This is a genomic window from Streptomyces sp. Ru72, assembly GCF_002920635.1.
In the GTDB taxonomy this organism is placed as follows: domain Bacteria; phylum Actinomycetota; class Actinomycetes; order Streptomycetales; family Streptomycetaceae; genus Streptomyces.
Genome location: NZ_PQSR01000025.1, coordinates 1 through 57,671, shown reverse-complemented (window position 1 = coordinate 57,671; position 57,671 = coordinate 1). Strand labels below are relative to the sequence as shown.

Annotated in this window: 49 protein-coding genes and 1 riboswitch; of the genes, 18 read left to right on the top strand and 31 right to left on the bottom strand. The window is 71.5% G+C overall.

The genetic code is table 11. The features are described 5' to 3' along the window. The first annotated feature begins 119 nt into the window (after positions 1-119). The 4 genes from C3488_RS14920 to C3488_RS14905 all read left to right on the top strand — a co-directional run bounded on the left by C3488_RS14920 (position 120) and on the right by C3488_RS14905 (position 4,848). Positions 120-1,445, top strand: coding sequence for a DUF2252 domain-containing protein (locus C3488_RS14920; RefSeq protein ID WP_103839888.1), 1,326 nt, complete (start codon positions 120-122; stop codon positions 1,443-1,445). A gap of 68 nt (positions 1,446-1,513) precedes the next feature. Then, the gene (locus tag C3488_RS14915) at positions 1,514-2,200 is read left to right on the top strand and encodes a hypothetical protein (RefSeq protein ID WP_103839887.1); all 687 of its coding nucleotides are present in this window, start codon (positions 1,514-1,516) and stop codon (positions 2,198-2,200) included. Between the two features lie 71 nt (positions 2,201-2,271). After that, positions 2,272-3,084, top strand: a complete 813-nt coding sequence (locus C3488_RS14910; protein ID WP_103839886.1) for a DsbA family protein — start codon at positions 2,272-2,274, stop codon at positions 3,082-3,084. Positions 3,085-3,186: 102 nt separating this feature from the next. Then, on the top strand, positions 3,187-4,848 hold the full coding sequence (locus C3488_RS14905; protein ID WP_103839885.1) for an alkaline phosphatase: 1,662 nt from the start codon (positions 3,187-3,189) through the stop codon (positions 4,846-4,848). A gap of 4 nt (positions 4,849-4,852) precedes the next feature. On the opposite strand, the gene C3488_RS14900 is transcribed toward C3488_RS14905, so the two are convergent. Beyond that, entirely contained in the window at positions 4,853-5,434 is a 582-nt protein-coding gene (locus C3488_RS14900) for a dienelactone hydrolase family protein (protein WP_103839917.1), read from the bottom strand. A 102-nt stretch (positions 5,435-5,536) separates the two neighbouring features. Here C3488_RS14900 and C3488_RS14895 point away from each other — a divergent pair, with 102 nt between their 5' ends. Then, positions 5,537-6,646 (top strand): mechanosensitive ion channel family protein, encoded by a 1,110-nt coding sequence (locus C3488_RS14895; protein ID WP_103839884.1) that lies wholly within the window; start codon positions 5,537-5,539, stop codon positions 6,644-6,646. A gap of 12 nt (positions 6,647-6,658) precedes the next feature. Here C3488_RS14895 and C3488_RS14890 read toward each other — a convergent pair whose 3' ends face one another. From C3488_RS14890 to C3488_RS14865, 6 genes are all read right to left on the bottom strand, one after another. Continuing rightward, the gene (locus C3488_RS14890; RefSeq protein WP_103839916.1) at positions 6,659-7,399 is read right to left on the bottom strand and encodes an SDR family NAD(P)-dependent oxidoreductase; all 741 of its coding nucleotides are present in this window, start codon (positions 7,397-7,399) and stop codon (positions 6,659-6,661) included. Positions 7,400-7,477: 78 nt separating this feature from the next. Then, positions 7,478-9,073 (bottom strand): Na+/H+ antiporter, encoded by a 1,596-nt coding sequence (locus C3488_RS14885; protein ID WP_103839883.1) that lies wholly within the window; start codon positions 9,071-9,073, stop codon positions 7,478-7,480. Between the two features lie 83 nt (positions 9,074-9,156). Next, on the bottom strand, positions 9,157-9,633 hold the full coding sequence (locus C3488_RS14880) for a GNAT family N-acetyltransferase (RefSeq protein WP_103839882.1): 477 nt from the start codon (positions 9,631-9,633) through the stop codon (positions 9,157-9,159). After that, a complete protein-coding gene (locus C3488_RS14875; protein WP_103839881.1) occupies positions 9,630-10,574 on the bottom strand; it encodes an RluA family pseudouridine synthase in 945 nt (314 codons plus the stop codon). Before C3488_RS14875 ends, C3488_RS14880 begins: the two co-directional genes overlap by 4 nt. 87 nt (positions 10,575-10,661) lie before the next feature. Then, positions 10,662-11,282, bottom strand: coding sequence for a signal peptidase II (lspA, locus tag C3488_RS14870; protein ID WP_103839880.1), 621 nt, complete (start codon positions 11,280-11,282; stop codon positions 10,662-10,664). Between the two features lie 77 nt (positions 11,283-11,359). Beyond that, entirely contained in the window at positions 11,360-13,123 is a 1,764-nt protein-coding gene (locus C3488_RS14865) for a TraR/DksA family transcriptional regulator (RefSeq protein ID WP_258053427.1), read from the bottom strand. A gap of 610 nt (positions 13,124-13,733) precedes the next feature. Here C3488_RS14865 and ileS point away from each other — a divergent pair. Beyond that, a complete protein-coding gene (gene ileS / locus C3488_RS14855) occupies positions 13,734-16,871 on the top strand; it encodes an isoleucine--tRNA ligase (protein ID WP_103839878.1) in 3,138 nt (1,045 codons plus the stop codon). 206 nt (positions 16,872-17,077) lie between these two features. Here the strand turns inward: ileS and C3488_RS14850 are convergent, their stop codons facing one another. The 16 genes from C3488_RS14850 to rsmH all read right to left on the bottom strand — a co-directional run bounded on the left by C3488_RS14850 (position 17,078) and on the right by rsmH (position 34,937). Next, positions 17,078-18,208, bottom strand: a complete 1,131-nt coding sequence (locus C3488_RS14850; protein ID WP_103839877.1) for a DivIVA domain-containing protein — start codon at positions 18,206-18,208, stop codon at positions 17,078-17,080. A 52-nt stretch (positions 18,209-18,260) separates the two neighbouring features. After that, positions 18,261-18,551: a YggT family protein gene (locus C3488_RS14845; RefSeq protein ID WP_103839876.1), complete on the bottom strand. Its 291-nt coding sequence runs from the start codon at positions 18,549-18,551 to the stop codon at positions 18,261-18,263. A gap of 51 nt (positions 18,552-18,602) precedes the next feature. Next, the gene (gene sepF / locus C3488_RS14840; RefSeq protein ID WP_103839875.1) at positions 18,603-19,244 is read right to left on the bottom strand and encodes a cell division protein SepF; all 642 of its coding nucleotides are present in this window, start codon (positions 19,242-19,244) and stop codon (positions 18,603-18,605) included. Between the two features lie 129 nt (positions 19,245-19,373). Beyond that, the gene (locus C3488_RS14835; protein ID WP_103839874.1) at positions 19,374-20,093 is read right to left on the bottom strand and encodes a YggS family pyridoxal phosphate-dependent enzyme; all 720 of its coding nucleotides are present in this window, start codon (positions 20,091-20,093) and stop codon (positions 19,374-19,376) included. A 6-nt stretch (positions 20,094-20,099) separates the two neighbouring features. Further along, the gene (gene pgeF, locus C3488_RS14830) at positions 20,100-20,828 is read right to left on the bottom strand and encodes a peptidoglycan editing factor PgeF (RefSeq protein ID WP_103839873.1); all 729 of its coding nucleotides are present in this window, start codon (positions 20,826-20,828) and stop codon (positions 20,100-20,102) included. Beyond that, a complete protein-coding gene (gene ftsZ / locus C3488_RS14825) occupies positions 20,825-22,012 on the bottom strand; it encodes a cell division protein FtsZ (RefSeq protein ID WP_103839872.1) in 1,188 nt (395 codons plus the stop codon). The genes pgeF and ftsZ overlap by 4 nt, the downstream gene beginning before the upstream one ends. A gap of 279 nt (positions 22,013-22,291) precedes the next feature. After that, complete coding sequence (locus C3488_RS14820; protein ID WP_103839871.1) at positions 22,292-23,068, bottom strand: cell division protein FtsQ/DivIB; 777 nt, start codon at positions 23,066-23,068, stop codon at positions 22,292-22,294. 23 nt (positions 23,069-23,091) lie between these two features. Further along, complete coding sequence (gene murG / locus C3488_RS14815) at positions 23,092-24,183, bottom strand: undecaprenyldiphospho-muramoylpentapeptide beta-N-acetylglucosaminyltransferase (RefSeq protein ID WP_103839870.1); 1,092 nt, start codon at positions 24,181-24,183, stop codon at positions 23,092-23,094. A 6-nt stretch (positions 24,184-24,189) separates the two neighbouring features. Then, positions 24,190-25,551 carry a putative lipid II flippase FtsW gene (gene ftsW, locus C3488_RS14810; protein ID WP_103839869.1) on the bottom strand — a complete coding sequence of 454 codons (1,362 nt, stop codon included), beginning with the start codon at positions 25,549-25,551 and terminating at the stop codon, positions 24,190-24,192. Positions 25,552-25,667: 116 nt separating this feature from the next. After that, positions 25,668-27,098, bottom strand: coding sequence for a UDP-N-acetylmuramoyl-L-alanine--D-glutamate ligase (murD, locus tag C3488_RS14805; protein WP_103839868.1), 1,431 nt, complete (start codon positions 27,096-27,098; stop codon positions 25,668-25,670). Beyond that, a complete protein-coding gene (gene mraY, locus C3488_RS14800; protein ID WP_103839867.1) occupies positions 27,080-28,153 on the bottom strand; it encodes a phospho-N-acetylmuramoyl-pentapeptide-transferase in 1,074 nt (357 codons plus the stop codon). The genes murD and mraY overlap by 19 nt, the downstream gene beginning before the upstream one ends. Next, positions 28,150-29,565 carry a UDP-N-acetylmuramoyl-tripeptide--D-alanyl-D-alanine ligase gene (gene murF / locus C3488_RS14795; RefSeq protein ID WP_103839866.1) on the bottom strand — a complete coding sequence of 472 codons (1,416 nt, stop codon included), beginning with the start codon at positions 29,563-29,565 and terminating at the stop codon, positions 28,150-28,152. The genes mraY and murF overlap by 4 nt, the downstream gene beginning before the upstream one ends. Positions 29,566-29,569: 4 nt before the next feature. After that, positions 29,570-31,090 carry a UDP-N-acetylmuramoyl-L-alanyl-D-glutamate--2,6-diaminopimelate ligase gene (locus C3488_RS14790; RefSeq protein WP_103839865.1) on the bottom strand — a complete coding sequence of 507 codons (1,521 nt, stop codon included), beginning with the start codon at positions 31,088-31,090 and terminating at the stop codon, positions 29,570-29,572. Between the two features lie 235 nt (positions 31,091-31,325). Next, positions 31,326-33,278, bottom strand: a complete 1,953-nt coding sequence (locus tag C3488_RS14785) for a penicillin-binding protein 2 (RefSeq protein ID WP_308460669.1) — start codon at positions 33,276-33,278, stop codon at positions 31,326-31,328. Between the two features lie 5 nt (positions 33,279-33,283). Further along, positions 33,284-33,874 (bottom strand): septum formation initiator family protein, encoded by a 591-nt coding sequence (locus C3488_RS14780; RefSeq protein ID WP_103839863.1) that lies wholly within the window; start codon positions 33,872-33,874, stop codon positions 33,284-33,286. A 106-nt stretch (positions 33,875-33,980) separates the two neighbouring features. Continuing rightward, entirely contained in the window at positions 33,981-34,937 is a 957-nt protein-coding gene (gene rsmH / locus C3488_RS14775; protein ID WP_103839862.1) for a 16S rRNA (cytosine(1402)-N(4))-methyltransferase RsmH, read from the bottom strand. Between the two features lie 416 nt (positions 34,938-35,353). On the opposite strand from rsmH, the gene C3488_RS14770 reads away from it, so the two are divergent. The 4 genes from C3488_RS14770 to C3488_RS14755 all read left to right on the top strand — a co-directional run bounded on the left by C3488_RS14770 (position 35,354) and on the right by C3488_RS14755 (position 41,063). Next, the gene (locus tag C3488_RS14770; protein ID WP_103839915.1) at positions 35,354-35,896 is read left to right on the top strand and encodes a carbonic anhydrase; all 543 of its coding nucleotides are present in this window, start codon (positions 35,354-35,356) and stop codon (positions 35,894-35,896) included. Positions 35,897-36,178: 282 nt separating this feature from the next. After that, positions 36,179-37,207 carry a MoxR family ATPase gene (locus tag C3488_RS14765; protein WP_103839914.1) on the top strand — a complete coding sequence of 343 codons (1,029 nt, stop codon included), beginning with the start codon at positions 36,179-36,181 and terminating at the stop codon, positions 37,205-37,207. Beyond that, a complete protein-coding gene (locus C3488_RS14760) occupies positions 37,207-38,565 on the top strand; it encodes a DUF58 domain-containing protein (RefSeq protein ID WP_103839861.1) in 1,359 nt (452 codons plus the stop codon). Before C3488_RS14765 ends, C3488_RS14760 begins: the two co-directional genes overlap by 1 nt. Then, on the top strand, positions 38,562-41,063 hold the full coding sequence (locus tag C3488_RS14755) for a DUF3488 and transglutaminase-like domain-containing protein (RefSeq protein WP_103839860.1): 2,502 nt from the start codon (positions 38,562-38,564) through the stop codon (positions 41,061-41,063). The genes C3488_RS14760 and C3488_RS14755 overlap by 4 nt, the downstream gene beginning before the upstream one ends. A gap of 243 nt (positions 41,064-41,306) precedes the next feature. Here C3488_RS14755 and C3488_RS14750 read toward each other — a convergent pair whose 3' ends face one another. The 3 genes from C3488_RS14750 to C3488_RS14740 form a co-directional block, all read right to left on the bottom strand. Beyond that, the gene (locus C3488_RS14750) at positions 41,307-41,690 is read right to left on the bottom strand and encodes a DUF3040 domain-containing protein (protein WP_103839859.1); all 384 of its coding nucleotides are present in this window, start codon (positions 41,688-41,690) and stop codon (positions 41,307-41,309) included. A 276-nt stretch (positions 41,691-41,966) separates the two neighbouring features. Beyond that, positions 41,967-42,737 carry a methyltransferase gene (locus tag C3488_RS14745; protein ID WP_103839858.1) on the bottom strand — a complete coding sequence of 257 codons (771 nt, stop codon included), beginning with the start codon at positions 42,735-42,737 and terminating at the stop codon, positions 41,967-41,969. 149 nt (positions 42,738-42,886) lie between these two features. Next, positions 42,887-43,426 carry an SAV_6107 family HEPN domain-containing protein gene (locus C3488_RS14740; protein WP_103839857.1) on the bottom strand — a complete coding sequence of 180 codons (540 nt, stop codon included), beginning with the start codon at positions 43,424-43,426 and terminating at the stop codon, positions 42,887-42,889. A 216-nt stretch (positions 43,427-43,642) separates the two neighbouring features. On the opposite strand from C3488_RS14740, the gene C3488_RS14735 reads away from it, so the two are divergent. The 4 genes from C3488_RS14735 (at position 43,643) to C3488_RS14720 (ending at position 49,100) form a co-directional block, all read left to right on the top strand. Then, entirely contained in the window at positions 43,643-44,452 is an 810-nt protein-coding gene (locus tag C3488_RS14735) for an ATP-binding cassette domain-containing protein (RefSeq protein WP_103839856.1), read from the top strand. Next, complete coding sequence (locus C3488_RS14730) at positions 44,424-46,508, top strand: YhgE/Pip domain-containing protein (RefSeq protein WP_103839855.1); 2,085 nt, start codon at positions 44,424-44,426, stop codon at positions 46,506-46,508. The genes C3488_RS14735 and C3488_RS14730 overlap by 29 nt, the downstream gene beginning before the upstream one ends. A gap of 44 nt (positions 46,509-46,552) precedes the next feature. After that, a complete protein-coding gene (locus C3488_RS14725) occupies positions 46,553-47,185 on the top strand; it encodes a TetR/AcrR family transcriptional regulator (RefSeq protein ID WP_103839854.1) in 633 nt (210 codons plus the stop codon). A gap of 403 nt (positions 47,186-47,588) precedes the next feature. Next, a complete protein-coding gene (locus C3488_RS14720; protein WP_181139021.1) occupies positions 47,589-49,100 on the top strand; it encodes an NAD(P)/FAD-dependent oxidoreductase in 1,512 nt (503 codons plus the stop codon). Positions 49,101-49,123: 23 nt separating this feature from the next. On the opposite strand, the gene C3488_RS14715 is transcribed toward C3488_RS14720, so the two are convergent. The 5 genes from C3488_RS14715 to C3488_RS14695 all read right to left on the bottom strand — a co-directional run bounded on the left by C3488_RS14715 (position 49,124) and on the right by C3488_RS14695 (position 53,657). Beyond that, positions 49,124-50,047 (bottom strand): hypothetical protein, encoded by a 924-nt coding sequence (locus C3488_RS14715; RefSeq protein WP_103839853.1) that lies wholly within the window; start codon positions 50,045-50,047, stop codon positions 49,124-49,126. A gap of 55 nt (positions 50,048-50,102) precedes the next feature. Continuing rightward, positions 50,103-51,026, bottom strand: coding sequence for a methylenetetrahydrofolate reductase [NAD(P)H] (gene metF, locus C3488_RS14710; RefSeq protein WP_103839852.1), 924 nt, complete (start codon positions 51,024-51,026; stop codon positions 50,103-50,105). Between the two features lie 119 nt (positions 51,027-51,145). Then, positions 51,146-51,796 carry a thiamine phosphate synthase gene (gene thiE, locus C3488_RS14705; RefSeq protein ID WP_103839851.1) on the bottom strand — a complete coding sequence of 217 codons (651 nt, stop codon included), beginning with the start codon at positions 51,794-51,796 and terminating at the stop codon, positions 51,146-51,148. A 186-nt stretch (positions 51,797-51,982) separates the two neighbouring features. Continuing rightward, positions 51,983-52,348, bottom strand: a complete 366-nt coding sequence (locus C3488_RS14700; protein ID WP_103839850.1) for an Rv2175c family DNA-binding protein — start codon at positions 52,346-52,348, stop codon at positions 51,983-51,985. An 82-nt stretch (positions 52,349-52,430) separates the two neighbouring features. Further along, complete coding sequence (locus tag C3488_RS14695; RefSeq protein ID WP_103839849.1) at positions 52,431-53,657, bottom strand: NAD(P)/FAD-dependent oxidoreductase; 1,227 nt, start codon at positions 53,655-53,657, stop codon at positions 52,431-52,433. A gap of 124 nt (positions 53,658-53,781) precedes the next feature. Next, a riboswitch (TPP riboswitch) is annotated at positions 53,782-53,894 on the top strand. Here C3488_RS14695 and thiO point away from each other — a divergent pair. The 4 genes from thiO to pknB all read left to right on the top strand — a co-directional run. Beyond that, positions 53,892-55,091 (top strand): glycine oxidase ThiO, encoded by a 1,200-nt coding sequence (gene thiO / locus C3488_RS14690; RefSeq protein ID WP_103839912.1) that lies wholly within the window; start codon positions 53,892-53,894, stop codon positions 55,089-55,091. (Overlaps the previous riboswitch by 3 nt.) Further along, entirely contained in the window at positions 55,088-55,288 is a 201-nt protein-coding gene (thiS, locus tag C3488_RS14685) for a sulfur carrier protein ThiS (RefSeq protein WP_103839848.1), read from the top strand. The genes thiO and thiS overlap by 4 nt, the downstream gene beginning before the upstream one ends. Positions 55,289-55,291: 3 nt before the next feature. Further along, the gene (locus C3488_RS14680) at positions 55,292-56,086 is read left to right on the top strand and encodes a thiazole synthase (RefSeq protein WP_103839847.1); all 795 of its coding nucleotides are present in this window, start codon (positions 55,292-55,294) and stop codon (positions 56,084-56,086) included. 100 nt (positions 56,087-56,186) lie between these two features. Further along, the coding region (gene pknB / locus C3488_RS14675) for a Stk1 family PASTA domain-containing Ser/Thr kinase (RefSeq protein WP_181139020.1) at positions 56,187-57,671 on the top strand (1,485 nt) is incomplete at its 3' end.

The following is a 57,671-nucleotide window of genomic DNA, read 5'->3' as shown; positions in this document are numbered from 1 at the left end:
ACCTTCATGCGGAGAAAGCGTGGGCACTCCTCCACACCGCCGGACGTTGGCGTGAGGGAAAACCCGCGGAAGATCAACCCCAAACGTCACGCACCACCCGTACCAGGAGGCACCCAGCGATGTCGGTTCCGCAGCTCAGCGCCGAGCAACGCGGTGAGGAGATCCTCGCCGTCTTCGACACCGCCTTCGGCGAGCTGCTCGCCGCCGACCCGGCCGCGTTCCGCGTGAAGTTCCGCAAGATGGCGGCCTCCGCGTTCGCGTTCTACCGGGGCACGGCGTGCCTCTTCTACCACGACCTGGACGCGGACAGGCGCGGCGGGCCGTACCTGGACGACCGCACCTCGCGGGTGTGGATCCACGGCGACCTGCACGCCGAGAACTTCGGCACCTACATGGACTCCACGGGCCGCCTGATCTTCAATGTGAACGACTTCGACGAGGCGTACGTCGGCCCCTTCACCTGGGACCTGAAGCGCTTCGCCGCCTCCATGGCGCTGATCGGGTACGCGAAGGCGCTCAGCGACGACCAGATCACCGAGCTGGTCCGCATCTACGCCGCGGCCTACCGCGAGCGCGTCCACGCCCTGGCCACCGGCGCCAAGAGCGACGAGGTGCCGCCCTTCACCCTGGACACCGCCCAGGGCCCGCTGCTGGACGCGCTGCGCGACGCCCGCTCGCTCACCCGCTTCGGGCTGCTGGACTCGATGACCGAGATCCGCGACTTCGAGCGCCGCTTCGCGCCGGGCGGCGGCTCCATCGAGCTGGACGCCGCCACCCGCTACAAGGTGCTCGCGGCCTTCGACGGCTATCTGGAGACGCTGCCGGAGACGTCCCTGGCCCGCCCGGACTCCTACCGCGTGAAGGACGTCGTCGGCCGCCGCGGCATCGGTATCGGCTCGGCCGGCCTGCCCTCGTACAACATCCTCCTCGAGGGTCACAGCGACGCTCTGGAGAACGACGTCGTGATCTACATCAAGCAGGCCCAGACCCCGGCCGTCTCCCGGCACATCACGGACCCCGTGATCCGCGAGTACTTCCAGCACGAGGGCCACCGCACGGTGATCTCCCAGCGCGCCCTGCAGGCGCACGCCGACCCGTGGCTGGGCTGGACCGAGCTGGACGGCGCGGGCCAGCTGGTCGCCGAGGTGTCGCCGTACGCGGTGGACCTGGACTGGGGCGACATCGACGACCCTGAGGAGATCGCCTCGGTCGTCGCCGACCTGGGCCGCGCCACGGCCGCCATGCACGCGGCGGCGGACGACCAGTCCGGCGAGTCCCTGGTGCCCTTCTCCACCGAGCGGGCCATCGACGCGGCGATCGCCGCCGACGAGGACGGCTTCGGGGAACTGCTCGTGGACTTCGCGCACACCTACGGGGCACGCGCGCGTGCGGACCACCAGATCTTCGTGGACCTGTTCCGCAACGGCCGGATTCCAGGTCTGTGACGGAAGGGCCGGGCAGAGCGATCCTTTAGTGTTCCCTTACGGGAGCACGTGACACACTCTCCTCTGCTATGGACATATCCGGGACCCACCTCAGAGCCGTACGCGCGGCGCTGTTCACGGCACTGGTCGTGACACTCAGCACCGCGTCGCACGTGCTGCTGTCCGAGGTCCCCCTGCCGATGGGGACGGTGGCCGCGATAGCCGCCGCCGTCTTCGTCGTCGCTTACGCGCTGGCGGGCCGCGAGCGCGGCTTCGGGAAGATCGCCGCCCTGCTGGTGCCGCTGGAGCTGACCGCGGACACGGTGTTCACCACCGGCCAGCACGCCTGCTACGGCAGGGCGGGCGGCCCGGTCACCGGCCCGCTGCGTTCGGTGGGCCTGGACCTGCTGTGCAGCGGCGGCAGCGTGGGCACCCCGCTCAGCCGGGTCACCGGCAGCGGCGGCGACCGGATCGCGGCGCTCCTGGCGCACGCCGACCCGGAGACCGCCTGGCTGCTGCTCGCCGCCCATGTGAGCGTGGGGCTGCTGGCCGCCGCCTGGCTTCGCCGCGGCGAGCGGGCGCTGACCCAGCTCCTCGGCGCGGTGGCCGCGACCACGTTCCGCCCGCTGCTGCTCGCGGTCGCCGCGGTGACGGTACGGCTGGCTCCGGCCCGTCGGGCCCCGCGCCCGGCGCCCCGGATCACCGCCCTGCGCACCCGCCTCTTCGTGCACTCCCTGGGACGGCGTGGACCGCCGTGCTCGGTCGCTGCGATCTAGCGACACCCCGAGCACTCCAGTCCCCGCCCTTACCCCGCGCACGACGATGCGCGTCCCCGAGGAGATCACCCATGAGCAAGCGGAACAGCCAGCAGGCGAAGACGGCGGCCCGTGAGCGGCTGCGCATCGAGCGCGAGCGGCAGGCCAAGCGCGACAAGGTCAAGCGGCAGCTGATCGTCGCCGGTTCGGTCGTCGCCGTGCTCGCCGTCGCCGGCGGCGTCGGCTACGCCGTCGTGCAGAACAACAAGCCCAGCCACTGGGAGGCCGCGAAGAGCGATAAGCTCGTCGCGCCGGCCCACACCTCCGGCACGAACGGCACCACCGTCGTGATCGGCAAGAGCAGCGCCAAGAAGACCCTCGTCATGTACGAGGACCCCCGCTGCCCGATCTGTGCCCAGTTCGAGCAGACGGTCGGCTCGACCGTCAAGAAGGACGTCGACGAGGGCAAGTTCAAGATCCAGTACGTCGGTGCCTCGTTCATCGACACCAACACCCAGGGCGAGGGCTCCAAGAACGCCCTGAGCGCCATGGGCGCCGCGCTGAACGTCAGCCCTGAGGCGTTCCTCGAGTACAAGAGCGCGCTCTACTCGGCGAAGTGGCACCCGGAGGAGACCGAGGACAAGTTCAAGGACGACGGCTACCTGATCAAGGTCGCGAACACCGTCCCCGCACTGAAGGACAACGCGGCGTTCCAGAAGGCCGTGAAGGACGGCACCTACGACAAGTGGGCGCTGGACATGTCCGACGTCTTCAACAAGAGCGGGGTACAGGGCACGCCGACCCTGAAGATGGACGGCAAGACGATCACCGGGTCCGACGGCAAGAACGCACCGATGACGGTGGCGGAGTTCAACGCGGCGATCGACAACGCGCTCAAGTCCTGACCGGTCCCCCGGGCGGGCCCGGGCGGTCAGGCGGAGAAAGAGCGGGCGAACTTTGCGTGTTCGCCCGCTCTTTGCGTGTACCGGTCAGTAGTCTGCTCGGCCGTGACCAGTCGACACAGATCATCCGAGAGCGTCAACTTCCTTTCCCCGCGCCGCCGTACGGTCGTCAAGGCCGCGGCGGCGACGGCCGTTCTGGGCGCCCCGCTCGCCGCCGCCCTTCCCGCCCGGGCCGCCGCCGACACCCCGGCCTTCCTGCACGGCGTGGCCTCCGGCGATCCGCTGCCCGACGGCGTCCTGCTGTGGACCCGGGTGACCCCCACCGCGGAGGCCACGCCCGGCTCCGGGCTCGGGCCCGACACCGAGGTGACCTGGGTGCTCGCCAGGGACAAGGCGTTCACAGCGATCGTCGCCAAGGGATCGGTCACCGCGACCGCCGCCTCCGACCACACCGTGAAGGCCGACGTCCGAGGACTGGAGCCGGCCACCGACTACTGGTTCCGCTTCTCCGCGGGCGGCACCGACTCCCCCGTCGCCCGCACCCGCACCGCGCCGGCCGCCGACGCCGCCGTGTCCGGGCTGCGCTTCGGCGTGGTCTCCTGCGCCAACTGGGAGGCCGGCTACTTCGCGGCGTACCGGCACCTGGCCGCCCGGGGCGACCTGGACGCGTGGCTGCACCTGGGCGACTACATCTACGAGTACAAGACGGGCGAGTACGCGGCCCGCGGCACGGTCGTGCGCCCGCACGCCCCGGCGAACGAGATCATCACGCTGGCCGACTACCGGATCCGGCACGCGAAGTACAAGACGGACCCCGACCTGCAGGCCCTGCATGCGAAGGCACCGGTCATCGCGATCTGGGACGACCACGAGTTCGCCGACAACGCCTGGTCGGGCGGTGCGGTCAACCACACCGAGGGCGCCGAGGGCACCTGGACGGCCCGCAAGGCGGCGGCGAAGCAGGCGTACTTCGAGTGGATGCCGGTCCGCCCGGCCGTCGAGGGCACGACCTACCGCCGGCTGCGCTTCGGCAAGCTGGCCGACCTCTCCCTGCTGGACCTGCGCTCCTTCCGCTCGCAGCAGGCGTCCACGGGCAGCGGCTCCGTCGACGACCCGGAGCGCACGATCACGGGCCGCGCCCAACTCGACTGGCTCAAGGCGGGCTTGCAGGCGTCCGACACCACCTGGCGGCTGGTCGGCAACTCGGTCATGATCGCGCCGTTCGTCATCGGCTCGCTCTCCGCCGACCTGCTCAAGCCGCTTGCCAAGCTGCTGGGGCTGCCGCAGGAGGGCCTCGCCGTCAACACCGACCAGTGGGACGGCTACACCGACGACCGTCGCGAACTGCTCGCCCATCTGCGGGCCAACGCCATCCGGAACACCGTGTTCCTGACCGGCGACATCCACATGGCGTGGGCCAACGACGTCCCCGTCGACGCGGGCACCTACCCGCTGTCCGCCTCCGCCGCCACCGAGTTCGTGGTCACCTCGGTCACCTCCGACAACCTCGACGACATCGTCAAGGTCCCCGAGGGCACCGTCTCGGCGGTGGCCGCGCCGATCATCCGCGCGGCCAACCGGCACGTCCACTGGGTGGACACCGACCGCCACGGCTACGGCGTGCTGGACATCACCGCCGAACGCGCGCAGATGGACTACTACGTCCTGTCCGACCGCACGAACCCGAGCGCCACCTCGTCGTGGGAGCGGTCGTACCGCACGCGCAGCGGCACGCAGAAGGTCGAGCGGACGTACGACCCGGTGTAACGCCTTACGAGGCCGTCTCCAGGCTGTCGAGGAAGCCGAGCGCCACCCGCCAGGTGGCCTCGGCCGCCTCCTCGTCGTAGTCCGGCAGGTCCGGGTCGGTGTACAGGTGGCCCGCGCCCGCGTACCGGTAGATCTCGACGTCCGCGCCCGCTCTGCCCATCTGCAGGTACCAGGCGCTGAGCCAGTCGTCCGTCTCGAACGGGTCCGGCTCCGCGACGTGCAGCTGGACCGGTAGGGCGTCCACCGAGGCGCTCGGCGCGATGTCCGAGGTGCCGTGCAGCAGCAGGAGTCCGCGCGCCTTGTGGTCGCCGAGCGCCAGGGTCTGCCCGATGGACGCGCCGAGCGAGAAGCCCGAGTACACGAGCCCTTGCTCGGAGTAGGGCGCCGCGGCCAGGACGGCTCGCTTGAGCAGCTCTTCCTTCCCGATCTCGTCCTTGAAGGCCATGCCCTCCTCGACCGTCTCGAAGGTGCGGCCGTCGAACAGGTCGGGGGTCCACACCTCGTGCCCGGCGGCGCGGAGCCGGTCGGCTGCGGCCCGCACGGCCGGCCGCAGTCCGTACGTCGAGTGGAAGAGCATGATGTTCATGAGCCCATGGTGCCAGCCGGGACGGACACCGCCGTGCGCTGTGCGGCGGCGGGTGTTCTTGGCCACAGGTTCACGGCGCGCCCCACTGGTTACGTTCCAAGGATGGAGAACGTACTGCGCCCGGTGATCGTCGTCGGCGGCACGGTCGGACTCACCCTGCTCATCGGGTGGGGCACGGACGTCCTGCTGCGCAAGGCGAACGCCCGGCACCCCGAGACGCCCCTGTGGGGTCTGCTGCGCCGCGGCCGCATCCCCTACCAGCTGGTGCTGTGCGCGGCCCTGTTGAGGGGCTCGTACGACCAGGCGAAGGTGCTCCAGGCACATCAGGTCGGCATCGGCCGGACGCTCACCCTGGTGCTGATCGGTTCCGCGGCCTGGCTGGTGATCCGCATCGCGGGGGCGATAGTCGAGACGACGTACAGCCGCTACGCCCGCGCCCACCACGACCCGGCCCGGGTCCGGCGCGTGCGCACCCAGGTCACTCTGATCATGCGGGTGGTGTACGCGACCGTGGGGGTGGTGGCGGCCGGCGCGATGCTGCTGACGTTCCCGGCGATGCGCGCGGCCGGCGCCTCGCTCCTGGCCTCGGCCGGCATCCTCGGCATCGTCGCCGGTGTCGCCGCGCAGTCCACGCTCTCCAACCTCTTCGCCGGGCTGCAGATCGCGTTCGGCGACATGGTGCGGCTCGGCGACACGGTGGTCGTGGACGGCGAGTGGGGCACGGTCGAGGAGATCACCCTGACGTTCCTGACCGTGCGCACCTGGGACGAGCGACGGATCACCATGCCGGTGTCGTACTTCACCTCCAAGCCCTTCGAGAACTGGTCGCGCGGCAGCGCCCAGATGACCGGCATCGTCTACTTCCACGTCGACCACACCGCGCCCGTGGACGCGATGCGCGACAAGCTGCGCGACATCCTGCGCCACTGCCCGGCGTGGGACGGCCGCGCCTACGGCCTCCAGGTCACCGACTCGACGCCCAACACCATGCAGGTGCGGGCGCTGGTGACCGCGAAGGACGCGGACGACATATGGACGACCCGGGTGACGGTGCGCGAGGAACTCATCCGCTGGCTGGCCGAGGAGCATCCCTACGCGCTGCCGCGGGTCAACACGGCGGGCGCGGTGCCTCCCCCCGGCTGGAACGGTCACTCCTCGCGCGACGGACAGTTCCACAAGGCGTACGAGCAGGAGCGGGTGGGCCGGGGCTGATCCCCGCCCGCGTCAGCGACCGCGTTCCGCACCACCGTTGACCTGGATCACCTGCGCGGTGATGTGGCGGGCGCCGGAGGACGCCAGCCAGTGCAGGGTGGCGGCGACGTCGCCGGGCGTCGCGGCACGGCCGATGGACGTCTCCGCGATGAGCCGCTCGCGCCGCGCCGGGTCCATCGCCTCGCCGAAGAACTCGGTGTCCTCGACATAGCCGGGCGCGACCACGTTCACCGTGATGCCGCGCGGCCCGAGCTCCCGGGCCAGATCGAAGGCGTACGGGTGCAGGGCGGCCTTGGAGGCGGCGTACGCGCCGCTGCCGGAGCCGCGGTAGGCGGCGATGGAGCTGAGGAACAGCACCCGGCCCCCGGGTGAGGCGAGCCGGTCCCGCAGTGCCTCGGTGAGCAGGGCCGCGGTCAGCACGTTCAGCCGGAAGTTGACGGTCCAGGTGTGCGCGACGGTTTCGAGCGGATCCTCGGTGTCGGCCTTGGGCTCCAGGAGCCCGCTGCCGCCCGCGCTGTTGACGAGGACGTCGACAGTGCCCAGCTCGTCGGCCACGAACCGGGCGACCCCACGTACGGCGTGCGGGTCGCTCAGATCGGCCGCGTAGGTGAGCGCCCCTGGCACGTCGGCCTTCTCCAGCACTTCTGGTCGGCGTCCGAGGAGCAGCACCCGGTCCCCGTCCGCCGCGAAGGCCCGCGCCGCCGCCAGTCCGATCCCCGTGCCACCGCCACTGATCACCACGTTGCGCGTCATGATCCGATCGTACAAAAGCCGCTTGCGGTGAGGCGATTGCCCTTCCGGGCGGGTCGCGGGACGGCCTGGCGGCATATGTCAGCGCAGACTGCGCAGGCTGCGAACGTCCAGGTGGCGCAGCACCCGGTCGACGATCTCCGGGTCGGCACCCGGTTCGCTGCGTGCCGCCAGCACCTCGTGGCGTGCCGCGCTCAGCATCTCCCCGTGGATCCTGCGCACCCGCTTGACGCGACGGGCCCGCTGCTCGTGCGCCTCGCGCCGCTCCTCGTCCCCGAGGTCGGGGCTGATGCGGGCGCCGATGTCGAAGGCCCGCCGCAGCAGCTGCTCGGACAGCTCGTCCGGCAGCTCCTCGACCTGCTCGATCTCCTTCAGCCTGCGCTTGGCCGCCTTGGCCGCGCGGACCGCCAGCGCGTGCTCGAACTCCTTTTCGCGGTCCGTGTCGGCCCGTACGTTCAGTTTCCGCACCAGCCACGGCAGCGTGAGCCCCTGGAGCACGAGCGTGGCGATGATCACCCCGAAGGCGATGAAGACGATCTCCTCCCGGCCGGGGAAGGGCGATCCGTCGTCCATGGTCAGCGGTATGGCCAGGGCCAGCGCCACCGAGGCCACGCCCCTCATCCCCGACCACCACATGACGACGGTCTCCCGCGAGGACACCGGGATCTCCTCGTCGTAGTCCCGTTTGGCGTGCAGCCGCTTGGTCAGCCAGGTCGCGGGCAGCAGCCACGCGAGGCGGACGAACACCACGACGGCCACGATCGCGGCGGCCCAGCCGAGCATCTCGCCCCACCGCCCGGACGCCGTCCGGATCGCGTGGTGCAGTTCCAGCCCGATGAGCCCGAACGCGATCCCGGTGACCAGGGTGTCCACGACGTCCCAGAACGTGTGCCCGGCGAGCCGCACCGTCACATCGTCCGGATCGGCGGCGTACTCCGCCAGGAACAGTGCGGTGACCAGCACGGACAGCACGCCCGAGCCGTGCAGCTCCTCGGCCAGGACGTACGAGGCGTACGGCACGAGGAGCGTCAGCCCGATCTGCAGGGTGGCGTCGCCGAGCAGGTCGAGCAGCTTGTTGGCGGCCCAGCCGAGGGCGAGCCCGACGGCGAGGGCGACGACCGCGGAGAGTGCCAGTTCGATCAGGGCGTGCGGCAGCGAGAACGTTCCGCTGACGGCGGCGGCGATCGCGACGTGGTACAGCACGATCGCCGTCACGTCGTTGAACAGGCCCTCGCCCTCCAGGATCGACACCAGGCGCCGGGGCAGTCCGAGCTGTCCCGCGACGGCCGTCGCCGCGACCGGGTCGGGCGGCGCGACCAGGGCGCCGAGCGCCACCGCCGCGGCGACCGGCAGCCCGGGCACGATCTCGTGGGCGACGGCGGCCACGCACACGGTGGTGACGAACACCAGCGCGACGGCCAGCAGGAAGATGGGGCGCTTGTTGGCCGCGAACTGCCGCCACGAGGTGCGGCGCACCGCCGCGTACAGCAGCGGCGGCAGCAGAGCGGGCAGGATCAGCCCGGGCGGGATGTTGACGTTGGGCACGAAGTCGAGCAGGGCGAGCACGATCCCGAGCAGGGTCATCAGCACCGGCGCCGGCAGCCGGAGTCGGTCCCCGACCGGGACGCTCACCACGGCCCCGAGCAACAGCAGCAGGAACAGGGCCAGTTGGTCCACGGTGAGCGCTCCGGAAGTTCGACGTTCACACAGCAGGTCTCACGCCTGCCATGCCACCCTTCTCACCCGTTTTTCCGGCTTCACTACAGGGAGCGCCGCATCGATCGGTGCGGTATCCCCGCGTCGGGGAACTCCGGCCCGTACGCGGCGTAGCCCAGCCGCTCGTAGAAGCCCAGCGCCTGGGTCTGCGCGTGCAGGTCCACCGCCGTCAGGCCACGGGCGCGTGCCGCGTCCTCGATGGCCCGCACCAGCGCGGCGCCGACGCCCAGGCCCCGTGCCTCCCGCGTCACCGCCAGCCGCCCGAGCGAGCCCACCGACGTGTCGCCGCCGTTCTTGGCGGCGGCCGCCTCCCCGTGCAGCAGCCGGCCCGTACCGAGCGGCACGCCGTCCTCCCGAACGGCCAGGACGTGCACGGCACCGGCGTCGTAGGCGTCGTACTCGATGTCCTCGGGCACGCCCTGCTCCCCGACGAAGACCTCCTTGCGGACCGCGAAGCACGCCTCGCGGTCGGCGGCTTCCTCGGCGATCCGCACGGCGTACCCGTCGTTCCCGGCGCTCACGCCCAGCTCTCCTCGCGCACCTTGTCCAGCGCCTTCTGCAGGTCGGCGGGGTAGGCGCTCTCGAACTCCACCCACTGCCCGTCCCCCGGGTGCTCGAAGCCGAGGCGTACGGCGTGCAGCCATTGGCGGGTCAGGCCGAGCCGCTTGGCGAGCGTGGGGTCCGCGCCATACGTCAGGTCGCCGACGCACGGGTGCCGGTGGGCGGCCATGTGGACGCGGATCTGGTGGGTACGCCCCGTCTCCAGCTTGACGTCGAGCAGGGACGCCGAGCGGAACGCCTCGAGCAGGTCGTAGTGCGTGATGGAGGGCTTGCCGTCGGCTGTCACCGCCCACTTGTAGTCGTGGGTGGGGTGGCGGCCGATGGGTGCGTCGATGGTGCCGCTGGTCGGGTCGGGGTGGCCCTGGACGAGCGTGTGGTAGCGCTTGTCGACCGTGCGCTCCTTGAACTGGCGCTTGAGCGACGTGTACGCGTACTCCGACTTGGCCACCACCATCAGGCCGGACGTGCCGACGTCGAGGCGGTGGACGATGCCCTGGCGCTCGGCGGCGCCGGAGGTGGAGATCCGATAGCCGGCCGCCGCGAGGCCGCCGATCACGGTCGGGCCGGTCCAGCCGGGGCTGGGGTGCGCCGCGACGCCGATCGGCTTGACGATCACGACCACGTCCTCGTCGTCGTGCACGATCTCCATGCCCTCGACCGGCTCGGCGACCACCTGCACCGGCGCGGGCGCCTGCGGCATCTCGACCTCGAGCCAGGCGCCGCCGCGCACCCGCTCCGACTTGCCGACCACCGCGCCGTCGACCTGCACCTTGCCCGCCGCGGCCAGCTCCGCGGCTTTGGTGCGGGAGAAGCCGAACATGCGGGAGATGGCGGCGTCGACGCGCTCGCCCTCCAGGCCGTCGGGCACGGGCAGGGTACGGATCTCGGGAAGCGTGCTCACCCGTCGAGTATGCCGGACGGGTCCCCCGGCCCCGCGAGGAGCCTGTGGACAACGGCCTCGGGCCTTGCGGGGGGACTGCCCGCGATCTCAGTCCTTGTGGACGGTGCCGTCGGGGTCGAGCCCGCGGAAGGACAGCAGCACGATGAGGATGCCGCCGCAGACGATCGCCGAGTCGGCCAGGTTGAAGACGGCGAAGTGCTTGGGCGCGATGAAGTCGACGACCGCACCCTCGAACACGCCCGGCGAGCGGAAGATCCGGTCGGTGAGATTGCCGAGCGCGCCGCCGAGCAGCAGGCCGAGGGCGATCGCCCAGGGCAGGCTGTAGAGCTTGCGGGCGAGCCGGGCGATCACCACGATCACCGCCGCCGCGATCACCGTGAAGATCACGGTGAACGCCTCACCGAAACCGAAGGCCGCACCCGGGTTGCGGATCGCCTCGAACTTCAGCCAGTCCCCGATGATCTCGATCGGTTCGTGGTGCTCGAGCTTCGCGACCACGATCAGCTTGCTGATCAGGTCCAGGGCGTACGCCAAGGCGGCGACCGCGAACAGGACCGCGATCCGGCGCCTGCCCCTCGGGCGCTCGGCGGCGCCGGAACCCGGCTCCTGGGCTCCGGCGCCCTCGGCCGGGGCCCGCCCGTCGGACTGCTCCGGCCCGGCCGCGTCTGGGATGTCCGGCGTACCGATGATGCGCTCCGCCTCTGCCACGTGAATCCCTCAACCTAGGTGCCCTGACTGGACGAGACTACGACACCACCGCGCCGGATCACGTGTTCAGGCGGGGCTCATGGCCGGCGTTCCCGCTTCTGCTTGCATTCCACGCACAGGGTGGCACGCGGAAAGGCCTGCATACGGGCCTTTCCGATGGGGTTGCCGCAGCTCTCGCACAGGCCATAGGTGCCGGAGTCGAGACGTTCCAGGGCGTGTTCGGTCTGTTCGAGCATCTCCCGGGCGTTGTGGGCGAGCGCCATTTCGTGCTCGCGGGTGATGTTCTTGGTGCCGGTGTCCGCCTGGTCGTCGCCGGCGCCGTCCCCGGAGTCGCGCATCAGGCCGACCAGCGCCTGTTCGGAGGCGTCGATCTCGCCGCGCAGCCGCGTGGCCTCGGACTCCAGCTCGGCGCGTGCCTCGGCCACCTCCTCGGGGGTCCACGGGTCCTCTCCGGGGCGCACCGCCAGTTCCCCGGGCTCGGCCGCGGCGATCCTCGCCTTGGGGACCGCGGTGGGGCCCGTGTCCGCCGTGGCCGTCCCAGGAGTCTTCTTCGCAACCACCGTCGTGGCTCCCGTCTGCTTCGCGGCCTCGACCTCGCTCGCCTTCTTGGCCGTGCTCTTCTTGGCCGCACTCTTCGTGGGGGTGCTTCTCGTCGTGCCGCCCTTCGCGGCGCTCTTGCCGGCAGCGGCCTTGGAGGGGGCCGCCTTTTCGGCGGCGGCCTTCTTTGCCGCCGTCCTGGGGGTGACGGCCTTCTCGGCCGCCGACTTCTTGGCAGCGGCCTTCTTCGCTGCCGCCTTCTTCGCGACGGTGCTGGTCACCGGAGCCTCCTTGCCGGGCGCCGCCTTCTTCGCCGCCGCCTTGTCGGGAACAGTGCCGGGTGCTGCCGCCTTCCTGGCGGCGACACCCTTGGTTGCCGCCTTCTTGGCCGCCGCCTTCTTGGTGACGGCCTTCTTGGCCGCCGTCTCCTTCGGGACGGCCTTCTCGGCCGCCGTCTTCTTCGGGACCGCCTTCTCGGCCGCCGCCTTCTCGGCCGGTGCCGACCGGGTGGTGGCCTTCTTCGCCACCGCCTTCTTCCCGGCGGTCTCCTTCACCACCGCCTTTTTCGCGACGGTCTTCTTCGCAGCGGTCTTCTTCGCCACCGCCTTCTTCGCGGCGGCGCCGCTCGCTGCCTCCCCCATGGCGGCGGTGCCGGTCTGCGCGGCCTTCTCCGGGACGGCCTTCCGGGCCGCCTCGGGAGGGGCCTTCCCGGCCGCCCTGCCGGTGACGGGTTTCTTCCCCTGCGCCTTCTTCGCGGCGGCGCTCTTCTTCGCCGACGTCCTCCCGGCACCGGTGCCGGTCGCCGTCGCCTTGCCGGGCGCCGCCTTCTCAGCCGCCTGCCGCTCGGGGTCGCCTTCCTTCCTGGCAGCCTTCCTCGAGGGTGCCGCCTTCGACTCGGTCCGGCGGGCGCCGGCCTGCCCGGCGGTCGCCTTGCCGGAGGCCGTGCTCCCACTGCTCAGCTCGCCCGTCCCGGCAACCGTCGCCCTCATCGCGCCCGGGCCCTCCGAGGCACTCACGCGGTCCTTCGTCCCACCGTGGACGACCGTTCCCGCTCCAGCGCCCCCGAGCGCCGCCGTGCTCCTTCCCTGCGCCTGCGGCCCCCCGGCCCTGTGCGCACCTTTTCCGGCCCCGGCCTCGGCGGGGGCCTGGCCCAGCCGGCCGGCCGTCCCCACCGTCCGCCTCGCCCCCGCCGTACGGGTGGTCTTCTTCCCGTCCACGTTCCTGGCCGCCGCACCGCCGGAGGCAGCCGCACCCGTGGTTCTGCCGGACGCCGACTGCTGTACGGCGGTCTTCTTCACCACCATGGCCGCGGCCCCTTCACATATTGTGATCTTGCACGCGAATCGCTCTGGGACGATAAATCGACTTCTGGCCCGCGGCAACGGGGCACGCCCGCGAATCGCCCGCCACGCGCGTGCCCCGCGGCGAGTCTGCATCCGTTGTGCCCAGCTCTCCGCCCGGTAATCCGCCGGGCCCCCGCTCCCCGAATCCGGCAGGCCGGCGTCTCGCCATTCGGGTCACCCGCGGGCCCGTCACGCCCCCGGCCGCCGGAGCGGGAAATCCGGTCGGCCGCTGTCCGTGCGGCGCCGTACACTGGGCGGAGCGAAAAGCGTGGATGGGGACGAGTAGCGGCGTACGCAGCCCAGAGCGACCCGGGGACGGTGTGAGCCCGGGGGTGAGCGCGACGTGAAGATCACCCCGGAGCCGCCGGAAGAACGCCCCAGCGAGAGCCCAGGGGCCAGTAGAACCGGCTTCGCGACCCCAATGAGGGGGCTCACCGGCGCGTACGGCGCACCGGGGAGCCAAGGAGGGTGGTACCGCGGGAGCGCGCCGCACACGGCGTACGGAGAATTCTCGGAATTCCCGGCTCTCGTCCCTCCGACGGAAGGCAGCACGTCCGCCGGAGGAAGATCGATGACGCAGTACCGCCAGGTGCCCGCCCAGGTCGACCTGCCCGCGCTCGAGCACGCGGTGCTCGACTTCTGGCGCGAGCAGAAGATCTTTGCCAAGAGTCTGGAGCAGTCCGAGGGCCGCCCCGAGTGGGTGTTCTACGAGGGCCCGCCCACCGCCAACGGCATGCCGGGCGCCCACCACATCGAGGCGCGCGTCTTCAAGGACGTCTTCCCCCGCTTCCGCACCATGCGCGGCTACCACGTGGCCCGCAAGGCCGGCTGGGACTGCCACGGCCTCCCGGTGGAGCTGGAGGTCGAGAAGGAGCTCGGCTTCAGCGGCAAGAAGGACATCGAGGCGTACGGCATCGCCGAGTTCAACGCCAAGTGCCGCGAGTCCGTGACCCGCCACACCGACGCCTTCGCCGAGCTGACGACCCGCATGGGTTACTGGACGGACCTCGACGGTGCCTACCGCACGATGGACCCGGCCTACATCGAATCCGTCTGGTGGTCGCTCAAGCAGATCTTCGACAAGGGGCTCCTGGTCCAGGACCACCGCGTCGCCCCCTGGTGCCCCCGCTGCGGCACGGGCCTGTCGGACCACGAGCTGGCGCAGGGCTACGAGACGGTCGTGGACCCGTCGGTCTACGTCCGCTTCCCGCTCACCTCCGGTCCGCTGGCCGGCGAGGCCGCTCTCCTGGTGTGGACGACGACCCCCTGGACGCTGGTCTCCAACACCGCGGTCGCCGCCCACCCCGAGGTCACCTACGTCGTCGCGACGAACGGCGCGGAGAAGCTCGTCGTCGCCGAGCCGCTCGTCGGCAAGGCCCTCGGCGAGGGCTGGGAGACAACGGGCCAGACCTTCACCGGCGCCGAGATGGAGCGCTGGACGTATCAACGTCCCTTCGAGCTGGTGGAGTTCCCCGCCCCGGCCCACTACGTGGTGAACGCCGAGTACGTCACGACGGAGGACGGTACGGGTCTGGTCCACCAGTCCCCCGCCTTCGGTGAGGACGACCTCAAGGTGTGCCGCGCGTACGGCCTGCCCGTGGTCAACCCGGTGCGCCCCGACGGCACCTTCGAGGAGGACGTCCCGCTGGTCGGCGGTGTCTTCTTCAAGAAGGCGGACGAACGGCTCACCGAGGACCTGCAGCAGCGCGGCCTCCTCTTCAAGCACATCCCGTACGAGCACAGCTACCCGCACTGCTGGCGCTGCCACACCGCGCTCCTCTACTACGCCCAGCCGTCCTGGTACATCCGCACCACGGCGATCAAGGACCGCCTCCTCGAGGAGAACGAGAAGACCAACTGGTTCCCGGAGACCGTCAAGAACGGCCGGTACGGCGACTGGCTGAACAACAACATCGACTGGGCGCTGTCCCGCAACCGCTACTGGGGCACCCCGCTGCCGATCTGGCGCTGCGAGGACGGTCACCTCACCTGCGTCGGTTCGCGCGCGGAGCTGACCGGGCTGACGGGAACCGACCAGTCGGAGCTGGACCCGCACCGCCCGTTCATCGACGAGGTCACCTTCGCCTGTCCGCAGGACGGCTGCGGGAAGACGGCCATGCGCGTACCCGAGGTCATCGACGCCTGGTACGACTCGGGCTCGATGCCGTTCGCGCAGTGGGGCTACCCGTACAAGAACAAGGAGCTGTTCGAGTCCCGCTACCCGGCGCAGTTCATCTCCGAGGCCATCGACCAGACCCGCGGCTGGTTCTACACGCTGATGGCGGTCGGCACCCTGGTGTTCGACAAGTCGTCGTACGAGAACGTCGTCTGCCTGGGCCACATCCTCGCGGAGGACGGCCGCAAGATGTCCAAGCACCTGGGCAACACCCTGCAGCCCATCCCGCTCATGGACCAGCACGGCGCGGACGCGGTGCGCTGGTTCATGGCGGCCGGCGGCTCCCCGTGGGCGGCGCGCCGCGTGGGCCACGGCACGATCCAGGAGGTCGTCCGCAAGACGCTCCTCACCTACTGGAACACGGTCGCCTTCCAGGCCCTGTACGCCCGCACCTCGAACTGGGCGCCGAGCGAGGCCGACCCGGCCCCGGCCGACCGCCCGGTTCTGGACCGCTGGCTGCTGTCGGAACTCCACGCGCTCACCGACCAGGTGACGCAGGCGCTCGATGCGTACGACACCCAGCGCGCCGGCAAGCTGCTGTCCGCGTTCGTCGACGACCTCTCCAACTGGTACGTCCGCCGCTCCCGCCGCCGCTTCTGGCAGGGCGACAAGTCCGCGTTGCGCACGTTGCACGAGGTCCTGGAGACGGTGACGAGGCTGATGGCGCCGATCACCCCGTTCATCACCGAGCGGGTGTGGCAGGACCTGATCGTGCCGGTGACCCCCGGCGCCCCGGAGTCGGTGCACCTGGCGTCCTGGCCGGAGGCGGACCTGTCGGCGATCGACCCGGAACTGTCGCAGCAGATGGTGCTCGTGCGCCGTCTCGTGGAGCTCGGCCGTGCCACGCGTGCGGAGTCGGGCGTCAAGACGCGCCAGCCGCTGTCCCGTGCGCTCGTCGCGGCAGCCGGCTTCGAGTCCCTGGACAAGGAGCTGCACACGCAGATCACGGAGGAGCTGAACGTCTCGTCCCTGGCATCCCTCTCCGAGGTCGGCGGCTCGCTGGTCGACACCACGGCGAAGGCGAACTTCCGGGCGCTGGGCAAGCGGTTCGGCAAGCGCGTCCAGGACGTGGCCAAGGCCATCGCGAACGCCGATGCGGCGGCGCTGTCCCTGGCGCTGCGCGAGGGCACGGCGTCGGTGGAGGTCGACGGCGAGACCGTCACCCTCGCCCCGGACGAGGTGATCATCACGGAGACCCCGCGCGAGGGCTGGTCGGTGGCGTCCGACTCGGGTGCCACGGTCGCCCTCGACCTGGAGATCACCGAGGAGCTGCGGCAGGCGGGCCTCGCCCGTGACGCGATCCGGCTGATCCAGGAGGCCCGCAAGAACAGCGGCCTGGACGTCGCCGACCGCATCGCGCTGCGCTGGACCGCGACGGACCCGGCGGTCATCGCGGCCCTGACCGAGCACTCCGGTCTGATCGCCGAGGAGGTCCTCGCCACGGACTTCGCCCAGGGCGAGGCGGACGAGACCTACGGTGAGCCGTTCACCGACGAGGGCTTGTCCCTGACCTTCCGCCTGCGCAAGGCGTAAGGCACACCCCAAGGCCCGGGCCCGCCAAGAATCTTGGCGGGCCCGGGCCTTCGGCGTTGCGTCCGTACGCACAGCCGCTCCCCGGTCCGAACACGGGCGCCAAGGACTTCGCACGAAAGAGATGCCACACGAAAGGGCGGGGCCCCGGATCGAGATCCGGGGCCCCGCCCTGAACGCTGCCGACGCCTACGGCGTCTTCACGACCCTCAGTTGTCGTCCTCGTCGATGAGGAACCCGCGCATCGGCGAGGGCGCCTGGCCCATCGGCGACGGGCCCTGCGGACGTACCGGTGCCATCGGCTGGGTCATCGCCGGGGACATCTGCTGCTGGCCGCCGTAGGACGGAGCGGACGGGGCCGGAGCACCGCCCATCGTCTGGTTGCCGCCGTACGACGGGGCGCTTGCGCCCGCCGGGGCCATAGACGGCGCCGACGGCGACGGCAGGGAAGCCGTGGCCGGGGTGCGCGGCGGAGCCAGCGAGTCGTCCGCCTGGGTCTCCAGCTGACGCAGCTGCGACTCCAGGTACGACTTCAGGCGGGTGCGGTACTCGCGCTCGAAGCCGCGCAGGTCCTCGACCTTGCGCTCCAGCGTGGCGCGGGCGGACTCCAGGGAGCCCATCGCGACGCGGTGCTTCTCCTGCGCGTCCCGCTCCAGGGCGTCGGCCTTGGCACGGGCGTCCCGCTCCAGACCCTCGGCGCGGCTGCGGGCCTCACCGACGATCTTGTTGGCCTCGGCGCGGGCCTCGGCGATCGCCTGGTCGGCGGTCTGCTGGGCCAGCGAGAGAACACGCGCGGCGCTGTCGCCGCCGGGACCCTGGCCGGGCATGCCCGGACCACCCATGGGGCCGCCCATCGGACCACCCATGGGGCCACCCATCTGCTGCTGCATCGGGGGCTGGCCACCCATCGGCCCCTGACCCATCGGACCCTGGCCCATCGGACCCGGTCCCTGGGGACCACCCTGACCGCCGCCGGGGCCGGCCGGCAGCTGCGGGGCACCGCTCGGCAGCTGGGGCGGGCCACCCATGGGGCCGCCCATCTGCTGCTGCGGCGGGCCCGATATCCCAGCGGGAACGGGAGCCCCGGGACCGCGCATGCCCTGCTGCTGATGCTGCGGGTCCTGGCCCTCCGGGGGCTTGCGCATGTTCTGCTGGTTCTGCGCGGCGGCACGAGTGGCGGCGGCCAGTTTGGCGCGCAGGTCCTCGTTCTCGCGGAGCAGGCGGGTCAGTTCGGCTTCGACCTCGTCGAGGAAGGCATCGACCTCGTCCTCGTCATAGCCTTCTCGGAGGCGGACGGTCGTGAACTGCTTGTTCCGAACGTCCTCGGGGGTCAGCGGCATGTCTTCACCTCAACGTAGTCATCGGCAGTCGGCAAGACCGTATCGTCCACATTCACCTCGCGAAGCTGCCCACGATCGAGATCAGGATGTAGACGATGATCATCAGTACGAAGAAGGACAGGTCGAGCGCCACGCCCCCGAGGCGCAGCGGCGGGATGAACCGCCGCAGAAGCTTCAGCGGTGGATCGGTGACAGTGTAGGTGGCCTCCAGAACGACCACCATCGCCTTGCCGGGTTGCCATGAGCGGGCGAACTGGAAGACGTAGTCCATGACCAACCGGAAAATCAGCACGACGAGGAAGCACATCAGCGCGATGTAGACAACCTGTAGGAACACGCCCATGGTCCGCGCTTCCCTCTCCCCTGCTCCCGTGCCGTCTTTCCGGTCTGCGTCTCAGCTCTGGTTGAAGAACCCGCCCTCTGCGATGCGGGCCTTGTCCTCCGCCGTGACATCGACGTTAGCAGGCGACAACAGGAACACCTTCTGCGTCACCCGCTCGATGCTGCCGTGAAGACCAAACACCAAACCGGCCGCAAAGTCGACAAGTCGCTTCGCATCTGTGTCATCCATCTCAGTCAGATTCATGATCACAGGAGTGCCCTCACGGAAGTGTTCCCCGATGGTACGGGCCTCGTTGTAGGTCCGGGGGTGAAGCGTGGTGATCCGGTACGGCTCTCGTTCGGACACGACCTTGGGCATGATCACCGGTGCGTTCTTCTCCAGACTCTGGCGTTCTTGTGTGATGGATGCCACGGGCGCGATGCGGGCCGGACGCCCGGATTCCGCGGGTAGCGAAGCGGAAGGGGACACTGGCTCGCGTGGCGCCGGCGGCTGCACCACGCGTACCGATTCGTCCCGTTGGGGCTGAAGTGCCTGGTGCGCCTGGTGAGTCGGTTCGTGCCGCCTGCGGTCCCGCTCCGGCTCCGGATCGAGTTCGGGCTCGAAGTCGTCATCGGGGTCGAAACCCCGGCCGTCGTACCCATCGTCCTCCACGAGGCCGAGGTAGACCGCCATCTTGCGCATCGCGCCGGCCATGCTCTGAGTCCTCCGCTCTGTGGTGGATCGGCTGACGACTGCCAAGTGCCCGCGATCCACGAGGTCGTTACGCCCGCCTATCAGCGGTAATGACCATATTTTCTGCTGTGGTCCGACTTCTTGGCGACGTTACCCGAGCCTGGGGCGGACTCCGAGTACCGCAGTGCCGACGCGCACATGTGTCGCCCCGGCCGCAACGGCCTCCTCGAGGTCCGCACTCATCCCTGCCGAGACCATGGTGGCAGCCGGATGGGCCCTGCGCAGGTCGGTCGACAAATCCATGAGCCGCTCGAACGCCGCCCGTTGACGCCCCGCGTACTCGCCGGTGAGCGGGGCGACCGTCATCAGGCCGTCCAGCCGCAGCCCCGGCGCGCTCGCGACGAGGTCGCCCAACTCTTCGATTCCTTCGGGCGCCACACCTCCGCGTTCCCCTCGGCCGCTCGCCCCCGCGTCGAGCGCGACCTGGATGAGACAGCCCACCTCGCGCCCGGCCCGTACGGCCTCCTTGGACAGAGCCGTCACCAGCTTGGAACGATCGACGGACTGCACAAGATCCGCGTAACCGACCACGGATCGCACCTTGTTGGTCTGCAATTGACCGACAAAATGCCATGAAAGCGGCAGATCCGAGCAAGCCGCCGCCTTCGGTGCCGCATCCTGATCGCGGTTCTCGGCGACGTGCCGCACGCCGAGCTCCGACAGAATCCGCACATCGGAGGCGGGATAGGTCTTGGTGACCACGATGAGGGTCACCTCCTCGCGCTTGCGCCCGGCGGCCGCGCACGCGGCGGCGATCCGATCCTCCACCTTCGCGAGGTTCGCGGCGATGTGATCCCTACGGTCCGTCATGCCCCATCAGTCCAGCCAGACATAGCCCGCGAGCCGCCCGGTCGTACGGTCACGGCGGTACGAGAAGTGATCGTGCGACTCCAGCGTGCACACCGGCGACTGCGCCCGGTCGCGCACCCCGAGCCGGTCGAGCTGCGCGTGCACGCCGGCGGTCACGTCGACCGCGGGAGTGCCCCAGCTCGTCTCGGCGTGCGCCGCCGGTTCGACGGCGGACACCTCGGCGCGCATCACCTCCGGCACCTCGTAGCACCGGCCGCAGACCGCGGGTCCCGTACGGGCGACGATCCGGGACGGGTCGGCGCCCAGTTCCATCATCGCGCCGACGGCGGCGGGGACGACTCCGGCGACCATGCCGGGCCGGCCGGCGTGGGCGGCGGCCACGATGCCGGCGACCGGGTCGGCGAGCAGGACGGGGGTGCAGTCGGCGGTGAGCACCGCGAGGGCGAGACCGCGCCCGGCGGTGACGATCGCGTCCACCTCGGGTACCGGGTTTTCACCCCAGGGGGCGTCCACCACGGCCACGTCGGCACCGTGCACCTGGTTCATCCACACCACCCGGGCCGGATCGAGGCCTAGCGACTTCGCGGCCAGCTCCCGGTTGGTGCGTACGGCCTCGGGGTCGTCGCCGACCGCGCCGCCGAGGTTGAGCTCCTCGTACGGAGCGGCGCTCACCCCGCCCCACCGGTCGGTGAAGGCGAAGTGCGCGCCGCTCAGGGTGTCGCGCTGTCCTATCACTTGAGGAAGTCCGGGACGTCCAGCTCCTCGGCCGCGCTGTCCGAGTAGGTCCGCGACGGCGGCACCGACGGCGGGGGCACCGGGAGGTCGGCCACCGGCTCCGGGGCGGGCTCCGGCGCCTCCTTCGGAGTGACGCTGCCGAGCGAGCCGAAGGACGGGCGGCTCTCGGCGGGGCGGACCGGCTCCTCGCGCTTGAGCGAGGACGAGCCGAGGACGTTCTCCCGCTTGGCCGGGGGCTGGCCGCCGTCGAAGCCGGCGGCGATCACGGTGACCCGGACCTCGTCGCCGAGGGCGTCGTCGATCACCGCACCGAAGATGATGTTGGCCTCGGGGTGGGCGGCCTCGCTGACCAGCTGGGCGGCCTCGTTGATCTCGAACAGGCCGAGGTCGGAGCCGCCGGAGATGGACAGCAGCACACCGCGGGCGCCGTCGATGGACGCCTCGAGGAGCGGCGAGGAGATCGCCATCTCGGCCGCGGCCACCGCACGGTCGTCGCCGCGGGCAGAGCCGATGCCCATGAGCGCGGAACCCGCCTCGGACATCACGGACTTGACGTCGGCGAAGTCGAGGTTGATCAGACCGGGCGTGGTGATGAGGTCGGTGATGCCCTGGACACCGGAGAGCAGGACCTGGTCGGCCGACTTGAAGGCGTCGAGGACCGAGACCTGGCGGTCCGAGATGGACAGCAGCCGGTCGTTCGGGATGACGATGAGGGTGTCGACCTCTTCACGGAGGGCCGCGATGCCGTCCTCCGCCTGGTTCGCGCGGCGCCGTCCCTCGAAGGTGAACGGGCGCGTGACCACGCCGATGGTGAGCGCGCCGAGCGAGCGCGCGATGTTGGCCACGACGGGCGCGCCGCCGGTGCCGGTGCCGCCGCCTTCACCGGCCGTCACGAAGACCATGTCGGCCCCCTTGAGGACCTCCTCGATCTCCTCGCGGTGGTCCTCGGCGGCCTTGCGGCCGACATCCGGGTTGGCCCCGGCGCCGAGTCCGCGGGTGAGTTCCCGCCCGACGTCCAGCTTGACGTCGGCGTCGCTCATCAACAGAGCTTGCGCGTCGGTGTTGATGGCGATGAACTCGACGCCCTTGAGACCGACCTCGATCATCCGGTTGATGGCATTGACACCACCGCCGCCGACACCGATGACCTTGATGACTGCGAGGTAGTTCTGCGGTGCTGCCACGTCGAAGGCCTCTCGCCTCGAATTACGTTGCCGTCGCCCCGCGGGTGACCCGCGGCTCGACGGCAGATGCCGAATGGGACGGTCCGAACGCCGACCCGAACCCTAACCCTGAAGTTTAGGGTTACCAGTGTGTCTGTTCCTTGGACTCTTCCGAACAGGACACTAAGTCGACAAGTGGCGCCCGTTCAACGAACACGCCGAACCTCCCGCTTTTCTTTTCACCCTATGTGATCAGCCGTAGCAGTGCCCAACCAGGGTGCTGGCCTGCGCGGATGTGCGTCAACTTCCCGATGACGCCGGGGCGGTGGGAACGCTGACATCGAAGTGCCGCGCACCGGAGGCGGCTTTCATCAGCGCGGTGAGCGCGGCGGCCTTCGCGCGGCCCCTCTCACTGCTGCCCCACAGCACGGTCCGCCCGCCGCTCAACTGCAGCGAGATGGCGTCATAGGAACGGACTCTGACGGTCCGGACGTCCCGCTTGACGCCGGCCGGTACGTCCTGGGCCACGCGGGCGGCCTCGCGGACCATCCGGTCGGTGCCGAATCGGCGCCAGCCGGCCGACTTGGACACCGTCAATTCCAGAGCCGGGATGCCGTGCGGAGCCTGCGAAACCGTGGCGAACCGTACGCCTTCCCTGTCCACTTCGATGAACTTTCCGCCGTTTTTGATGACCAGAACCGGAGTACGTTCAGTCACTTGCAGCCCGATTCCATGCGGCCACGAGCGGACGGCGTCAACCGTGTCAATTCGGGGCAGTTTCCGGCGCAGACGCGCCTCGAGCGCCTCGGTGTCGACGGAGATCAGCGGCGTCCCGATCCGTACTCCGGCCGCCTCGCGCACCTGCTTCGCGGTCAGCACCCGGGCTCCGGAGACGGACACGTGCTCCACGCGCAGCCACGGGGAGCCGTACAGCAACCAGAGCGAGCCGCCGGTCGCCAACACCACCGCCAGCGAAAGGATGATGAGCATACGAAGGGTGCGCAGCCGCCCGCGGCGGGGCGGGCCGGGCCGAACCTGCTTCCGCTCACCGCGCTGGGCGGTCGTCGGTCCGGCCACGGCTCCTGCCTTCCCTCAAGCTGTTACTGGTGACGCGAGGCGATCGCCTCGTACACCATGCCGACCAGCAGCTCGTCGGCGTCACGGCGGCCGAACTCGCTGGCGGCGCGGGACATCTGGTACAGCCGGTGCGGGTCGGCGAGCACCGGCAGGACGTTCTGCTGGACCCACTCGGGGGTGAGCTCCGCGTCGTCGACCAGCAGTCCGCCGCCGGCCTTGACCACCGGCTGGGCGTTCAGCCGCTGTTCGCCGTTGCCGATGGGCAGCGGAACGTACGCGGCCGGAAGCCCGACGGCGGAGAGTTCGGCGACGGTCATCGCGCCCGCGCGGCAGAGCATCATGTCGGCCGCCGCGTACGCGAGGTCCATCCGGTCCAGATAACTTACCGGGATGTAGGGCGGCATCCCCGGCATCTGGTGCACCTGCGGCAGTTCGTTCTTCGGGCCGACCGCGTGCAGGATCTGGATGCCGGACTGCTGGAGGTAAGGGGCGACCTGCTGGACGACCTCGTTGAGCCGGCGGGCGCCCTGGGAGCCGCCGGAGACCAGCAGCGTCGGCAGGTTCGGGTCCAGACCGAACGCGGCGCGGGCCTGCGGCCGCACGGCGGCGCGGTCCAGGGTGGCGATGGAGCGGCGCAGCGGGATGCCGATGTAGCGGGCACCGCGCAGCTTGCTGTCCGGGGTGGAGACGGCGACCTGGGCGGCGTACCGCGAGCCGATCTTGTTGGCGAGGCCGGGGCGTGCGTTGGCCTCGTGGATGACGATCGGCACGCCGAGGCGCTTGGCGGCCAGGTAGCCGGGCAGTGCGACATAGCCGCCGAAGCCGACGACGGCGTCCGCCTTGGTGCGCTCGAGGATCTGCTCGGCCGCCTTGATCGTGCCCCGCAGCCGCCCGGGGACCGTGATCAGCTCGGGGGTCGGCTTGCGCGGCAGGGGTACGGCGGGGATCAGCGCGAGTTCATAGCCCCGCTCGGGGACGAGCCTGGTCTCCAGCCCGCGCTCCGTGCCCAGGGCCGTGATCCCCACGGTCGGATCCTGCCTGCGCAGGGCGTCCGCGAGGGCGAGCGCGGGCTCGATGTGGCCGGCGGTCCCCCCACCGGCGAGTACGACATGCACCGAAATTCACCGCTCTCCGGACGAACGCGCCGCCGAGGCACGCCGTCGCATCGTGTTCCATCTCCGAGGAGCTCCGGTCGGCCCTTTGACAGGCGCTGGGTCTCCCGCCCGCTTTCTACCAAAGCGGGGTTGCCGCATCGCAAGCGCCGCCCGCGCAGCGGGCTCGTCGCGCGCGAAGGCGATCAGCAGCCCGATGGCGAACATGGTCGGCAGCAGGGCGGATCCACCGTAGGAGAACAGCGGGAGCGGGACGCCGGCGATCGGCAGCAGGCCGAGCACCGCACCCATGTTGATCACGGCCTGGGCCATGATCCAGGTGGTCACGCCTCCCGCGGCATACCTCACGAAGGGATCCTCCGTGCGTCCGGCCACGCGGATACCCGCATAGCCTAGAGCCGCGAAGAGGGCCAGTACCGACAGCGTGCCCGCGAGGCCGAGTTCCTCACCGGTGACGGCGAAGATGAAGTCCGTGTGCGCCTCGGGGAGTTGCCCCCATTTCTCCACACTCGCACCGAGCCCGGAGCCGAAGATTCCGCCCGAGGCGAGGGCGTAGAGGCCGTGCACGCCCTGCCAGCAGATGTCGTTGGGACCCAGGTCGGTCGCGCCGATGCAGGCCAGGCGGTTCAGGCGGTGGGGGCTGCTCTGGATGGCGAGGGCGCCGAGCACCACGGCGACGCCCAGCACTCCGGCGAACAGCCGCGTGGGCGCCCCGGCCAGCCACAGCAGTCCGAACAGGATCGCGGTCAGGATGATCGTCGTACCCATGTCGCCGCCCAGCATGATCAGCCCGAGCAGCACGAACGCCATCGGAACGAGCGGCACCAGCATGTGCTTCCACTGTGTGAGCAGCCGCTTGTCCTGCTTGCGCGCGATCAGGTCGGCGCCCCACAGCACGAGCGCGAGCTTGCCGAACTCGCTGGGCTGGATCTGGAAGGAGCCGCCCAGCGAGATCCAGTTCTGGTTGCCGTTGACCGCCATGCCCACCCCCGGCACCTGCACCAGGACGAGCAGGAAGAGGGCACCGGCCAGGATGGGGTACGCCAGCGCCCGGTGCAGTTTCACGGGCATCCGCGAGGCGACGAGCATCAGCAGGGCCCCGATCGCGGCCGCCAGGAACTGCTTGCGGAAGAAGTACGACCCGGGCAGCGACATCTGCAGGGCGGTGATCTGGGAGGCCGAGTAGACCATCACCAGACCCAGCACCGTGATCAGCAGACTGCTGCCGAGGATCACGTAGTACGCGGTGAGGGGCCTGTCCCAGGCCCGCCGGCCACGCGCGACGAGCCGGGTGAGCGCGTTGTCGCGCGGCGGCGGGGCGGTGGGGGGACGCTTGGGCGCGCGCGGCGTGGTACGGCTACTGGCTGCCACCGGTCACCTCATCGTCGCTGTGACACCGGCTGACCGCCGCGTAAGAATCACCAGCCACATCTGACTCATGCGTCCCTCCAAGGGTCCAGGCCACCGGCGGTGGCCGAGACCCGGCGTCAGGCGCCCGCGCCCTCACCGAGTTCGCGAACGGCCTCCGCGAACGCATCCCCACGCTTGTTGTAGTTGGCGAACATGTCCATCGAGGCACAAGCAGGGGCCAACAACACGGTGTCACCAGCATGCGCCAGCTTCCGCGCCTCGGCCACAGCCGCCCGCATCGCCCCAGTGTCGGTCCGTTCGAGGTCCACCACCGGCACTTCCGGCGCGTGTCGCGCGAGGGCTTCGCGGATCAGCGCGCGGTCCGCACCGATGAGCACCACACCCCGAAGCCGCTTGGCCGCGCCCGCGACCAGTTCGTCGAAGGTCGCCCCCTTGGCGAGCCCGCCCGCGATCCACACGATCGACTCGTAGGCAGCCAACGAGGCCCCGGCGGCATGCGTGTTGGTCGCCTTGGAGTCGTCGACGTACGCGACGCCGTCCACGTCCGCGACGTGCGCGATGCGGTGCGCGTCCGGCCGGAAGGCGCGCAGGCCGTCCCGTACGGCCTTGGCGGGCACCCCGAAGGCGCGCGCGAGGGCCGCCGCCGCAAGGGCGTTGGCGATGTTGTGCGGGGCGGGCGGGTTGACGTCCGAGACCTCGGCCAGCTCCTGTGCGTTCTTCTGCCGGTCCTCGACGAAGGCGCGGTCCACCAGGATGCCGTCCACGACGCCGAGTTGGGACGGCGCGGGCGTGCCCAGCGTGAAGCCGACGGCCCGGCAGCCCTCTTCGACATCCGCCTCGCGCACCAGGTCCTCGGTGGCCTTGTCGGCGACGTTGTAGACGCAGGCGACCCGATTGCCCTCGTAGACACGGCCCTTGTCCTTGGCGTAGGCCTCCATCGAGCCGTGCCAGTCGAGGTGATCGGGCGCCAGGTTCAGTACGACGGCGGAGTGGGCGCGCAGCGAGGGGGCCCAGTGGAGCTGATAGCTCGACAACTCCACCGCCAGTACGTCGTACTTCTCATCGCCGAGGACGACGTCGAGCAACGAGACCCCGATGTTGCCGACGGCGGCCGTGCGCAGGCCCGCCGCTCGGAGGATGGAGGCGAGCATCTGCACGGTCGTGGTCTTGCCGTTGGTGCCGGTGACCGCGAGCCAGGGTGCGGCGTCGGGACCGCGCAGCTGCCAGGCCAGCTCGACGTCGCCCCAGACCGGGACGCCGGCCTTCTCCGCGGCGGCGAAGAGCGGCTTGTCCGGCTTCCAGCCGGGCGCGGTGACGATCAGCTCGGTGCCCTCGGGCAGGGTTGCGCCGTCCCCCAGGCGCACGGTGATCCCGAGCGCCTCCAGCTCCGCGGCCTGCGCCCGGGCCCTCTCGTCGTCCCCGTCGTTGACGACGGTGACGACCGCGCCGAGCCCGTGCAGCACCTTGGCCGCCGGGACACCCGAGACGCCGAGCCCGGCGACGGTGACGTGCTTGCCCTGCCAGTCGGTCACTTTTCCGCTGCCCATCCTGCGTAGAAGATGCCCAGTCCGACGACCACGCAAATACCCTGGATGATCCAGAACCTGACCACCACCAGGACCTCGGACCAGCCCTTGAGCTCGAAGTGGTGCTGGAGCGGCGCCATCCGGAAGACCCGCTTGCCGGTGAGGCGGAACGACCCCACCTGGATCACGACGGACATGGTGATCAGGACGAACAGGCCGCCCAGCAGCGCGAGCAGCAGCTCAGTGCGGGAGCAGATCGCAAGGCCGGCCAGCGCGCCGCCCAGCGCGAGCGACCCGGTGTCGCCCATGAAGATCTTGGCGGGTGAGGTGTTCCACCACAGGAAGCCCAGGCAGGAGCCCATCAGCGCCGAGGCGACGATGGCGAGGTCGAGGGGGTCGCGCACCTGGTAGCAGGCCGACGGGTTGGTCAGCGTCATGGCGTTGGCGCAGGACTCCTGGAACTGCCAGACGCCGATGAACGTGTACGCGCCGAACACGAGCACGGACGCGCCGGTGGCCAGACCGTCGAGACCGTCGGTGAGGTTCACGCCGTTCGACATCGCGAGGATCATGAACAGCGCCCAGATGACGAACAGCACCGGGCCGATGGTCCAGCCGAAGTCCTGCACGAAGGAGAGCTTGGTGGAGGCCGGCGTGTTGCCGTGACTGTCGGCGAACTGCAGCGCCAGCACCGCGAAGGCGACGCCGACGATCAGCTGCCCGGCCATCTTGGCCTTGGCGCGCAGACCGAGCGACCGGCGCTTGACGATCTTGATGTAGTCGTCGAGGAAGCCCACCAGGCCCATGCCCGCCATCAGCGCGAGCACCAGCAGCCCGGAGTAGTTCGGCGAGTAGCCGGTGATCACCTTGGACAGGAAGTACGCGGCGATCGTCGACAGGATGAAGGCGATGCCGCCCATGGTCGGCGTACCGCGCTTGCTGGCGTGCTCGCGCGGTCCGTCGTCGCGGATGTACTGACCGTAGCCCTTGCGGGCCAGCAGCTTGATCAGCAGCGGCGTGCCGACCAGCGTCAGGAAGAGGCCAATGACTCCTGCGAACAGGATCTGCTTCATCATCGGGCGGCAACCTCACCCTCGGCACCGGTCTCGAGCAGCGCCTGCGCCACGCTCTCGAGCCCGACCGACCGGGACGCCTTCACGAGTACGACGTCTCCCGGGCGCAACTCGCTGCGCAACAGGTCGATCGCCGCCTGTGCGTCGGACACGTGCACCGACTCCTCACCCCACGAACCCTCGTTATATGCGCCCAGTTGCAGCCAGGACGCTTCCCTGCCCCCGACCGCGACGAGCTTGCTGACGTTGAGCCGGACGGCGAGCCGTCCGACAGCGTCGTGCTCGGCGAGCGCCTCGTCCCCGAGCTCGGCCATCTTGCCGAGCACCGCCCAGGTCCGCCGTCCCCGGCCCATGGCGGCCAGCGCGCGCAGGGCGGCCTTCATGGACTCCGGGTTGGCGTTGTAGGCGTCGTTGACGATGGTCACGCCGTCAGGGCGCTCGGTGACCTCCATGCGCCAGCGGGAGAGGGAGCCCGCCTCGGAGAGCGCGACGGCGATCTCGTCTGCGGACATGCCCAGCTCATGGGCGACGGCGGCCGCGGCGAGCGCGTTCGACACGTGGTGCTCACCGTACAGGCGCATGGTCACATCGGATGCACCGGAGGGTGTGTGAAGCCTGAAGGCGGGCTGTCCGCTGTCCGTGAGTCTCACGTTCTCGGCGCGTACGTCCGCTTCGTCGGACTCTCCGAAAAGGATCACCTTCGCCTTCGTACGGGAGGCCATGGCACGCACGTACGGGTCGTCGGCGTTGAGGACCGCGATGCCGCCGGCGTCCGAGGAGGGCAGGCTCTCGACGAGTTCGCCCTTCGCCTGCGCGATCTGTTCGCGGCCGCCGAACTCGCCGATGTGGGCGGAGCCGACGTTGAGCACGACACCGACCTTCGGCGGGGTCAGCTCGGTGAGGTAGCGGATGTGGCCGATGCCGCGGGCGCCCATCTCCAGGACGAGGAACCTGGTGTCCTCGGTGGCGCTGAGGGCGGTCAGCGGCAGCCCGATCTCGTTGTTGAGCGAACCGGGTGTGAACACGGTCGGCGCCTTGCGCTGCAGCACCTGGGCGATGAGGTCCTTGGTGCTGGTCTTGCCGGCGGAGCCGGTGAGGGCCACGAGGGTCGCCCCCAGCCGTGAGACGACGTGACGCGCGAGGGCGCCGAGGGCGGCCTGGACGTCGTCCACGACGATCGCGGGCACGCCGACGGGGCGCGACGCCAGGACGGCGGCGGAACCGGCCTCGACGGCCGCCTGTGCGAAGTCGTGGCCGTCCACGCGTTCGCCGACGAAGGCGACGAAGAGGCAACCGGGCCCCACCTCGCGGGAGTCCCGGACGACCGGCCCGGTGACCTGGACGGACGGGTCCGGTATGTCGTGCGTCTGCCCGCCGACGACTTCTGCGATCTCGGCGAGGGAGAGGGCGATCACAAGTTCATCCCTGGGTCTTCTGGATAGCTTCGCGAAGCACCTGGCGGTCGTCGAAGGGACGGACCACTCCGGCGATGTCCTGGCCCTGTTCGTGGCCCTTGCCCGCGACGAGCACGGTGTCCCCGGGCCGCGCGCGGGCGACGGCGGCTTCGATGGCGGCGGCCCGGTCCTCGAAGACCTGGACCTCGCCGCGCTCGTGCGCGGGCACGGACGCGGCTCCCTGGAGCATGGTGGCGAGGATCGCGAGGGGGTCCTCGGAGCGGGGGTTGTCGGAGGTCAGTACGGCGGTGTCGGCGAGCCGGGCCGCGGCGGCGCCCATCGGGGCGCGCTTGGTGGTGTCACGGTCGCCGCCGCAGCCGATGACGACGTGCAGCCTGCCCTCGGTGACCTTGCGCAGGGCGCGCAGCACCGATTCGACGGCGTCTGTCTTGTGGGCGTAGTCCACGACCGCGAGGTAGGGCTGCCCGGCGTCGACGCGTTCCAAGCGCCCGGGGACGCCCGGCACGGCGGCGACGCCGTCGGCGGCGGTCTGCGGGTCGAGCCCGGCCTCGGCGAGGGCGACGATCGCGGCGAGGGTGTTCGCCACGTTGAACGGGCCCGGCAGCGGCGACCTGGCGGCGATCCGCTGCTCCTTGGGGCCGATCACGGTGAACGTGGAGTCAAGCGGCCCGATGTGGACGTCCTCGGCATGCCAGTCGGCATCCGGGTGGCCCTCGGCGGAGTACGTGACGACCGGGACCCCCGCCTCCTTGGCGAGCCTGCGGCCGTACTCGTCATCGAGGTTGACCACGCCGAGCCTGCTGCGTTTCTCGGTGAACAGCTGCGCCTTCGCCCGGTAGTAGTCCTCCATGTCGGAGTGGAACTCCATGTGTTCCGGGCTGAGGTTGGTGAAGACGGCGACGTCGAACACGCAGCCGTCGACGCGGCCGAGAACCAGCGCGTGGCTGGAGACCTCCATGGCGACGGCCTCGACCCCGCGCTCGCGCATGACCGCGAACAGGGCCTGCAGGTCGGTGGCCTCGGGGGTGGTGCGCTCGGACTTGATGCGGGTCTCGCCGATGCGCATCTCGACGGTGCCGATCAGTCCGGTGGAGCGGACCGTCTTCAGGCCGCCCTCGACCAGGTAGGCGGTGGTGGTCTTCCCGGAGGTGCCGGTGATGCCGATCTGGAGCAGGTCACGGCCGGGGTGGCCGTAGATCGTGGCCGCCAGCTCGCCCATCCGTGCGCGGGGGTTGTCGACCACCAGTACCGGCAGGCCGGTCGCGGCGGCCCGCTCGGCGCCCGTCGGGTCGGTCAGCACGGCGACCGCACCGAGTCCGGCGGCCTGGGTGACGAAGTCGGCGCCGTGCGCTCGGGCGCCGGGCAGGGCGGCGTACAGGTCGCCGGGGCGGACGGCGCGCGAGTCGTGGGTGATGCCCGTGACCTCGGCGGCGACCTCCGGGGCGGCGACACCCAGCTGGCCGGCGAGCTCCGCGAGGGGTGTGGCGGAGACCTGGTGCGGCCTGGGCGGTCCCGGATATGTCACGGAAGCGCCCTTCTGAGTGGTGGGGGACTGATCAGCGTGTGGCACGGCGGTGAGCGTACCGGGCGCACCCCTCGGGGGGCGAAAAGGGAGCCCGTGCGAAGCGCGGTCCGACAAGGGCGGTGGTGGGAGACGGGTGGGCGAGGGCGAGGGCGGGGCGTGGTTCCCGGGATCGGGAGTGTTCGTTGTCACGAGCTGGTTCCTGGTCGGTCTTTCCCGTAGTGCTTCGTGGAGCTGATCATGGCGTGAACGTGACGGGCAGGTTCGCCGGGGCGGCTCCGGTCGGCGGGACCTGGAGGGTCTTCAGGGCGAACTCCATCACCTGCTTGAAGACGGGGCCACAGATGTCGCCGCCGAAGTAGCTGCCCTTGGTGGCGTTCTGGATCGCGCAGTAGACGGTCACGCGCGGGTTGTCCGCGGGGGCGAAGCCGGCGAAGGAGGACGTGTAGCCGCGGTACCTGCCGGTGGCCGGATCCACGCGGTTGGCCGTACCCGTCTTGCCCGCGACCCGGTAGCCGGGGATACGCGCCTTGTTGCCGGTTCCCTGCCCGTCGTCCACCACGGCCTCCAGCATCTGGGCGAGCGTCTTCGCCGTCTTGTCGCTGACGACCCTGGTCTTCTCGGGCTGTGGGGCCGGCGTGAAGCGGCCGTCCGGGCCCTTCGTGCCGCGCACCAGGGTGGGCTCGACGCGCACGCCGCCGTTGGCGATGGTCGAGTAGACGGACGCGGCCTGCACGGCGTTGATCGACACACCCTGGCCGAAGGGAATCGTGTACTGCTGGGAGGTCGACCACTTGCCGGGCGGCGCGAGGATGCCGGCGGTCTCACCCGGGAAGTCGAGCCCGGTGGGGCGGCCGATGCCGAATTTGCGCAGGTAGGAGTACAGGACCTGGTTGGCCTGCGGCTGCGTCCTGCCCAGCTGTCCGGCCGCCAGGATGGTGCCGATGTTGCTGGACTTGGCGAGGACGCCGTTGAGGGTCAGGTACCAGGTCTTGTGGTCGACGTCGTCCGCGAAGAGCCGGTCGCCGCGGTGCAGCCGGTTGGGCACGGTGACGTGGGTCAGCGGGGTCGCGGCGTTCTCCTGGAGCACGGCCGCCATGGTCATGACCTTGGCGGTGGAGCCGGGCTCGTACGCGTCCTGCAGGGCGGCGTTGCCGAGGGCCGCCGCGTTGGCGTGCGCGAGGTCGTTGGGGTCGAAGCCGGGCACGTTGGCGAGGGCCAGGATCTGACCGGTCCGGGTGTCCTGCACCACGACGTACCCGCGGTCCGCCCCGGACTTCTTCACCTGGTCGGCGATGGCGCTCTGGGCGGCCCACTGGATGTCCCGGTCGAGGGTCAGTTCGACGTCGGAACCGGCCACGGCGGGTGTCTCGGCAGAGCCCGCGGTCGGCACCAGACGGCCGCCGGACTGGGCGTAGCGGATCTTGCCGTCCTTGCCGGCCAGCTCCTGGTTCAGCTGCTGCTCGATGCCGCCGGCGCCTTTTCCGTCGGCGTTCACCCAGCCGAGTACCCCGGCGGCGAGGTCGCCGTTGGGGTAGACGCGCTTGTTGGTGGGCTCGGCGAGGACTCCGGCCAGGACGTTGGCCGTGTTCGGGTCCGTTCTCGCCTTGGCGGCGAGGGTGTTCTTCAGATCCTTGATCTGGTTCCACACCTGAGGGGTCTGGCGGTGGGCGAGCAGCACGTACTGGGTGTCCGGGGTCCTGAGCTTCCTGGCGACCTCGGCGGTGTCCTGGCCGATGATCGGCGCGAGCAGCGCGGCGGCCTGCTCGGGGGCGTCCGCAACCTTGGTGGCCTTGGGCGTGAAGAGCGTCGGGTCGGCCGTGATGTCGTACGCGTCCACGCTGCTCGCCAGTTCGACGCCGTTGCGGTCGGTGATCTCGCCCCGGACGGCGGCCAGGGTACGGCCGACGTAGCGGTTCTGGTCCGCCTTGGCGGTGTACGCGCTGGCGTCCACGGCCTGCACCTGGAGCAGCCGAACGACGAAGGCGGTCATCACCAGGGTCAGTGCGAGGCCGATCAGGCGCAGCCGGGGGCGGGGGCTGCCGAGCCGGATGGTGCGCGGGGCGGGGCGGCGGCCCGGGGCCGGGCGGCGTGCCGGGCGGGCGCCGGGGCCCGGGCGACGTCGGGCGTCGGGACGCACGGGCCGGGCGGGGCCGGGCACGCGACGGCGCGGCGGTTCCCTGTCGGACACTTCCGTCACCTGCCGGGGGTCGGGGAGGGGTGTACGGGCTGGGTCGGGGACGCGGCCGAGCCGGCCGCCGGAGTCGGGGACGCGGCCAAGCCGGCCGCCGGAGTCGGGGACGCAGCCGAGCGGGTGGCCGCCGGACGGGCGGAGCGGGCCGGCGACGGCGGTGCCGCAGGGCTGGAGCCGGTGCCGAGCGCCTCGGGCGGGCGCACTGCGGCGGTGCTCGCCGAGGCCTGCTGGCCAGCGGGCACGGGAACGCCCTTGACGGTGCCGTCGGGGTTCAGGAAGACGGGATCGCCGCCGGGAACCATGCCGAGTTCGCGGGCCCGGCGCTGCAGCGCCTCGGGCGCGGAGTAGGCGTCCACGTCCCGCTGGAGGGCCTGTTCCTCGTCGGTGAGGCTCTTGGTCTGCCGTTGCAGGTCGTCGAGCTTGAACGCGCCCTCGCTGAGCGCGGAGTTGAGCATCAGAAGCGCGATGAGGCCGCCGCCGAGCAGCAGGACGACGAGCAGCACGAACGGGGTACGGGCGGCACGGCTGCCGCCGGCGGGGATCAGCCGGGCGAGCCGGGCTGCCCGGCCCCTGAGTTCGGGTTTGCCGCTCACACGCCCTCCCGCCGCGCTTCCACACCCTCCTCGCGTCTCCTGCTCACTCGCCCACCCCTTTCGTGCGCCTCACTCGGTTGTCGTACGGCTCACTCGGTGCCCTGGCTCACTCGACGTCCTCGCGGACGCGCTCGGCACCACGCAGACGCGCCGGGGCCGCCCGGCGGTTCTCGGCGATCTCCTCCTCGGTGGGAAGTTCGGCACCGCGGGTGAGGAGCTTGAGCCGGGGCTGGTAGCGCTCGGGGACGACCGGCAGCCCGGGGGGCGCGGTGCTCGCCGCACCCGCCGCGAAGACCTGCTTGACCAGGCGGTCCTCGAGCGAGTGGTAGGACAGGACGGCGATCCGGCCGCCGACGGACAGCGCCCTGACGGCCGCGGGGATGGCCCGTTCCAGGACGGCGAGCTCGCCGTTGACCTCGATGCGCAGTGCCTGGAAGGTGCGCTTGGCCGGATTGCCGCCGGTGCGCTTGGCCGCCTGCGGGAGCGCGTCGCGGATCAGCTCCACGAGCCGCGCGCTGTTGGTGAACGGCTCCTTCTCGCGCTCGCGCACGATCGCGGACACGATCCGCTTGGCCTGCTTCTCCTCGCCGTACGTCCTCAGGATCCGCACCAGGTCGCCGGCCGGGTAGGTGTTGAGGACCTCGGCGGCGCTGATGCCCGTCGTCTGGTCCATGCGCATGTCGAGCGGGGCGTCCTGGGCGTAGGCGAAGCCGCGCTCCGCCTCGTCGAGTTGCATGGAGGAGACGCCGAGGTCGAAGAGCACGCCCTGGACGCGCGGAACACCCAGCCGGGCGAGCACGTCGGGCAGTTCGTCGTAGACCGCGTGCACCAGCGTGGCGCGGTCGCCGAAGGGGGTGAGGCGCTCCCCGGACAGGCGCAGCGCCTCCTTGTCCCGGTCCAGCCCGATGAGCCGGGCCTCGGGGAACCGCGTCAGCAGCGCCTCGCTGTGGCCGCCGAGCCCGAGGGTGCAGTCGACGACGACGGCCCCCGGTTCGGCGAGGGCCGGGGCCAGCATGTCCAGGCACTGCCGGAGCATGACGGGCACGTGTCGACTCTGGGACAAGGGGGCCTCTCAGATCCGGCGCGGCCCGCGTCGCACCGCCGGGTCCCCGCCCGCTCACAAGGCGGCCTGCCGGCGCCGGAAGCGTCAGCCGACCGGGAGCGGGAGGAGGCCGAGCCGTACGTACGCGCCGCGCACGCGGGGAGTCGTCGGCGTCCGCCGGCGTCTCCGGGGTGAACAGTGGCGGGGAGAGCGTCTCGCCTCCCGCTTCGCGTCACTTTAGTCCACCCCGTCCCGCGGTCAATCAACGGGCCTGCGTGTGGCGCCACCGGCCCGCCACGACGGAAGGATTCGAAAGGATGCACCCGTCCGATGGATGTTCCCGTCGCCTGTGGGTTACCTCACACCATGCCACGGTGGCGTTTTTTGTCCCCGTCCACAGCGGGCCGAGATCGCCGATGACCAGTAACGTCATGGGTATGACGACTTCCGCATCCGTACCCGCCGGTCCCGAAGGCGCCATAGTGGGCTCCGTCACCGATCGCCTCGTCGAGGCCAACCAGCGCTACGCCACGGCGTTCGCCGATCCCGGGATGGACGCCCGTCCCGTGCTCGGCGTCGCCGTCGTGGCCTGCATGGACGCACGCCTGGACCTGCATGCCGCGCTCGGCCTGAAGCTGGGCGACTGTCACACCATCCGCAACGCGGGCGGCGTGGTCACCGACGACGTGATCCGCTCCCTCACCATCAGCCAGCGGGCGCTCGGCACCCGCAGCGTGGTGCTCATCCACCACACGGGCTGCGGCCTGGAGTCGCTGACCGAGGAGTTCCGGCACGATCTCGAGATGGAGGTCGGCCAGCGCCCCTCCTGGGCGGTCGAGGCGTTCCGCGACGTCGATCAGGACGTGCGGCAGTCGATGCAGCGGGTGCGCACCTCGCCGTTCCTGGTGCACACGGACGACGTGCGCGGTTTCGTGTTCGACGTGAAGACGGGCCGGCTGCGGGAGATCGATCCGGCGTAACGGCACGTTCCCGGCCCCACCCCGTACTCCACCCGCCGTCAGCGGGCCACCGAGAAAAGTCCATTCGGACAAAGATCCCGGCCTTGGTGCGCTAAAAAGCCCGTAAGGCCGACATATCGCGGCCAGTTATCCACAGGCGAGTGACACGAATCGGTAACGGCGGCAAGATTGCGGGTTGTGGCGTCACGCGGAACTTCTCACGCGTGGTGTCCGTGATTCGGGGTGGGCCGGTCCGCACAGCAGAGCGTCGGCCCGGAGAAAGAACGGGCCGAGGAGGGCCGGGTGACGACCTATGACGATCGAGCGAGCCTCACTGATCTGACCGCCACTGTGGAGCGCGTCCGCAGATCGGTGGAAGGCGTGATCGAGGGCAAGCCCGAGGTCGTACGGCTTTCGCTGACCGTGCTGCTCGCCGAGGGGCACCTTCTGATCGAGGACGTACCCGGCGTGGGCAAGACCATGCTCGCCAAGGCGCTGGCCCGGTCCATCGACTGCTCGGTGCGGCGCATCCAGTTCACGCCCGACCTGCTGCCCTCGGACATCACGGGCGTGTCCATCTGGGACCAGCAGCGGCGGGACTTCGAGTTCAAGCCGGGTGCCATCTTCGCCCAGATCGTGATCGGCGACGAGATCAACCGCGCCTCGCCCAAGACCCAGTCCGCGCTCCTGGAGTCGATGGAGGAGCGGCAGGTCACCATCGACGGCCAGTCGTACGAACTGCCCAGCCCCTTCATGGTGGTCGCCACCCAGAACCCGGTGGAGATGGAGGGCACCTACCCGCTGCCCGAGGCCCAGCGCGACCGCTTCATGGCCCGTGTCTCCATCGGCTACCCCAGCCCCGAGGCCGAACTGCAGATGCTCGACATCCACGGCGGCGTCAGCCCCCTGGACGACCTCCAGCCTGTGGCGCACGCGCACGAGATCGTGAAGCTGGTGGAGGCCGTCCGCGGTGTCCACGTCGCCGAGACGGTCCGGCGCTACGCGGTGGACCTGGTCGCCGCCACACGCACGCACCCCGATCTCAGACTCGGCGCCTCGCCGCGCGCCACGCTGCATCTGCTGCGCGCGGCGAAGGCCTCCGCCGCCCTGGCCGGCCGGGAGTACGCGCTGCCGGACGACGTGCAGGCGCTCGCCGTGGCGGTCCTCGCCCACCGGTTGCTGCCCACCGCCCAGGCCCAGCTCAACCGCCGTACGGCGGAGCAGGTCGTGCAGGAGATCCTGCAGAGCACCCCCGTGCCCGCCGGGCCCCAGCAGCAGTCCGGCTTCACCACGGGTCGCGGCTTCGGCCAGCAGCCGCCCCGGGGGCTGTGATGACCCACGGGGGGACGGCTCGCACCGCCGAGGAGGACGGGGGCGGGCTGCGCACCGCGCTCGCCGGGCTGACCACGCGCGGCCGGTCCTTCCTGGCCGCCGGTGTGGCCGCCGCGATCTGCGCCTACGTCCTCGGCCAGAGCGAGCTGCTGCGGGTGGGCATCCTGCTCGCGGTACTGCCCCTGGCGTGCGCCACCGTGCTGTACCGCACGCGTTACCGGGTCGCGGGCAGCCGTCGTCTGTCCCCCTCGCGGGTGCCGGCCGGGTCCGAGGCGCGGGTCCATCTGCGGATGGACAACGTCTCGCGGCTGCCCACCGGGCTGCTGATGCTCCAGGACCGGGTTCCCTACGTCCTCGGGCCGCGCCCCCGGTTCGTCCTGGACCGGGTGGAGGCCGGCGGCCGCCGCGAGGTGTCCTACCGTGTGCGCTCGGACCTCCGCGGCCGGTACCCGCTTGGCCCGCTCCAGCTGCGGCTCACCGACCCCTTCGGGATGTGCGAGCTGAGCCGCTCCTTCTCCACGTACGACACCCTGACGGTCATCCCGCGCGTGGAGCCGCTGCCGCCGGTCAGGTTCGCAGGCGAGGCGCAGGGGTACGGCGACGGGCGGCAGCGCTCGCTGGCGCTGGCCGGCGAGGACGACGTGATACCGCGCGGGTACCGGTACGGCGACGACCTGCGCCGGGTGCACTGGCGCTCCACCGCGCGCTACGGCGAGCTGATGGTGCGCCGGGAGGAGCAGCCGCAGCGGGCCCGGTGCACGGTGCTGCTCGACACCCGGGCGATCGCCTTCCAGGGCGCGGGCCCGGACTCGGCCTTCGAGTGGGCGGTGACGGGCGCGGCGTCCGCGCTGGTGCACATGCTCGAACGGGGCTTCTCGGTGCGGCTGTTGACCGACACGGGCAGTTCGGTGCCCGGTGAGGGTGCGGACGGGTTCGCGGGAGCGAGCCAGGAGTCCGCGGACGCGGCCGGGCTGATGATGGACACACTCGCGGTGATCGACCACTCGGACGGCGCGGGTCTGTCGCGCGCCTACGACGTGCTGCGCGGCGGGAACGAGGGGCTGCTGGTGGCGTTCTTCGGCGATCTCGACGAGGAGCAGACCGCGATGGCCGCGAAGATGAGCGGGCGCAGCGGCGGCGCGCTCGCGTTCGTGCTGGACAGCGACGCCTGGGGACGCGAACCGACCGATGTGCCGGGCCCAGGGGACCGGAGCGGTGAGCGGTTGCGGCTGCTGCGCGAGGCGGGCTGGACCGCCGTGCCCGTACCCCGGGGCGTGACCCTGACGGAGCTGTGGCGCGAGGCGGACCGGCAGCGCACGGGGGTGGGCGCCCTGAGCGGCACCGAGGGACGGTCATGAGCGGGCGCGCGCGTCTGGCACTCTGCGCCGCGACGGCGACGCTGATGACGTCGTGTGCCCTGCTGCCGCTGGTGAGTCCGGCGACCTGGCTGTTCCAGGCGGTGCTGCTGGTGGCGGTGGTGACCGGGGTGGGCGCGGCGACCCGGCGGGTGCCGCTGGCGCGTCCGCTGACCCTCGCCTGTCAGGTGGTGGTCGCCCTGCTGCTGCTGACGCTGATCTTCGCCCGGCAGCAGGCCCTCGCCGGGTTCGTCCCCGGCCCCGATGCCTTCCACCACTTCGGCGAGCTGCTGCAGTCGGGTAGGGACGACGTCGGGCGGTACACGAGCCCTGCGCCACTGACGCCCGGGATCCGGCTGATGATGGTCGGCGGGGTACTGCTGATCGGGCTGCTGGTGGACGCGCTGGCGGTGACGTTCCGCGCGGCGGCCCCGGCCGGACTGCCCCTGCTCGCGCTGTACGCGGTGGCGACCGCCCTGTCGCACGGCGGAGCCGACTGGGTGTGGTTCCTGGTGGCCGCGGGCGGCTATCTGATGCTGCTGCTGGCCGAGGGCCGGGACCGGCTGTCCCAGTGGGGTCGGGTCTTCACAGGCGCCCCGCGCGCGGGGGGCGGGGACTCCGGGGGCGCGGTGGCTCCCGTGCGCACCGGGCGGCGGATCGGCGCGCTGGCCCTCGGTATCGCCCTGGTGGTGCCGCTGGCCCTGCCATCCCTGCGGGGCGGGCTGCTGGACGGCACCGGGGCCGGGGTGGGCGCGGGGCTCGGCGACGGCAACACGATCTCCGCGGTCAACCCGCTGGTGTCGCTGCGCGACAGCCTGAACGTGGACCAGGACCGCCAGGTCATGGCGTACCGCACCAACACGGACGACACCCAGGACATGTACCTAAGGATCGTCGCCCTGGACGACTTCGACGGCACCACCTGGAAGCCCGCGCAGCGGCACATCACCTCCGTGCCGGACTCGCTCCCGACGCCGACCGGACTCGCGGGCAGCGTGCGGCGGACCGAGATCGAGACGCGGATCTCGGCGGCGGACTGGTACGCGCAGGACTGGCTGCCGATGCCCTACCCGGCGACGAGCGTGAGGATCAAGGGCAGCTGGCGGTACGAGCCGGTGGGCCGCACGCTCGTGGGCGACCACGGGCAGAACACGCGGGGCGTGCAGTACGACGTCAAGAGTCTGATCGTGCAGCCGACGGCGGAGCAGCTGGCCGACGCGCCTGAGCCGCCGGCGTCGCTGAAGCGCGAGTTCACGAAGGTGCCGTCCTCGTTGCCCGCCGTGGTGGCGCAGACGGCCCGCAGGGTGACGGCCGGGTCGTCGAACCACTACGAGGAGGCGGTCAAGCTCCAGGACTACTTCGCGGTCGACGGCGGCTTCACCTACAACACACAGGTGCAGGTCGGCACCGGACCGAACGCGATCGCCCGGTTCCTGAAGGACAAGCAGGGCTTCTGCGTGCACTTCTCCTTCGCGATGGCCGCGATGGCACGGACGCTGGGGATACCGGCGCGGGTCGCGGTGGGCTTCACCCCGGGGTCGCCGCAGGGGGACGGTTCGATGTCCGTGGGGCTGCGGGACGCGCACGCGTGGCCGGAGCTGTACTTCGAGGGCGTGGGGTGGACCCGTTTCGAGCCGACCCCGAACCGGGGCTCGACCCCGTCGTACACGCAGGCCAACACTCCTAACGGGGAGATTCCGGTGGTGCCGCGGCCGTCGCTGTCGTCGTCGACGGCGCCGTCCACCGCGCCGTCGACGAGTGAGAGCTGCTCGGCGGCCCTGCGGAAGATCGAGGGGTGCCCGAGCCAGTCCGCGCAGGTCGCTGCGGGTTCCGGGGATGACGGGCCGCCGTGGTACCGGCTGCTGTTCTGGGCCCTGCTGGGTCTGGTGCTGGTGGCGGTGCCGCTGACGCCGATGCTGTGGCGGCTCAGGAGCCGGTCGGTGCGGCTGGCCTCCGCGCAGCACGCTCCGTCCGCGCTGCCCCTTGCACGCGTCCGTCGCGGGGATCGCGGCGGTGAGCGGTATGCGGACGGGATGGGGATGGCGGTGCTGCCCGGTGAGCCCGCCTCCAGCCGGGCGACCGAGGTGGCCGTGGGGCACACCCTGGCAGTCTGGCGGGAGCTCACGGACACGGCGTGGGACTACGGCATCGCGCCGGACGACGCGCTGACCCCGCGCAAGGCCGCCGAGCGGATCGTGCGGCTCGGCCGGCTGGACCCCGAGACGGCTGGGGCCGTCCACCGGGTGGCGGGTGCGGTGGAGCAGGTGCTGTACGCACCGGTGCCGCGGTCCGAGACGGGCCTGGTGGACGACGTACGCAAGCTGCGAGCGTCCCTGCGCTCCACGGCCGGCCGCTGCACCCGCCTCCGCGCGATAGTGGCCCCTCCCTCGGCGATGCGCGCGGTATGGGCTGCGGCCGACCGCTGGGCCGACCTGAGGACGCGCTGGGCGACCCGCTGGACGGCCCTGACACGCCGCCCGTCGGACCAGCGAGGAGGCTGACACGGAGTGCCGCCCGCCCTGGCGACGGGGCGGGCGGCACCGGACACCGCGCAGCCCGTCCACCCGGCTCGGCCGGCCTCTCAGGCCTGCAGGCGCTGCCGGCTCGCCGTCGGCAAGTCCGGCGCCGCCCGTCCGCCCGTGCGAGGCGGCGCACGGCACGGGCTACGGCGGCTCACCTGGGCCGGGTACGGGTACAGCAACAGGGGCGACCTTCCGGTCGCCCCTGTTCCGTCACGTCTACGGCTACTGGCCCTGTTCGTCCCGTCGGCGCTGCCAGCGTTGTTCGATGCGGTCCATCATGGAGCGTCGCTGGCGCACCTGACGGCGGATGCCCGGCGCTCCCTGCTCACCCGGCTTGGGAACCTTGCGCCAACCGGTCACCACGAGCACCGCACAGCCCAGCATGACGAGGAAGCCCACCACGCTGATCCAGATCTGCTTCGCGACCATTCCGGCCATGAGGAGCGCGATACCCACGAGGAAGCCCGCGACCGCCTGGTAGACCCGCCGCCGGGTGTACGTACGCAGCCCGCTTCCCTCAAGCGCCGACGCGAACTTGGGATCTTCGGCGTACAGCGCTCGCTCCATCTGCTCGAGCATGCGCTGCTCGTGCTCCGAGAGCGGCACGGAGTCCTCCTCATCGTGCAGTCGCCGGGGCGACCGGGGGTCCCCTTCAGGATAGGCAGGGAATCGCCCCCTTGAAACCCGCCCCTCTACGCCAATTGGCCAACCGGAATCCGCCACGCCCGTCCCGGCTCACTGAGATCTTCATTCCCCAGCGGCCGACCCGTCATGCCGGTCGGTCTCCCTCGATCATACGGCGCGAACCGCCCGATCGGGGGGCCTGTGGCGTACTCCATCCGCCGCCAAGCCGCTGATCAGCGGGGCGCCGGGACAGGCCGCTCAGGACTCCTCGGCCCCCTTGGTCTCACCGAGCACGTGCAGCTGCGTCGCCACGGAGTGGAACGCCGGGGACTCGGCCGCCGCGGCCTCCAGCTTGAGCAGCGCCTCCAGCGCGCCCGGCTCGGTGTCCACCAGCACCCCGGGCACCAGGTCCGCGAAGACCCGCACGCCGTGCACCGCGCCCACGCTCAGGCCCGCCTCCTCGACGAGCGCGGTGAGCTGCTCGGCGGTGAAGCGGTGCGGCACGGGGTCGCCCTCGCCCCAGCGGCCGTTCGGGTCCTGGAGCGCCTGCCTGGCCTCCTTGAAGTGTCCGGCGAGGGCCCGCGCGAGCACGGCGCCGCCGAGGCCCGCGGCGAGCAGGCTGAGGACACCGTCGGTGCGCAGGGCCGCGACGGCGTTGCGGACGCCCTCGGCGGGGTCGTCGACGTACTCCAGCACGCCGTGGCACAGCACCACGTCGTAGCCGCCGCGCTCGACCACGTCGAAGAGGCCGTGCGCGTCGCCCTGCACACCCTGCACCCGGTCGGCGACACCGGCCTCGGCGGCCCGGCGCTCCAGCGCGAACAGCGCGTTCGGACTGGGATCGACGACGGTGACGCGGTGACCGAGGCGGGCGACGGGCACGGCGAAGTTGCCGCTGCCGCCACCGGTGTCGAGGACGTCCAGCACGTCCCGTCCCGTGGCCTTGACCCGACGGTCGAGGGCGTCCTTGAGGACCTCCCAGACCACGGCGGTTCGGAGAGACGCGCGGGGGCGAGTGGGGTCCGACACGGCAGTTGACTCCTCGGCGCGGCACCGCCTGGTGTTCGGCGGAGCGATCGGACGGCCTTCCGACACCCGTTACCAGGGCGAAAGACTTCAGGCGCCTCCACCCTATTGCCTCCGGCCCCCGCCCCGGACCCCTCACCCCACCAGGATCCTCACCCCGCGTCCGGCATCTCCCGCTCCCTCTCCTGTCGCGGCTGCGGAAGCACCGGCTGCAGCACCAGCATCCGCTCGACCAGGCGCAGGAACATCGCCACGTCCCGTATCAGGTCGTCCGCGTCCCGGGTGCCGGCCGCACCCCGGATGCCGGCCTCGGCGCGAGCCCGACGGGCGGCTCCGGAGGCGAACAGCGCGCTCCACTCGGTGAGTTCGGGCGCGATCTCGGGGAGCACCTCCCAGGCGCTGCGGATCTTCGCGCGGCGACGCGCGGTCGGCTCCGGGCGCCCGCGTGCGGCGAGCACGGCGGCGGCGGTGCGCAGGGCCGCCAGATGGGCCGTCGCGTACCGCTCGTTCGGCGTTTCGAGGAGGGTGGCCTCCTCCAGTGCGGCGCGGGCCTGGGCCAGCAGGTCGAGGGCGGCGGGCGGGGCCGTGGCCCGGCGCAGCACGGGGTGCACGTCGCTCGCCGGGCCGGTCAGTGAGGGGGCAGGGCCGGTGGCGCGGCGCCGGCGTGCGGCGGCTGCGTGGTGACTGGCCATGACGAACCTCCTGTCGTCTGTGTGACGGCACGCCCTGATACGGGCTGCCGTATGTGCCCATCGTGGGGTATGGCACTGACAATCCGTTCTGACCTGCTCTTTTGCTTCGCTCAGAGGTTCGGGGTAGTTTTTGCACTGACCAGTCAGTTCAAAAACCCGGGGTCCTGTGACGGGACCCCGGGACTGGGTGTCCGACCCAGGGGAACGAGGGGGGACATGGACATGCAGGAGACGGCGGCCCGGGTCGCCGTCAGTGCCGTCGGCTTCGGGTTGAAGGGACCGCGCGGCTGGGTCTTTCGCGGCGTCGACCTGGAGGCGGAGCCCGGCTCGCTCATCGCAGTCGAGGGCCCCTCGGGCTCCGGCCGCACCTGTCTGCTGCTCGCGCTCACCGGGCGGATGAGGCCGAGCGAGGGAGGGGCCACGGTCGGCGGGCACCGGCTGCCCAAGCAGATGTCCGCCGTGCGCCGGATCAGCGCGCTCGCGCACGTGCCCGGTGTCACCGACCTCGACCCGGCCCTGACCGTCGGCGAGCACCTGCGCGAACGCGCCCTGCTGGAGAGCAGGTTCGGGGACTCCCTGCGGGCGCTGCTGCGGCCGAGGAGTGATCGGGCGGCCGAGGCGGCACGCCGGATCGACACCGCCCTCGCCGCCGCCGGGCTCGACACGGAACAGCTGCCCAAGGGCCGCCGGACCGCCGTACGCGACCTGGAACGACTGGAGGCCCTGCGGCTGTCCGTGGCGCTGGCCCTGATCGGCCGGCCCCGCCTGCTCGCCGTCGACGACGCCGACCTGAAGCTGTCCCCCGCCGAACGGGCCGAAGTCTGGGGCCTTCTGAGGTCGCTGACCGAAGCCGGGACGACCGTCCTCGCGGTGTGCACCGAGGCCCCCGAGGACACCGTCGTGGTCTCGACGGCACCCGGCGCGCGGCACGCGCGCGAGGAGACCACCCCCGACGAGCCGACCCGAGACAACGGCGACGACGACAAGGAGACGGCGGATGCGCTCGCCGAGACTGGCCGCGCTTGAGCTCAGGCGGTTCGGCAGGGGAAAGCTGCCGCGTGCGGCGCTGGTCGCGCTCCTGCTGCTGCCGCTGCTGTACGGCGCCCTGTACCTGTGGTCGTTCTGGGACCCGTACGGGCGACTGAACCGCATCCCCGTGGCGCTCGTCGACGACGACAAGGGCACGACCGTCGCCGGCCGGAGGCTCACCGCGGGCGACGACCTCGTCGAAGGACTCCTCAAGAGCGACACTTTCGAGTGGCACCGGGTCAGCGCCGCCGAAGCCAGGAAGGGCGTCGAGGACGGCACCTACTACCTGTCGCTGACCATGCCGTCGGACTTCAGCGCCAAGATCGCCTCCAGCTCCGGCGATTCCCCCGAGACGGGCGCCCTGCAGGTGCGGACGAACGACGCCAACAACTACATCGTCGGGCAGATCTCCAAGACGGTGTTCGCCGAGGTGCGTGCGGCCGCCTCCACCAGGACGTCGCGGTCGTTCCTCGACCGGATCTTCATCTCGTTCTCGGACATCCACGGGGCCACCGTCGAAGCCGCCGACGGCGCCGACCAGCTCACGGGCGGGATCGGCAAGGCGGAGAAGGGCTCCAAGGACCTGGCCGACGGCTTGAAGGAGGCCAAGAGCGGCAGCGGAAAGCTGTCCAGCGGCCTGACCAGGCTCGACCAGGGCGCGGGCGCCCTCCAGGACGGCGCCCGGCAGGTCGCGGACGGCACCCGGGCGCTCGCAGACCGGGTGCACGGCGCGGCCGACCAGGTGCGGCCCTTCCTGAAGAAGGACGGACGGCAGATCGCCGACACCGCGACCCTGGTGGCCGACTCGGCGGGCGTCATCAGCGATCACCTCGACGCCTTCGTCACCGCGGCCCCCGTCGCCGAGAAGGGCACGCGTGAGGCGTCCGAGACGCTGGACGCGGTGTACGAGAGGCGCTGTGTCAGCCAGGTCCTGCCCGACCCGGCGTGCACGGACCTGAAGAAGGCGAAGGACGCCGCGGCGGACGCGGCGCGGCTCGCCAAGGACGTGAACACCGTGGTGCGGGACTACCACGGAGACATGACCGCCATGCGGCAGGACCTGAAGACCCTCCAGCGGCAGGCCCGGGCGCTGGCCGAGGCGGCACCCCACCTGTCCGACGACCTCGACGACGCGGTCTCCAAGGTGGACGCGCTCGACAAGGGCGCCGCGGAGGTCGCCAAGGGCGCCCGGACCCTGCACACCGGCCTGAGCACCGCCCGGGCCGGGGCGGCCGACCTGGACTCGGGCATCGGCAGGCTGGAGGCGGGCGCGATCGACCTGAACGGCGGCATGTACAAGCTCGCCGACGGCTCGGGGAAGCTCGCCGGCGGACTGCACGACGGCGCGGGCAGGATTCCCGACTACGACAAGCAGGACCGTGATCGGCGCACCCAGGTCATGGCCGACCCGGTGCAGCTGGCCTCCCGGGACCTGCACCACGCGCCCAACTACGGCACCGGTTTCGCCCCGTACTTCATCCCGCTGTCCCTCTGGGTGGGAGCAATGGTGGCCTACATGCTGATCCCGCCGATGAACCGGCGCGCGCTCGCGGCGGGCGCCTCCGCCTGGCGGACCGCGCTGGCGGGCTGGCTGCCGGTGGCCGCCGTGGGCGTGTTGCAGACGGCCGCCCTGATGGCCGTGCTGCACTGGGCGATCGGTCTTCAGATGACGCGCGCGGCGGGGACGATCGGGTTCCTCTTCCTGGTGGCGGCGTGCTTCGCGGCGCTCGTCCAGTGGCTGAACGCGCGCTTCGGGGCGGCCGGCCGGATCCTCGTCCTCGCCCTGCTGATGCTCCAGTTGACGTCCGCGGGCGGTACCTACCCCGTGCAGACCTCTCCGGGCTTCTTCAACGCGATCCACCCCTTCCTGCCGATGAGTTACGTCGTCGAAGCGCTGCGGAGGCTCATCACGGGCGGTGGCCTCGGTCCCGTGTGGCAGGCGTGCGCCGTGCTCACGGCGTTCACCGCGGGCGGCCTCGCACTGACCGCCCTGTCGGCCCGCCGCAGGCAGGTGTGGACGCTCGACCGGCTGCACCCGGAGCTGAACCTGTGAGGTCCGCGCCATCCCACCGGGCCGTTCCTGTGAGAATCAGGGCCATGGAACGCAGCAGCGCCGCTACGTCAGGCGGCTCCAGCCGCCGCGAGGCGACCCGGCAGAAGCTCTACGAGGCGGCCGTCACCCTGATCGCGGAGCAGGGTTTCTCCGCGACCACCGTCGACGAGATCGCGGAGCGGGCCGGGGTCGCGAAGGGCACGGTCTACTACAACTTCGCGAGCAAGTCGGTCCTCTTCGAGGAGTTGCTGCGGCACGGTGTGGGGCTCCTCACCGCTTCCCTGAGGGATGCGGCCGATCAGAGCGACCGGGCGGGCGGCACCAAGGTGGACGCCCTGGACGCCATGATCCGCGCCGGGTTGGCCTTCATCGCCCGTTACCCGTCCTTCACCCAGCTTTACGTGGCCGAGCTGTGGCGCACCAACCGGGCCTGGCAGTCCACGCTGATGGTGGTCCGGCAGCAGGTCGTCGCGGCCATCGAGGACGTGCTGCGCGCGGGTGTGGAAAGCGGCGAGTTCAGCGGCGAGATCGACGTCCCGCTGACGGCGGCGGCGCTGGTCGGCATGGTGCTGGTGGCGGCGCTGGACTGGCAGTCCTTCCAGCCGGAGCGCTCCCTGGACGATGTCCACGCGGCGCTGTCGCGGCTGATCCAGGGGCGCGTGAGCGGCGGCCGGTAGGGCGCTGGACGGCCGGTGATGCCTGGCAGACGAAAGCGCCGGTCCGTGTGGCCGCGCCCTTGGCGGGCCGCCTCGAACCGGCGCTCCGTCGTGCCCCCGTGACCCCCGTTCGGTCCTTCCCCCGGGTCTCCCCCTGCCTCGCTTCCGCCGGACGAGTGCCGGCGGAAGGAGCGGTCGAGGGCGGGCACCGTTCCGCCGCCCCGTGTCGGCGGTGCCGGAGCCGTGCCCCTTTCCGTGCCTCCACTGTCTCGTCCGCGCGGGTCGGACCCCATCCGCGCAGATACTCATCTCTCCGCCTAGGTACGGATACTCATGCCCAAGCGCTCAGGGCGCGAATGTGGCGAGAGGCGCCGGTCACAGGCCCGCGGCCGGATTGTCGGCGGCGGCCGATAAGGTCGCAGGCATGGCACGGATTGCGGTGATCGGCGCCGGGATGGGCGCGATGGCGGCCGCCGCCCGGCTGGCCGTCGCGGGCCACCGGGTGGTGGTGTACGAGCGCACGGAGACGTACGGCGGTGCGGTGCGCCGGTTCGAGCGGGACGGGTTCCGCTTCGACACGGGCCCCGGGCTGCTGACGCTGCCCGCCGTGTACCGCGATCTGTTCGTCAAGACCGGCAAGGAGCCGCTGGAGGACTGCGTCGATCTGGTCCAGGTGGACCCGTCGTCACGGCACGTCTTCGCGGACGGCACCGAGGTGGCGTTGCCCAACGCCTCGCGCGCGGGTGTCGTCGCGGCCCTGGACGAGGCGCTGGGCGCGGGGGCGGGCGAGCGCTGGGGCGACTTCCTGGTGCGGGCGCGCGAGGCCTGGGACCGCACGCGCCGGCCGCTCCTGGAGGAGCCGCTGTGGCCCAACTGGCAGGTGCTGGCGGAGAAGGAGCCGTATCCGGCGGTGCCGCACAAGCGGCTGCTGCGCACGCGCCGGGCCAGGACGCTGACCGAGATCGCCTTCTGGGAGCTGCGCGACGACAGGCTGGAGGCCCTGCTGGTGAGTCATGCGCTCGCGTACGGCCTCTCCCCTTGGACCGCTCCGGCGAGCGCGGCCGTGCTGCCGTACATGGAGCACGCCTTCGGCACCTGGTATGTGCGCGGTGGCATGAGGGAGTTGGCGCGCGCGGTGTACGAGCGATGCCGCAAGCGGCGGGTGGAGTTCGTCTTCGGCGCCGAGGTCACCCGGATCGTGGAGAAGGACGGCCGGGCCGCGGGTGTGCAACTGGCGGACGGGAGGGTGGCCGAAACCGACCATGTCGTGGCGGACGTCCACCCGGCGCGGCTGCGGGCCCTGACGGACCGCTCGCTGGACGGCGAGGGTGACGTAGGTTCCGACCCCGGCGCAGTCCCACCCTCCCGGTTCACCCTGCTGCTCGCCCTGCGCGGCGGCCGGGAGCCCGGCGCCGTGCACCGCACGGTGGTCCACCCGGCGGCCCCCGAATCTGAGTGGGACTTCCTGGCCTCACCGGGCGGCGACGTACCCCCGCCACCCACGGTGACCGTCCTGCGCCCCGACGACCGCACACTCGCGCCCGACAGCGAGCACGAGTCCGTGGTGGCGTCCGCCGTGGTGTCTTCGGAAGCCCCCTGGGAGGACGAGGGAACGGTCCGGCGGTACACGGACCTGCTCCTCGAAGCCGCTGAGAAGGCGATACCCGGTCTACCCGAGCGGCTTCTGTGGCACGAGGTGCGTGCGCCCGGACACATCGAGGACGAGACGGGCGCCCCCTCCGGGGCCGTGCCCGCGCCCGCGCTGGCCGCAGGCAAGGGGCGTTTCCTGCACCCTGCGAACACCACGCGACTGCCCGGTCTTCACCGGGTCGGCGGCTGGTCCCACCCCGGTGGGGGGCTCCCCCACGCCGGCATGTCGGGCGCCCTGGTCGCCGGGCTCATCGTGGAGGGGCCGGACTTCCGGGGCTCGCAGTAGGCGCCGCGGGCGGCTCCAGAGCCCTAGAAGCGGTAGCGCTCGTCGTAGCCGTTGCCGTGCGGGGTGCCGTTGTCCTGGTAGGGGTACGGCTGCTCGGGCGGGAGTTCACCGCCGAGCGCTTCGTCGGTGGTGCGCTGCTGGGGCACCCAGACACCGCCGGGCGGGGTCTCGCCGTAGGTGCCGGTGGCGTACTGGTCCTGACCGTACGCCTGCTGCCCGTACTGCTGCTCGCCGCCGTAGGCGGTGTCGTAAGAGCCGGTGCCGTAGGTCCCCGTGCCCTGGTACGGGTCGGAGTACCCGCCGTACTGCTGCTGGCCGCCCTCGTAGCCGTAGTGCTGCTGGCCGTATCCGGAGTAGCCGTCGTAGGCGTAGGCCTGCTGCTCCTGGGGCTGTTCGGCGGTGGTGTAGGCGGCGTCCGAGTAGACGCCGTAGGAGCCGGTGTCCTCGGGCAGGGGCTGGGGCTCGTAGACGGCGGTCGCCTCGGCCGCGGTCTCCGTGGGCGAGGCGGTCCCCGGGCGGGAGAAGACGTCGTCGTGGTCGTCCTCGTCGTACGCGTCGTCCTGGCGGTGCGTTCCGGCGGGCATCGTCGTCGTCGCGGCCGCCGGCTCCACGTCGGTGTCCTCCGCCGCCTCCTCCTGACGGGCCTTCTCTCCCCGGCGGCGCTTGCTTCCGGTGCCCGCGCCCTCGCGCGGGCGGTTGCCGACGGCCCAGCCGGACGCGAACCCGCGGCGGAACGACAGGGTGACGTAGGTCTGCCCGACCGCGAAGGCGGCGGCGCCCAGACCGATGACCACGACGGATTGGATGAGCACGCCGAACACGACGCCGAGGAATCCCGCGAACGCCAGCAGCCGCCAGCGCAGGCGTGCCTTGTACTGCAGCAGCACCTCACCGAGCAGCCACAGCGCGACGATGCCGAACGCGATGTAGAGGACCGTCCAGCCCATGTACGCCCCTCTCCCAGTGGCCGCTACGCAGTGTGTCGCATACGGGTGCGGCGGTCTAGGCCCGCTGCGGGTGGTGCAGGCCCAGGTTCTCGTAGATCTCCAGCGTCGCCGTGGAGTTGTTGAGTGTAATGAAGTGCAGTCCGGGGACCCCCTCGGCCAGCAGCCTCGCGCAGAACTCCGTGGCGAAGTCGATGCCGATCGAGCGTACCGCCGCGGGATCGTCCTTCGCCGCGAGGATCCGCTCTTTCAGACCGTCGGGGAGGGCGGCATTGCTGAGCTGGGGCAGCCGCTGAAGCATCCGCACGCTGGTCACGGGCATGACCTCGGGGATGACCGGGGTGTCGCATCCGGCCGCGGCGACCCGGTCGCGCAGCCGCAGGTACGACTCCGGCTGGAAGAACATCTGCGTGATCGCGTAGTCGGCGCCGGCCCGGCACTTGTCGACGAAGTGCGCGACGTCGGTGTCCCACTCGCTGGAGCGGGGGTGCATCTCCGGGAAGGCGGCGACGCCCACGCAGAAGTCGCCCGACTCCTTGATGAGCCGGACGAGTTCGGCCGCGTAGGTCAGGCCCCTGGGGTGCGGCACCCACTCGCCCATGGGGTCGCCGGGCGGGTCGCCGCGTACCGCGAGCATGTTGCGGATCCCGGCGTCGGCGTACTGGCCGATGATGTTGCGCAGCTCGGCGACGGAGTGGTTGACCGCGGTGAGGTGGGCGACCGGGGTGAGCGTCGTGTCGGCGACGATCTGCTCGGTCTCCTTGACCGTGCCCGCGCGGGTGGAACCGCCGGCGCCGTACGTGACGGAGACGAAGTCGGGGGCGACCGCCTCGACCCTCCGGAGCGCGCTCCACAGGTTCCGCTGGCCCTTGGGGGTCTTCGGTGCCGAGAACTCGAACGAGTACGTCGTCTTGCCGGTGGCGAGGATGTCGCGCACGGTCCGTGCGCGATCAGTCCTCGTGGATGCGGTTCCAAGGGCCATAGTCGCAGGTTAGCCAGGGCTCGGCGGTCCCCCAACCGGACGCCGGGAATTTGCCCGAATTGTCGACTTGTTGTCCACCCATCGGACAACGCGGGGCAAGGACCGGCCTCCCGGCGCCGCTACGCGGCGCGCAGCCGCTTGGCGAACTCGGCCGCCGCCGCGCCGGGGTCGTCCGCCTCCGTGATCGCGCGGACGACGACCACACGGCGTGCGCCGGCTTCGATGACCTGGTCCAGATTGCCGAGGTCGATGCCGCCGATGGCGAACCAGGGGCGGTCGGTGCCGAGCGCGGCGGTGTGACGGACCAGACCGAGGCCGGGGGCGGGGCGGCCGGGCTTGGTGGGGGTGGGCCAGCAGGGGCCGGTGCAGAAGTAGTCCACACCCTCCTGGACGGCGGCGGCCTCGGCCTCCGCCTCGGAGTGGGTGGAGCGGCCTATGAGGATGTCGTCGCCGAGGATTGCGCGGGCCGCGGGGACGGGGAGGTCGCCCTGACCGAGGTGCAGGACGTCGGGGCGGGCGGCGTGGGCGACGTCCGCGCGGTCGTTCACCGCGAGGAGCTTGCCGTGGCGGGCGCAGGCCTCGGCGAAGACCTGGAGGTGCTCCAGCTCCTCGGCGGCCTCCATGCCCTTCTCGCGCAGCTGCACGATGTCGACGCCGCCGGCGAGGACCGCGTCGAGGAACTCGGCGAGGTCGCCCTGACGCTTGCGTGCGTCCGTGCACAGATAGACGCGGGCGTCGGCGAGCCGGGCGGTGCGGGCGGTGTCGGGCACGGTGGTGTTCCCCCCGTTGTCAGTGGCGTACGGGCCGCGGCGGAGCGCGGTCGGCCGGGGCCGGGGCGTGTCCCTTGAGCCGCGGCCCGTACGCCGGACGGTCGTTCTTGTGTGCCGGCCTGATCAGACCGGAACCGGTCCGATCGGGTCAGGTCCGATCGGACCGGCTCGATCAGGCCGGGTCGATCAGACGGCGAGCGCCTGCGCGCGACGCTTCACCTCCGTGCCGCGATTCTCGCTGAGAGCCTGCGCGGGGGTACCGGGCGGGGTCGGGTCGGGGGTGAAGAGCCACTCGATCATCTCTTCGACCGTGAAGCCGTCGTCCCGCAGCAGGGTCAGGGTGCCGGCCAGCCCCTTGACCACCTTGTCCCCGTCGATGAAGGCGGCGGGGACGTGCAGCGCCTTGTTCTCGCCTCGGCGGACGGCGATGAGCTGGCCCTCCTTGACCAGCTGCCGCACGCGGGTCACCTCCACGCCGAGGGCTTCGGCGATGTCGGGCAGGGTGAGCCAGGCGGGGACGAGAGCATCGATCTTTGCGTCAATCTCGGTCACGGGATCAAGCCTGCCATCCCGGACTGACAGTCGGAAGCGGAGCGCCTCCGGCGGGGTGAGAGCGGAGGGGGTGGTTTGCGCCCTACGCCGTCGCCTCCTTCAGCGGGCGGGACGGGTCCGAGAGCAGTGCGGGGTTCATGGGGGTGCCCGATTCGATCAGGCGGCGGCCCTGCGCCAGGTCCCGCGGGCGGCCCACGGCCAGCAGTGCCACCAGGCGGCCCTCGCGCAGCCAGCAGACCGTCCAGGCCGCGCCCTCGGGCTCGCCGCGCCACACGGTCGTGTCGGCGGACGCGTGGTGGCCCACGTACTGGACGAACCGGCCGAACTGCTCCGACCAGAAGTACGGCACCGGGTCGTACGCCACCGGTGTCTGGCCGATGATGTTCGCGGCCACCGTGCGCGGACCCTGGAGGGCGTTGTCCCAGTGGTGGACGAGCAGGCGCTCCTCGTAGCGGCCCGACGGGAAGGACGCGCAGTCACCGACCGCGTACACGTCCGGCACCGAGGTGCGCAGATGGTCGTCGGCCAGCACCTCGCCGTACACGCCCAGCTCGACCCCGGACCCGGCCAGCCAGGCCGTGGCGGGCCGGGCCCCGATGCCCACCACCACCGCCCCGGCCGGCACCCGGGAGCCGTCGTCCAGCACCACGGCGCCCGGCTCGATGCGCTCCACGCGCGCGTGCGTGCGCAGCTCCGCCCCGCTGTCCGCGTACCAGGCCGTCATCGGCGCCGCCACCTCCGCGGGCAGCGCTCCCGCGAGCGGCCGGTCCGCGGCCTCCACCACGGTCACCGCGCACCCCGCCTCGCGCGCGGCGGTGGCGAACTCGGCCCCGATCCAGCCCGCGCCGACGACCACGATGTCGTGCTGCCGGGCGAGCACCGGCCGCAGCCGCTCGGCATCGTCCAGCGTGCGCAGCAGATGCACCCCGGGGACGCCCTCCGCGCCCGGCAGCCGGATCGGCTCCGCCCCGGTCGCGATGACCAGGACGTCGTAGGGGACGGGGCCCCGCTCGGTGTCCAGCTCGTGGTCCTCGGGGCGCAGGCCGGTCGCCTCACAGCCCAGCTCGAGCTCGATGTCCAGCGCCTCGAAGTCGACGTCGAAGGCGGAGCCCTCGGCCTTGCCGAGCAGCACGGCCTTGGACAGCGGCGGCCTGTCGTACGGCTGGTGCGGCTCCGCCCCGATCAGCGTCACGCCGCCGGTGAAGCCCTGTTCCCGCAGGGCGACCGCGGTCTGCACCCCGGCCATGCCCGCGCCCACGACGACGACGCGCCGTGCCGTACCGCCCCGTGCCTGCGTCTGCTCGCTCACCTGATCACCATAGACAACTGACGAATTGTCAGTCAGGGGGCGTGCTGAGTGACGTCGTACACAGCCCTGGCCCGGGCGGAGGCCGTCTTACAAGGGCGGCGCTGCGGGGGCTAGGGTTGCCACCGTAAGCACTCGCGGGAGCCCGGCGCACCGGGCTGAGAGGGAGGCTGGGACGGCCTCCGACCGTACGAACCTGATCCGGGTCATGCCGGCGAAGGGAGGGGCTGGACGCCCATGTCGCGTACACCGGACGAACCGTCGGCATCGCGCGATGCGTCGACCGTGTCGGACGTCCTCGTCATAGGGGGCGGGATCATCGGTCTGGTGACCGCCTGGCGGGCGGCGCAGCGCGGGTTCGCCACCGCCGTGGTGGATCCGGAGCCGGGCGGCGGAGCCGCGCAGGTGGCCGCCGGGATGCTGGCCGCCGTCACCGAGCTGCACTACGGCGAGCAGACGCTGCTCGCCCTGAACCTCGCCTCCGCGCGCCGCTACCCGGACTTCGCCGCCGAGCTGACCGAGGCCACCGGCCGCGACCTGGGCTACCGCCGCTGCGGCACGCTCGCCGTCGCGCTCGACACCGACGACCGTGCCGAGCTGCGCGAACTGCACGCCCTGCAGCAGCGCTCGGGGCTGGAGTCGGAGTGGCTGAGCGGGCGGGAGTGCCGCCGTCTGGAGCCGATGCTCGCGCCGGGCGTGCGCGGGGGGCTCAGGGTCGACGGCGACCACCAGATCGACCCGCGCCGCCTCGCCGCAGCCCTGGTGACGGCCTGTGAACGCGCCGGGGTGGTCTTCCACCGGGTGTGGGCCGAGCGGCTCACGGTGGTGCGGGAGCGGGCCTGCGGGGTGCGGACCGCCGACGGCACCGAGCTCGCCGCCGGACAGGTCGTCCTCGCCGCGGGCAGCCTCAGCGGGCGGCTCGCGGGCGTGCCGGACGACGTCCTGCCGCCCGTACGTCCCGTCAAGGGGCAGGTGCTGCGGCTGACCGTGCCCGAGCGGTACGCGCCGTTCCTGAGCCGTACGGTGCGCGCCGTCGTCCGCGGTGGCGCGATCTACCTCGTGCCGCGCGAGAACGGCGAGCTGGTGGTCGGCGCGACCAGCGAGGAGCTGGGCTGGGACACCACGGTCACCGCGGGCGGGGTGTACGAGCTGCTGCGGGACGCGCACGAGCTGGTGCCCGGGATCACCGAACTGCCGCTCACCGAGACGCGGGCGGGTCTGCGCCCGGGCTCCCCGGACAACGCGCCGCTGCTCGGCCCCACCGGGCTGGACGGCCTGCTGCTGGCCACCGGCCACTACCGCAACGGTGTCCTGCTCACCCCCGTCACCGGCGACGTCATGGCGCACGTGCTGACCACGGGTGAGCTTCCCCAGGAGGCCCGCCCCTTCACCCCGCGGCGTTTCACCGCCGCCGCACTCACGGAGCAGCCCGTATGAACATCTCGGTCAACGGGGAGACCCGCGAGGTCACCCCCGGTGTCGCGCTCGACGCGGTGGTGCGGAGCCTGACCGCTGCCCCCTCGGGCGTGGCCGCCGCCGTCAACGAAACCGTCGTCCCGCGCGGGCAGTGGGCGTCGACGTCCCTCAGCGAGGGGGACCGCGTCGAGGTCCTCACCGCCGTCCAAGGAGGCTGACCCATGGCTGACGATCCCTTCGTCCTCGGTGGGACCACCTACTCGTCCCGGCTGATCATGGGAACGGGTGGGGCGCCCAGCCTGGACGTGCTGGAGCGGGCGCTGGTGGCGTCCGGCACGGAGCTGACGACGGTCGCGATGCGGCGCGTCGACGCCTCGGTGCACGGCTCGGTCCTGTCCGTGCTCGACAAGCTGGGCATCCGGGTGCTGCCCAACACGGCCGGCTGCTTCACCGCGGGCGAGGCCGTGCTCACCGCCCGCCTCGCGCGCGAGGCCCTCGGCACGGATCTGGTCAAGCTGGAGGTCATCGCCGACGAGCGGACCCTGCTGCCGGACCCGATCGAGCTGCTGGAGGCGGCCGAGACGCTGGTGGACGACGGCTTCACCGTGCTGCCGTACACGAACGACGACCCCGTTCTGGCCCGCAAGCTGGAGGACGTCGGCTGCGCCGCGATCATGCCGCTCGGCTCCCCGATCGGGTCCGGGCTCGGCATCCGCAACCCGCACAATTTCCAGCTCATCGTGGAGCACGCGCGCGTGCCGGTCATCCTGGACGCGGGCGCGGGCACGGCGTCGGACGTGGCGCTGGCGATGGAGCTCGGGTGCGCGGGTGTGATGCTGGCCTCGGCCGTGACCCGGGCGCAGGAGCCGGTCCTGATGGCGGAGGCCATGCGGCACGCGGTGGAGGCCGGCCGGCTCGCCCGCCGGGCCGGCCGTATCCCGCGCCGGCACTTCGCTGAGGCGTCGTCGCCGATGGAGGGCATGGCCCGGCTGGACCCGGAGCTGCCGGCCTTCTGAGCCGGCCCGGAGGAGGTCGCGTCACAGGTCGGCTGCAGTCGGGCCCCGGTATCCCCGCAGCGGACGGTGAGTGACAGTGCCCCCTCGTAGACTCACCAGCGTGGATACGACCCTTCAGGACCCTCTCGTCGGGCAGGTGCTCGACGGCCGCTATCGCGTCGACGCGCGGATCGCGGTCGGCGGGATGGCCACGGTCTACCGGGCCCTGGACACCCGCCTGGACCGTGTGCTCGCGCTGAAGGTGATGCACCCGACGCTGGCGGCCGACGGCTCGTTCGTCGAGCGTTTCATACGCGAGGCCAAGTCGGTCGCCCGTCTCGATCATCCGAACGTCGTGCAGGTTTTCGATCAGGGTGCAGACGGGTCGTACGTCTACCTCGCCATGGAATACGTCGCCGGCTGCACCCTGCGCGACGTGCTGCGGGAGCGCGGGGCGCTGCAGCCGCGCGCGGCCCTGGACATCCTGGAGCCGGTACTGGCCGCCCTGGGGGCCGCGCACCGCGCCGGCTTCGTGCACCGGGACATGAAGCCGGAGAACGTCCTCATAGGTGACGACGGCCGGGTCAAGGTGGCCGATTTCGGTCTCGTCCGGTCCGTCGACACCGTCACCAGCACCACCGGCGCCGTCCTCGGCACCGTCGCCTACCTCGCCCCGGAGCAGATCGAGCACGGCGCGGCCGACCCGAGGGTCGACGTGTACGCGTGCGGGGTCGTCCTCCACGAGATGCTGACCGGCGCGAAACCGCACCACGGCGACTCCCCCGCCCAGGTGCTCTACCGGCACCTGAACGAGGACGTGCCCCCGCCGTCGGCCGCCGTGCCCGGGCTGTCCGTCGAACTCGACGACCTGGTCGCGTCGGCGACCGCGCGCAACCCCGAGCTGCGCCCGGCCGATGCGGTGGCGCTGCTGGGTCAGGTGCTCCAAGCCCGTGGCGCGCTGACCGACGAGCAGCTGGACGCCGTGCCGCCGGGGGCCGTCGCCGCGGAGCACGACAACGCCGAGGACCGCACCAGCGTGATCCCCCGCCTGCTGCCCCCCCACCCTGTGGGCGAGGACCGGGAGGCCGTCCTCAACCGGACGAGCCGGCTCCACACCCCGCCGCCCGAGCCGTCCCGGCGCTCGCCGCGGCCCCGGCGCGGGCTGCTCGCGCTGATCCTCGCCGTGCTGGTGGTGTTCGGTGTCGGCACGGGGGTCTGGTACATCAACTCCGGCCAGTTCACCGAGGTCCCGCCGCTCCTGGCGAAGACGGAGGCCGACGCCCGGGCCCGGCTGAAGCAGGCCGGTCTGGAGGTCAAGCAGGTCAAGCACGCCTACAGCGACACGGTGAAGCGCGGCACGGTGATCAGCACCGATCCGGCGGTGGGTGCGCGGATCCGCTCCCACGACGCGGTGACGTTGACGCTCTCGGACGGGCCTGAGACCGTGCAGGTGCCCGATCTGAAGGGCTACCCGCTGGACCAGGCGCAGGCCCGGCTGAAGAAGGACGGCCTGGTGCCGGGCATGGTCACACAGGCGTTCAGCGAGGACGTGCCCAAGGGCTCCGTGATCGGCACGGACCCGGGGGCGGGGACCGAGCGGCACGGC

Bases quoted from the DNA above. Each gene is read 5' to 3' on its own strand.
- mraY (WP_103839867.1), bottom strand. From the start codon at position 28,153: ATGATGAAGCAGATCCTGTTCGCAGGAGTCATTGGCCTCTTCCTGACG.
- metF (WP_103839852.1), bottom strand. From the start codon at position 51,026: ATGGCCCTTGGAACCGCATCCACGAGGACTGATCGCGCACGGACCGTG.
- C3488_RS14715 (WP_103839853.1), bottom strand. From the start codon at position 50,047: ATGGGCTGGACGGTCCTCTACATCGCGTTCGGCATCGTCGCGCTGTGG.
- C3488_RS14740 (WP_103839857.1), bottom strand. From the start codon at position 43,426: ATGGCCAGTCACCACGCAGCCGCCGCACGCCGGCGCCGCGCCACCGGC.
- C3488_RS14850 (WP_103839877.1), bottom strand. From the start codon at position 18,208: ATGCCGCTGACCCCCGAGGACGTTCGGAACAAGCAGTTCACGACCGTC.
- C3488_RS14915 (WP_103839887.1), top strand. From the start codon at position 1,514: ATGGACATATCCGGGACCCACCTCAGAGCCGTACGCGCGGCGCTGTTC.
- ileS (WP_103839878.1), top strand. From the start codon at position 13,734: ATGACGCAGTACCGCCAGGTGCCCGCCCAGGTCGACCTGCCCGCGCTC.
- C3488_RS14720 (WP_181139021.1), top strand. From the start codon at position 47,589: ATGGCACGGATTGCGGTGATCGGCGCCGGGATGGGCGCGATGGCGGCC.
- C3488_RS14760 (WP_103839861.1), top strand. From the start codon at position 37,207: ATGACCCACGGGGGGACGGCTCGCACCGCCGAGGAGGACGGGGGCGGG.
- C3488_RS14895 (WP_103839884.1), top strand. From the start codon at position 5,537: ATGGAGAACGTACTGCGCCCGGTGATCGTCGTCGGCGGCACGGTCGGA.
- murD (WP_103839868.1), bottom strand. From the start codon at position 27,098: ATGGGCAGCGGAAAAGTGACCGACTGGCAGGGCAAGCACGTCACCGTC.
- C3488_RS14730 (WP_103839855.1), top strand. From the start codon at position 44,424: ATGCGCTCGCCGAGACTGGCCGCGCTTGAGCTCAGGCGGTTCGGCAGG.
- C3488_RS14835 (WP_103839874.1), bottom strand. From the start codon at position 20,093: ATGACGGACCGTAGGGATCACATCGCCGCGAACCTCGCGAAGGTGGAG.
- C3488_RS14865 (WP_258053427.1), bottom strand. From the start codon at position 13,123: ATGGTGGTGAAGAAGACCGCCGTACAGCAGTCGGCGTCCGGCAGAACC.
- C3488_RS14910 (WP_103839886.1), top strand. From the start codon at position 2,272: ATGAGCAAGCGGAACAGCCAGCAGGCGAAGACGGCGGCCCGTGAGCGG.
- C3488_RS14755 (WP_103839860.1), top strand. From the start codon at position 38,562: ATGAGCGGGCGCGCGCGTCTGGCACTCTGCGCCGCGACGGCGACGCTG.
- C3488_RS14680 (WP_103839847.1), top strand. From the start codon at position 55,292: ATGGCTGACGATCCCTTCGTCCTCGGTGGGACCACCTACTCGTCCCGG.
- thiS (WP_103839848.1), top strand. From the start codon at position 55,088: ATGAACATCTCGGTCAACGGGGAGACCCGCGAGGTCACCCCCGGTGTC.
- C3488_RS14725 (WP_103839854.1), top strand. From the start codon at position 46,553: ATGGAACGCAGCAGCGCCGCTACGTCAGGCGGCTCCAGCCGCCGCGAG.
- C3488_RS14920 (WP_103839888.1), top strand. From the start codon at position 120: ATGTCGGTTCCGCAGCTCAGCGCCGAGCAACGCGGTGAGGAGATCCTC.
- C3488_RS14890 (WP_103839916.1), bottom strand. From the start codon at position 7,399: ATGACGCGCAACGTGGTGATCAGTGGCGGTGGCACGGGGATCGGACTG.
- C3488_RS14735 (WP_103839856.1), top strand. From the start codon at position 43,643: ATGGACATGCAGGAGACGGCGGCCCGGGTCGCCGTCAGTGCCGTCGGC.
- C3488_RS14845 (WP_103839876.1), bottom strand. From the start codon at position 18,551: ATGGGCGTGTTCCTACAGGTTGTCTACATCGCGCTGATGTGCTTCCTC.
- C3488_RS14900 (WP_103839917.1), bottom strand. From the start codon at position 5,434: ATGAACATCATGCTCTTCCACTCGACGTACGGACTGCGGCCGGCCGTG.
- C3488_RS14770 (WP_103839915.1), top strand. From the start codon at position 35,354: ATGACGACTTCCGCATCCGTACCCGCCGGTCCCGAAGGCGCCATAGTG.
- sepF (WP_103839875.1), bottom strand. From the start codon at position 19,244: ATGGCCGGCGCGATGCGCAAGATGGCGGTCTACCTCGGCCTCGTGGAG.
- thiO (WP_103839912.1), top strand. From the start codon at position 53,892: ATGTCGCGTACACCGGACGAACCGTCGGCATCGCGCGATGCGTCGACC.